Origin of the sequence: Providencia vermicola, from assembly GCF_020381325.1 — a bacterium.
GTDB classification, from domain to species: Bacteria; Pseudomonadota; Gammaproteobacteria; order Enterobacterales; family Enterobacteriaceae; genus Providencia; species Providencia vermicola.
In genome coordinates this window covers 115343-171784 of the sequence record NZ_JAGSPI010000005.1, presented here as the reverse complement: position 1 = coordinate 171784, position 56442 = coordinate 115343, and the positions used below count along the sequence as shown (strand labels likewise).

General features: G+C 39.5%; 64 protein-coding genes and 1 pseudogene (2 of these 65 only partly in view). 32 read left to right on the top strand and 33 right to left on the bottom strand.

The window, feature by feature from the left end:
- From KDJ85_RS09130 to KDJ85_RS09120, 3 genes are all read left to right on the top strand, one after another.
- A protein-coding gene (locus KDJ85_RS09130) for a Na+/H+ antiporter NhaC family protein (protein WP_225819382.1) crosses the window boundary here: on the top strand, positions 1 to 944 show its 3' portion. It extends 484 nt beyond the left edge of the window; the window shows 944 of its 1428 coding nt (coding positions 485–1428); its start codon lies beyond the left edge, outside the window; its stop codon occupies positions 942 to 944.
- A gap of 16 nt (positions 945 to 960) precedes the next feature.
- Positions 961 to 1947, top strand: coding sequence for a D-cysteine desulfhydrase (locus KDJ85_RS09125; protein WP_225819381.1), 987 nt, complete (start codon positions 961 to 963; stop codon positions 1945 to 1947).
- Between the two features lie 156 nt (positions 1948 to 2103).
- Entirely contained in the window at positions 2104 to 2625 is a 522-nt protein-coding gene (locus KDJ85_RS09120) for a GNAT family N-acetyltransferase (protein WP_225819380.1), read from the top strand.
- A 51-nt stretch (positions 2626 to 2676) separates the two neighbouring features.
- Here the strand turns inward: KDJ85_RS09120 and KDJ85_RS09115 are convergent, their stop codons facing one another.
- Positions 2677 to 3591, bottom strand: a complete 915-nt coding sequence (locus tag KDJ85_RS09115; RefSeq protein ID WP_225819379.1) for a DMT family transporter — start codon at positions 3589 to 3591, stop codon at positions 2677 to 2679.
- Between the two features lie 95 nt (positions 3592 to 3686).
- On the opposite strand from KDJ85_RS09115, the gene KDJ85_RS09110 reads away from it, so the two are divergent.
- A complete protein-coding gene (locus tag KDJ85_RS09110) occupies positions 3687 to 4553 on the top strand; it encodes a LysR family transcriptional regulator (protein ID WP_225819378.1) in 867 nt (288 codons plus the stop codon).
- On the opposite strand, the gene yqfB is transcribed toward KDJ85_RS09110, so the two are convergent.
- Positions 4550 to 4870: a N(4)-acetylcytidine aminohydrolase gene (gene yqfB / locus KDJ85_RS09105; protein WP_225819377.1), complete on the bottom strand. Its 321-nt coding sequence runs from the start codon at positions 4868 to 4870 to the stop codon at positions 4550 to 4552. The genes KDJ85_RS09110 and yqfB overlap by 4 nt on opposite strands.
- A gap of 175 nt (positions 4871 to 5045) precedes the next feature.
- On the opposite strand from yqfB, the gene KDJ85_RS09100 reads away from it, so the two are divergent.
- The gene (locus KDJ85_RS09100; RefSeq protein WP_225819376.1) at positions 5046 to 5828 is read left to right on the top strand and encodes a GNAT family N-acetyltransferase; all 783 of its coding nucleotides are present in this window, start codon (positions 5046 to 5048) and stop codon (positions 5826 to 5828) included.
- Positions 5829 to 5867: 39 nt separating this feature from the next.
- Here the strand turns inward: KDJ85_RS09100 and KDJ85_RS09095 are convergent, their stop codons facing one another.
- The 3 genes from KDJ85_RS09095 to KDJ85_RS09085 all read right to left on the bottom strand — a co-directional run bounded on the left by KDJ85_RS09095 (position 5868) and on the right by KDJ85_RS09085 (position 8265).
- Entirely contained in the window at positions 5868 to 6464 is a 597-nt protein-coding gene (locus KDJ85_RS09095) for a LysE family translocator (protein WP_225819375.1), read from the bottom strand.
- 25 nt (positions 6465 to 6489) lie between these two features.
- Complete coding sequence (locus tag KDJ85_RS09090) at positions 6490 to 7413, bottom strand: alpha/beta hydrolase family protein (RefSeq protein WP_225819374.1); 924 nt, start codon at positions 7411 to 7413, stop codon at positions 6490 to 6492.
- A 78-nt stretch (positions 7414 to 7491) separates the two neighbouring features.
- The gene (locus KDJ85_RS09085) at positions 7492 to 8265 is read right to left on the bottom strand and encodes a DeoR/GlpR family DNA-binding transcription regulator (RefSeq protein WP_225819373.1); all 774 of its coding nucleotides are present in this window, start codon (positions 8263 to 8265) and stop codon (positions 7492 to 7494) included.
- Positions 8266 to 8351: 86 nt separating this feature from the next.
- Here KDJ85_RS09085 and hisN point away from each other — a divergent pair, with 86 nt between their 5' ends.
- Complete coding sequence (gene hisN, locus KDJ85_RS09080; protein WP_225819372.1) at positions 8352 to 9152, top strand: histidinol-phosphatase; 801 nt, start codon at positions 8352 to 8354, stop codon at positions 9150 to 9152.
- A gap of 28 nt (positions 9153 to 9180) precedes the next feature.
- On the top strand, positions 9181 to 10341 hold the full coding sequence (locus KDJ85_RS09075; RefSeq protein ID WP_225819371.1) for an MFS transporter: 1161 nt from the start codon (positions 9181 to 9183) through the stop codon (positions 10339 to 10341).
- 55 nt (positions 10342 to 10396) lie between these two features.
- On the opposite strand, the gene KDJ85_RS09070 is transcribed toward KDJ85_RS09075, so the two are convergent.
- Positions 10397 to 11224, bottom strand: a complete 828-nt coding sequence (locus KDJ85_RS09070; protein ID WP_225819370.1) for a PhzF family phenazine biosynthesis protein — start codon at positions 11222 to 11224, stop codon at positions 10397 to 10399.
- 133 nt (positions 11225 to 11357) lie between these two features.
- On the opposite strand from KDJ85_RS09070, the gene KDJ85_RS09065 reads away from it, so the two are divergent.
- From KDJ85_RS09065 to KDJ85_RS09050, 4 genes are read left to right on the top strand one after another with little or no spacing between them, the layout of a single operon-like run.
- Positions 11358 to 12458: an NAD(P)/FAD-dependent oxidoreductase gene (locus KDJ85_RS09065; RefSeq protein ID WP_225819369.1), complete on the top strand. Its 1101-nt coding sequence runs from the start codon at positions 11358 to 11360 to the stop codon at positions 12456 to 12458.
- A 3-nt stretch (positions 12459 to 12461) separates the two neighbouring features.
- Positions 12462 to 13235 carry a GNAT family N-acetyltransferase gene (locus KDJ85_RS09060; RefSeq protein ID WP_206084318.1) on the top strand — a complete coding sequence of 258 codons (774 nt, stop codon included), beginning with the start codon at positions 12462 to 12464 and terminating at the stop codon, positions 13233 to 13235.
- Positions 13219 to 13692, top strand: a complete 474-nt coding sequence (locus tag KDJ85_RS09055; RefSeq protein WP_225819368.1) for a GNAT family N-acetyltransferase — start codon at positions 13219 to 13221, stop codon at positions 13690 to 13692. Before KDJ85_RS09060 ends, KDJ85_RS09055 begins: the two co-directional genes overlap by 17 nt.
- A gap of 12 nt (positions 13693 to 13704) precedes the next feature.
- Positions 13705 to 14265, top strand: a complete 561-nt coding sequence (locus tag KDJ85_RS09050) for a P-loop NTPase family protein (protein WP_225819367.1) — start codon at positions 13705 to 13707, stop codon at positions 14263 to 14265.
- Positions 14266 to 14328: 63 nt separating this feature from the next.
- Here KDJ85_RS09050 and ddlA read toward each other — a convergent pair whose 3' ends face one another.
- Together ddlA and KDJ85_RS09040 are read right to left on the bottom strand one after the other, a co-directional pair.
- The gene (ddlA, locus tag KDJ85_RS09045; RefSeq protein ID WP_225819366.1) at positions 14329 to 15432 is read right to left on the bottom strand and encodes a D-alanine--D-alanine ligase; all 1104 of its coding nucleotides are present in this window, start codon (positions 15430 to 15432) and stop codon (positions 14329 to 14331) included.
- Positions 15433 to 15566: 134 nt separating this feature from the next.
- Positions 15567 to 16448, bottom strand: coding sequence for a LysR family transcriptional regulator (locus KDJ85_RS09040; protein WP_225819365.1), 882 nt, complete (start codon positions 16446 to 16448; stop codon positions 15567 to 15569).
- A 147-nt stretch (positions 16449 to 16595) separates the two neighbouring features.
- Here KDJ85_RS09040 and KDJ85_RS09035 point away from each other — a divergent pair, with 147 nt between their 5' ends.
- Positions 16596 to 17210, top strand: coding sequence for a LysE family translocator (locus KDJ85_RS09035; protein ID WP_225819364.1), 615 nt, complete (start codon positions 16596 to 16598; stop codon positions 17208 to 17210).
- On the opposite strand, the gene KDJ85_RS09030 is transcribed toward KDJ85_RS09035, so the two are convergent.
- The 3 genes from KDJ85_RS09030 to KDJ85_RS09020 form a co-directional block, all read right to left on the bottom strand.
- Positions 17207 to 17683, bottom strand: coding sequence for an NUDIX hydrolase (locus tag KDJ85_RS09030; protein ID WP_225819363.1), 477 nt, complete (start codon positions 17681 to 17683; stop codon positions 17207 to 17209). The genes KDJ85_RS09035 and KDJ85_RS09030 overlap by 4 nt on opposite strands.
- 23 nt (positions 17684 to 17706) lie before the next feature.
- Positions 17707 to 18093 (bottom strand): cytidine deaminase family protein, encoded by a 387-nt coding sequence (locus KDJ85_RS09025; RefSeq protein WP_206084304.1) that lies wholly within the window; start codon positions 18091 to 18093, stop codon positions 17707 to 17709.
- A 76-nt stretch (positions 18094 to 18169) separates the two neighbouring features.
- Positions 18170 to 19510, bottom strand: coding sequence for an aminotransferase-like domain-containing protein (locus tag KDJ85_RS09020; protein ID WP_225819362.1), 1341 nt, complete (start codon positions 19508 to 19510; stop codon positions 18170 to 18172).
- 94 nt (positions 19511 to 19604) lie between these two features.
- On the opposite strand from KDJ85_RS09020, the gene KDJ85_RS09015 reads away from it, so the two are divergent.
- The 3 genes from KDJ85_RS09015 to KDJ85_RS09005 all read left to right on the top strand — a co-directional run bounded on the left by KDJ85_RS09015 (position 19605) and on the right by KDJ85_RS09005 (position 21675).
- Complete coding sequence (locus tag KDJ85_RS09015) at positions 19605 to 20489, top strand: DMT family transporter (protein WP_225819361.1); 885 nt, start codon at positions 19605 to 19607, stop codon at positions 20487 to 20489.
- Between the two features lie 92 nt (positions 20490 to 20581).
- Positions 20582 to 21211, top strand: a complete 630-nt coding sequence (locus KDJ85_RS09010) for a GrpB family protein (RefSeq protein WP_225819360.1) — start codon at positions 20582 to 20584, stop codon at positions 21209 to 21211.
- Between the two features lie 5 nt (positions 21212 to 21216).
- A complete protein-coding gene (locus KDJ85_RS09005) occupies positions 21217 to 21675 on the top strand; it encodes a GNAT family N-acetyltransferase (protein ID WP_225819359.1) in 459 nt (152 codons plus the stop codon).
- An 85-nt stretch (positions 21676 to 21760) separates the two neighbouring features.
- Here the strand turns inward: KDJ85_RS09005 and leuE are convergent, their stop codons facing one another.
- Positions 21761 to 22402, bottom strand: a complete 642-nt coding sequence (gene leuE / locus KDJ85_RS09000; protein WP_225819358.1) for a leucine efflux protein LeuE — start codon at positions 22400 to 22402, stop codon at positions 21761 to 21763.
- Between the two features lie 504 nt (positions 22403 to 22906).
- On the opposite strand from leuE, the gene KDJ85_RS08995 reads away from it, so the two are divergent.
- The 4 genes from KDJ85_RS08995 (at position 22907) to KDJ85_RS08980 (ending at position 25482) form a co-directional block, all read left to right on the top strand.
- Positions 22907 to 23728 (top strand): AraC family transcriptional regulator, encoded by an 822-nt coding sequence (locus KDJ85_RS08995; RefSeq protein ID WP_225819357.1) that lies wholly within the window; start codon positions 22907 to 22909, stop codon positions 23726 to 23728.
- Between the two features lie 91 nt (positions 23729 to 23819).
- Positions 23820 to 24521 carry an AzlC family ABC transporter permease gene (locus KDJ85_RS08990; protein WP_225819356.1) on the top strand — a complete coding sequence of 234 codons (702 nt, stop codon included), beginning with the start codon at positions 23820 to 23822 and terminating at the stop codon, positions 24519 to 24521.
- Positions 24518 to 24832: an AzlD domain-containing protein gene (locus KDJ85_RS08985; RefSeq protein WP_225819355.1), complete on the top strand. Its 315-nt coding sequence runs from the start codon at positions 24518 to 24520 to the stop codon at positions 24830 to 24832. The genes KDJ85_RS08990 and KDJ85_RS08985 overlap by 4 nt, the downstream gene beginning before the upstream one ends.
- A 182-nt stretch (positions 24833 to 25014) precedes the next feature.
- Entirely contained in the window at positions 25015 to 25482 is a 468-nt protein-coding gene (locus tag KDJ85_RS08980) for a YehS family protein (protein WP_225819354.1), read from the top strand.
- A gap of 95 nt (positions 25483 to 25577) precedes the next feature.
- Here KDJ85_RS08980 and KDJ85_RS08975 read toward each other — a convergent pair whose 3' ends face one another.
- The 6 genes from KDJ85_RS08975 to KDJ85_RS08950 form a co-directional block, all read right to left on the bottom strand.
- Positions 25578 to 26492, bottom strand: a complete 915-nt coding sequence (locus tag KDJ85_RS08975; protein WP_225819353.1) for a LysR family transcriptional regulator — start codon at positions 26490 to 26492, stop codon at positions 25578 to 25580.
- A 21-nt stretch (positions 26493 to 26513) separates the two neighbouring features.
- A complete protein-coding gene (gene accA / locus KDJ85_RS08970) occupies positions 26514 to 27473 on the bottom strand; it encodes an acetyl-CoA carboxylase carboxyl transferase subunit alpha (protein WP_225819352.1) in 960 nt (319 codons plus the stop codon).
- Positions 27474 to 27582: 109 nt separating this feature from the next.
- On the bottom strand, positions 27583 to 27999 hold the full coding sequence (locus KDJ85_RS08965; protein WP_225819351.1) for a helix-turn-helix domain-containing protein: 417 nt from the start codon (positions 27997 to 27999) through the stop codon (positions 27583 to 27585).
- A 20-nt stretch (positions 28000 to 28019) separates the two neighbouring features.
- Positions 28020 to 28595 (bottom strand): GNAT family N-acetyltransferase, encoded by a 576-nt coding sequence (locus KDJ85_RS08960; protein ID WP_377210597.1) that lies wholly within the window; start codon positions 28593 to 28595, stop codon positions 28020 to 28022.
- Positions 28576 to 30003, bottom strand: a complete 1428-nt coding sequence (locus tag KDJ85_RS08955; RefSeq protein WP_377210614.1) for an AMP nucleosidase — start codon at positions 30001 to 30003, stop codon at positions 28576 to 28578. The genes KDJ85_RS08960 and KDJ85_RS08955 overlap by 20 nt, the downstream gene beginning before the upstream one ends.
- Before the next feature lie 115 nt (positions 30004 to 30118).
- Positions 30119 to 31027: an AEC family transporter gene (locus KDJ85_RS08950; RefSeq protein WP_225819348.1), complete on the bottom strand. Its 909-nt coding sequence runs from the start codon at positions 31025 to 31027 to the stop codon at positions 30119 to 30121.
- Between the two features lie 315 nt (positions 31028 to 31342).
- Here KDJ85_RS08950 and KDJ85_RS08945 point away from each other — a divergent pair, with 315 nt between their 5' ends.
- The 4 genes from KDJ85_RS08945 to KDJ85_RS08930 all read left to right on the top strand — a co-directional run bounded on the left by KDJ85_RS08945 (position 31343) and on the right by KDJ85_RS08930 (position 34290).
- Positions 31343 to 32110, top strand: coding sequence for a basic amino acid ABC transporter substrate-binding protein (locus tag KDJ85_RS08945; RefSeq protein WP_377210598.1), 768 nt, complete (start codon positions 31343 to 31345; stop codon positions 32108 to 32110).
- A gap of 64 nt (positions 32111 to 32174) precedes the next feature.
- Positions 32175 to 32939: an amino acid ABC transporter permease gene (locus KDJ85_RS08940; protein WP_206084275.1), complete on the top strand. Its 765-nt coding sequence runs from the start codon at positions 32175 to 32177 to the stop codon at positions 32937 to 32939.
- Positions 32926 to 33648, top strand: a complete 723-nt coding sequence (locus tag KDJ85_RS08935; protein ID WP_225819347.1) for an amino acid ABC transporter ATP-binding protein — start codon at positions 32926 to 32928, stop codon at positions 33646 to 33648. Before KDJ85_RS08940 ends, KDJ85_RS08935 begins: the two co-directional genes overlap by 14 nt.
- Positions 33649 to 33750: 102 nt before the next feature.
- Complete coding sequence (locus KDJ85_RS08930; RefSeq protein WP_225819346.1) at positions 33751 to 34290, top strand: NADAR family protein; 540 nt, start codon at positions 33751 to 33753, stop codon at positions 34288 to 34290.
- 103 nt (positions 34291 to 34393) lie between these two features.
- Here the strand turns inward: KDJ85_RS08930 and KDJ85_RS08925 are convergent, their stop codons facing one another.
- Positions 34394 to 34852 (bottom strand): GNAT family N-acetyltransferase, encoded by a 459-nt coding sequence (locus tag KDJ85_RS08925; RefSeq protein WP_225819345.1) that lies wholly within the window; start codon positions 34850 to 34852, stop codon positions 34394 to 34396.
- Positions 34853 to 34954: 102 nt separating this feature from the next.
- On the opposite strand from KDJ85_RS08925, the gene pdxR reads away from it, so the two are divergent.
- Positions 34955 to 36442, top strand: a complete 1488-nt coding sequence (gene pdxR / locus KDJ85_RS08920) for a MocR-like pyridoxine biosynthesis transcription factor PdxR (protein WP_225819344.1) — start codon at positions 34955 to 34957, stop codon at positions 36440 to 36442.
- A gap of 101 nt (positions 36443 to 36543) precedes the next feature.
- Positions 36544 to 37122, top strand: coding sequence for a YebB family permuted papain-like enzyme (locus KDJ85_RS08915; RefSeq protein ID WP_225819502.1), 579 nt, complete (start codon positions 36544 to 36546; stop codon positions 37120 to 37122).
- A 66-nt stretch (positions 37123 to 37188) separates the two neighbouring features.
- Here the strand turns inward: KDJ85_RS08915 and KDJ85_RS08910 are convergent, their stop codons facing one another.
- The 7 genes from KDJ85_RS08910 to KDJ85_RS08880 form a co-directional block, all read right to left on the bottom strand.
- Complete coding sequence (locus KDJ85_RS08910) at positions 37189 to 37854, bottom strand: CerR family C-terminal domain-containing protein (RefSeq protein WP_225819343.1); 666 nt, start codon at positions 37852 to 37854, stop codon at positions 37189 to 37191.
- A gap of 21 nt (positions 37855 to 37875) precedes the next feature.
- Positions 37876 to 39141, bottom strand: coding sequence for a M24 family metallopeptidase (locus KDJ85_RS08905; protein WP_225819342.1), 1266 nt, complete (start codon positions 39139 to 39141; stop codon positions 37876 to 37878).
- Positions 39142 to 39401: 260 nt separating this feature from the next.
- Positions 39402 to 39749, bottom strand: a complete 348-nt coding sequence (gene yajD / locus KDJ85_RS08900) for a YajD family HNH nuclease (RefSeq protein WP_206084257.1) — start codon at positions 39747 to 39749, stop codon at positions 39402 to 39404.
- A gap of 142 nt (positions 39750 to 39891) precedes the next feature.
- The gene (locus KDJ85_RS08895) at positions 39892 to 40923 is read right to left on the bottom strand and encodes a methionine synthase (RefSeq protein ID WP_225819341.1); all 1032 of its coding nucleotides are present in this window, start codon (positions 40921 to 40923) and stop codon (positions 39892 to 39894) included.
- Positions 40924 to 40952: 29 nt separating this feature from the next.
- Positions 40953 to 41930 (bottom strand): DUF1852 domain-containing protein, encoded by a 978-nt coding sequence (locus KDJ85_RS08890; RefSeq protein WP_225819340.1) that lies wholly within the window; start codon positions 41928 to 41930, stop codon positions 40953 to 40955.
- A 679-nt stretch (positions 41931 to 42609) separates the two neighbouring features.
- Positions 42610 to 43512 carry an HNH endonuclease signature motif containing protein gene (locus KDJ85_RS08885; protein WP_225819339.1) on the bottom strand — a complete coding sequence of 301 codons (903 nt, stop codon included), beginning with the start codon at positions 43510 to 43512 and terminating at the stop codon, positions 42610 to 42612.
- 111 nt (positions 43513 to 43623) lie between these two features.
- A complete protein-coding gene (locus KDJ85_RS08880; RefSeq protein WP_225819338.1) occupies positions 43624 to 43872 on the bottom strand; it encodes an Ogr/Delta-like zinc finger protein in 249 nt (82 codons plus the stop codon).
- Between the two features lie 77 nt (positions 43873 to 43949).
- Here KDJ85_RS08880 and KDJ85_RS08875 point away from each other — a divergent pair, with 77 nt between their 5' ends.
- On the top strand, positions 43950 to 45254 hold the full coding sequence (locus KDJ85_RS08875) for a hypothetical protein (RefSeq protein ID WP_225819337.1): 1305 nt from the start codon (positions 43950 to 43952) through the stop codon (positions 45252 to 45254).
- On the opposite strand, the gene KDJ85_RS08870 is transcribed toward KDJ85_RS08875, so the two are convergent.
- Positions 45226 to 46317: a phage late control D family protein gene (locus KDJ85_RS08870; RefSeq protein WP_225819336.1), complete on the bottom strand. Its 1092-nt coding sequence runs from the start codon at positions 46315 to 46317 to the stop codon at positions 45226 to 45228. The genes KDJ85_RS08875 and KDJ85_RS08870 overlap by 29 nt on opposite strands.
- Positions 46318 to 46475: 158 nt before the next feature.
- On the opposite strand from KDJ85_RS08870, the gene KDJ85_RS08865 reads away from it, so the two are divergent.
- Genes KDJ85_RS08865 through KDJ85_RS08840 form a run of 6 tightly spaced genes read left to right on the top strand, consistent with a single transcriptional unit; the run spans position 46476 to position 51960 of the window.
- On the top strand, positions 46476 to 47642 hold the full coding sequence (locus KDJ85_RS08865; RefSeq protein ID WP_225819335.1) for a phage tail sheath subtilisin-like domain-containing protein: 1167 nt from the start codon (positions 46476 to 46478) through the stop codon (positions 47640 to 47642).
- A 12-nt stretch (positions 47643 to 47654) separates the two neighbouring features.
- Positions 47655 to 48167, top strand: a complete 513-nt coding sequence (locus tag KDJ85_RS08860) for a phage major tail tube protein (protein ID WP_225819334.1) — start codon at positions 47655 to 47657, stop codon at positions 48165 to 48167.
- A 60-nt stretch (positions 48168 to 48227) separates the two neighbouring features.
- On the top strand, positions 48228 to 48530 hold the full coding sequence (locus tag KDJ85_RS08855) for a phage tail assembly protein (RefSeq protein WP_164528854.1): 303 nt from the start codon (positions 48228 to 48230) through the stop codon (positions 48528 to 48530).
- Positions 48449 to 48679, top strand: a complete 231-nt coding sequence (locus KDJ85_RS19250) for a GpE family phage tail protein (protein ID WP_338050590.1) — start codon at positions 48449 to 48451, stop codon at positions 48677 to 48679. The genes KDJ85_RS08855 and KDJ85_RS19250 overlap by 82 nt, the downstream gene beginning before the upstream one ends.
- The gene (locus tag KDJ85_RS08845) at positions 48676 to 51546 is read left to right on the top strand and encodes a phage tail tape measure protein (protein ID WP_225819333.1); all 2871 of its coding nucleotides are present in this window, start codon (positions 48676 to 48678) and stop codon (positions 51544 to 51546) included. The genes KDJ85_RS19250 and KDJ85_RS08845 overlap by 4 nt, the downstream gene beginning before the upstream one ends.
- Positions 51547 to 51549: 3 nt before the next feature.
- Positions 51550 to 51960: a phage tail protein gene (locus KDJ85_RS08840; RefSeq protein ID WP_225819332.1), complete on the top strand. Its 411-nt coding sequence runs from the start codon at positions 51550 to 51552 to the stop codon at positions 51958 to 51960.
- Positions 51961 to 51996: 36 nt separating this feature from the next.
- Here KDJ85_RS08840 and KDJ85_RS08835 read toward each other — a convergent pair whose 3' ends face one another.
- From KDJ85_RS08835 to KDJ85_RS08815, 6 genes and pseudogenes are all read right to left on the bottom strand, one after another.
- The gene (locus tag KDJ85_RS08835; protein ID WP_225819331.1) at positions 51997 to 53787 is read right to left on the bottom strand and encodes a DUF4209 domain-containing protein; all 1791 of its coding nucleotides are present in this window, start codon (positions 53785 to 53787) and stop codon (positions 51997 to 51999) included.
- A gap of 135 nt (positions 53788 to 53922) precedes the next feature.
- A pseudogene (locus KDJ85_RS19245) lies at positions 53923 to 53979 on the bottom strand (tail fiber assembly protein); the annotation flags it as partial.
- A gap of 66 nt (positions 53980 to 54045) precedes the next feature.
- Positions 54046 to 55086 (bottom strand): Abi family protein, encoded by a 1041-nt coding sequence (locus KDJ85_RS08830; RefSeq protein WP_225819330.1) that lies wholly within the window; start codon positions 55084 to 55086, stop codon positions 54046 to 54048.
- 222 nt (positions 55087 to 55308) lie between these two features.
- The gene (locus KDJ85_RS08825) at positions 55309 to 55491 is read right to left on the bottom strand and encodes a hypothetical protein (protein ID WP_225819329.1); all 183 of its coding nucleotides are present in this window, start codon (positions 55489 to 55491) and stop codon (positions 55309 to 55311) included.
- A gap of 443 nt (positions 55492 to 55934) precedes the next feature.
- Positions 55935 to 56360: a tail fiber assembly protein gene (locus KDJ85_RS08820; protein WP_225819328.1), complete on the bottom strand. Its 426-nt coding sequence runs from the start codon at positions 56358 to 56360 to the stop codon at positions 55935 to 55937.
- A gap of 10 nt (positions 56361 to 56370) precedes the next feature.
- Positions 56371 to 56442: the 3' portion of a phage tail protein gene (locus KDJ85_RS08815; RefSeq protein ID WP_377210599.1), read on the bottom strand. Its footprint extends 810 nt past the window's final position; 72 of the gene's 882 nt are visible here — the last part of the coding sequence; its start codon lies beyond the right edge, outside the window — the gene reads right to left on this strand; its stop codon occupies positions 56371 to 56373.

Here is a 56442-nt window from a genome sequence, read left to right as displayed (position 1 = left end):
CCGCCATTATTAATGGCTGGGGAGCCGTTATCATGGGATTAATTGGCGTACAAATTTCACAAGGATTAATTACAGGTGAGCCTTTTGATATTTTAATTACCTCTATTGGTTATAACCTGATGGCTTGGTTATCCCTCGGTACGATTTTAATCTACATTTTCACGAATTTTTCATGGGGACCAATGAAAAAAGCGGAAGACAAATATCAACAAGCGTTTATTGCTGGAAATATTTCAACATCTAATGTTCAAGACAATGAAGAAGAGATTATCAATCATCCAAATGCCCACTCTTCGCTGAATTTCTTTATTCCTATTTTATCCACTGTATTAATGGTACCTATCGCTCTTTATATCACTGGTGATGGCGATTTCAGTAAAGGTAGTGGCTCAACCTCTGTTTATTGGGGAGTCATGTTTGGTACTGCTGTATCATTTTGTTGGTTCATTGGTCGTCATCTATTAAATATTGATAGTTTTTTTAAAGAGTTATTTATTGGTTATGCCAACATGCTAAAAATAAGCTCTATTATGATTTTGGCATTCTTAATGGGCGATGTTTCTGCTGAACTCAATACTGGTGCTTATATTGCTGAAGTTACCCAAGGGGTAATGGCACCTGGTTTTTCCATTGGCTTTATTTTTATTATTAGCGCAATTATGTCGTTAGCAACAGGTACATCGTGGGGAACATTTGCAATTATGATCCCAATTGGTGTGCAATTAGGTTTATCAGTAGGAATGCCTGTAGAGTATATGATTGGCGCTGCAATTTCAGGCTCAATATTTGGTGATATGACATCGCCTATTTCTGCAGATGCTATTGTGGCTTCGATGGCAACAGATTGTGAGCATATAGAACATATTCGCACACAAATGCCTTATGCATTAGTGACGGCCAGTGTCGTGCTTGCTATTTACCTTTATCTTGGTTTTACCCACTAATTACACGGAAATTTAGATGTCAATTCAACAAACACTACGCCAATTTGAAAAAGTTGATTTATTAAAAACCTCAACGCCACTTCATCGCCTTGATAACTTGTCGAAAAGGTTTGGCCGTGAAATTTATATTAAGCGTGATGACATGACCCCTCTCGCTATGGGTGGGAATAAATTACGTAAACTTGAATTTCTTATGGCAGATGCACTAGCAAAAAATGCAAAGATTATTGTTACTGCGGGCGCAATTCAATCAAACCACGTTAGACAAACCGCGGCAGTTGCTGCCATGTATGGTTTGGAATGTGTGGCCTTATTAGAAAATCCAATTCAAAGCAATAACACAAATTTCCTGCGTAATGGTAATAAGTTATTGACGGATTTATTTGGTGCGCGCTGTGTTATGTGCGATGAATTAACTGATCCACAAACCCAAATGGAAGAACTTATTGCATCACTATCACTTCGTGAAGCCTATATTGTGCCTGTTGGTGGCTCAAATGCTTTAGGCGCATTAGGTTATATTCAATGTGCAGTAGAAATTGCTGAGCAAAAACCAGAAAATATTGAGTTTGATAAAATCATCGTTGCCTCAGGTAGTGCTGGCACACATGCAGGTCTTGCTATTGGAATAAAAGAATTATTACCTCAAAGCCAAGTCATTGGAGTGACAGTCTCAAGAAAGCAGCAAGACCAAGCCCCTAAAGTTGAAAAGCTACAGAATGAATTAGCCCAGCTACTGGCATTGAATCAAGTGCCTGACGTCATTTTATGGGATAGTTTTTTTGCTCCTATGTACGGAATGCCTAACCAGCAAGGCCTTGCAGCGATTTCACTTCTTGCTCAGCAAGAGGGTGTATTACTGGACCCCGTGTATACTGGAAAAGCAATGGCGGGTTTAATTGACTATTTAGAAAATTCAGCCGAAAAAACACCTGTGTTATTTGTGCATACTGGTGGCGCACAAGCCTTATTTGCTTATTCGGATATTAGCCAAACAATTTAAACTATCCAATTTATCCTCAAGGGCATTTTTGCCCTTTTCTTTTGCCTAATTGTTTCATTATATTCTTTGTATCAAAAATACTCTGATGAGTACATATTTATGTAATGGATAAAAATTTACCTAATCGATACAGTAGGATAAATAGGAGACGACACAATGACATCAATACCAGTCACGCTCAGACTAGCTAGAGAACAAGATGCATTAATACTTAATGAAATTGGTAGGCAAAGTTATATCCATCATTTTTCTACAGTCTGGAATAATAAAAATGAATTATTTGAATACCTAAATCAGGAGTACAGTACCGATAAAATCATCTATGATATCGGTCAGCCAAATACAGAGTGGTATGTTATTGAATCAGAGTTCCCTATCGGGTTAGTGAAACTTACACACCAAGAAAAAATATCCGATACTCAATTAGCAGGAACGTTATTAAATAAACTCTATTTTTTACCTGCTGCAACAGGTAAAGGTTATGGGAAATTAGTCTTTAAACTCATTGAAAATATTGCCATCAGCAAAGGTTCAAATACACTCTGGTTAGATGTGCTTGCCAGTAATTCTCGGGCAATCCAGTTATACCAATCGAATGGGCTACAAATCTTCAAAGAAATTTTATTTAAAAGTAAATCCCAACAAACCCTTGAGTACATTATGTACAAAACTCTTTAATTTAGAATATAAAATAAGTTGCTCTACACATACTGGCGAGCAACTCCGTTTTTACTGTTTCTTATTGGTTATCATTATTCCCAGTATGATTAATACCCCACCAATGATAATCATTGAGCTCATTTTTTCATTAAGAAAAAGCGTACCAATAATAACGGCACTTAACGGATTAAGTGCAATGAATGACCCTGCTCCCGCGGCACCCAGCTGTGCAACACCTTGGTAATACCATACATAAGCAATAGCCGACCCTAAGACACCTAAATAACTTAAACTGATTAAGTCGCCCACAGATAACAAAGACAGAGCTCCAAAATTCATTTCTTGTGTATAAACAGATGTAAGGACTAATAAGATAGTGCCAAACAAAACCGCATAAGTCACAGTATGTAATGCCCCTATTTCTTGGATAACGTTTTTACCTGCGACGGTATATATCCCCCAGCTAATCACACAACCTAAAATAGCTAAATCACCGCTACTGACCACAAACCCATCTGAATCAGGTGTTTTATCAGACAATAAGATAATTGCACCTATTACGCAAAAACTGATTCCAATGCCTTTTTTAATTGAAATTTTCTCTTTCCATAGAATAAATGAAATTAATGCAATCATTGCTGGGTTAATTGCGACTAATAAAGCAGCACGTGATGCAGGAATAATTTGTAACCCATAGAAAAATAAAATTTGATAAATAAATACCCCACTCGCCCCCAACACTATAATTTGGCAAAATTGCTTCGCTGAAATACGTTTCCAACCAATACGGCCAATAAACAAAACTAAAATTAATGAAAGGCTAGCAAAAAGAAAGCGTAATGTTGCAGACAATAAAGGGGAAATTTCAGGTTGGATAACTCTACCCGCAATAAATGTACCTCCCCAAATAACTGAAACAAGCACCATTTGAATAACAATAATATTTAGTGAGCGCTTTTTTGCTATCGTTACTGTGTTTTGCATTTTGTTCTCTCAGCAATAAAGATAAATCTTGTTAATTTCTTTCCCGCTGATAAGCTAACCCTAATCTAATCTCATAAACTAATGAGCGTTTACTCATGACATTAACGCAACTCGAAATCTTTACCATCGTAGCTGAATTAAGAAGTTTTACTTTAGCAGCAATGAAACTGAATATTTCCCAGTCCGCTGTTTCTCACGCGATAAAATCCTTAGAAAAAGATCTCAATGTTATGCTATTCACTCGTGAGCAAAATCAAACAACATTAACTGAAATAGGTAAAACACTGTTGCTGCATTCTCACCATATGCTAAATATCCAAGAAGCTATAAAACAAGAAGCTCTTGCATCCAATGGCTTACAAGCAGGTGTTTTGCGGATTGGTTCTTTTGGCCCTGGATCATCATTAAATTTATTGCCACCACTTTTAGCCCAATTTCGCCAAAAATACCCACTAATTAATATTGTGGTCGATGAAGGTGATGACGAAACTGTCACTCAGTGGTTACAAGAAAAACGTATTGATATCGGTGTGGTTGTGTTACCTGATGAACGGTTTGATACTTTTAAAGTAAAAGACGACCAAATGGTAGCTATTCTCCCTCAAAATCATCCATTGACAAATCTACCAAGCATTTCATTGAAAGAATTATGCAAATACCCTTTTAATTTGACGCAGGCAGGGTCTGGAAAACTCGTGTTAGATTTATTTCATGCACAAAAGCTGACACCAAGAATCCAATTTAAAACGCGGCAATTACTTAGTACATTTGCTTTAGTTGCTCGCGGTGATGCTGTTTCAATTGTTGCACAGCTTGCAATTCCAGATTACATTCAAAATATTGTTGTAAAGCCACTAGACCCGCCAGTTAAACGCAATATCGCCTTTGCTGTTAATGATGAAAGTCAACTGTCACCCGCGACAAAGGCTTTTATTCAAATTGCTAAAAAAACGTACGGTTAGTTTAATAACCGATAAGTAATCACATATAAAGATTGCTCACTAGGATAAATTTCCTTAATAAGCGTTTTCAGTGTATCTAACGTCATTGCTTCTTGTTCTGCATGGTACTCAGAAATATCATCGTAGAAAATAGGCTCAACAGAGAGTATTTCAATTTCGGTATAATATTTCCCTGTTTCAAGCGCATATACCTTAACGGTTGTGTTTGGTACGTAATGGCTTTCACTTTTATCACGGATTGTGATCACTTTTTTTCCCGATACCACCAATGGCAGTAATCGCTCAAAAAACGTAATTGTATCTGGTGCATCATTCATCATTTTTCCCTAAATTTTATTAAAAGGTCTATTGAAAACACATTTTCTTATAACATTGCCAAAATGCAACTAAATGGTTGTTTTCGTGCTGTGGCTTGCCTTTACTCTACTGTTGGAGCAAGGCTTTCTATACAATTATGTCTGAACATGATTAAAAACAAACTGGATATCAATAATGAATAATAACGAAACCTTATTTTACCAACAAGAAGAACATTTTTGGTCTGCTATTTGTTCCGACACTTTAAAGATTAGTGAAAATACTATTAGCTATTTTTCTGAACTCAATTTACCTATTTTCAATTTTATATACCTGCATCAAGGTACTAATCTTAGCGAATTTGAAAAGGCAGAAAATACATTTAAGCAGCAATCTAAACCTTATGTATTAGTTGTCCATCAAGACGAGCTGACCCAATTTGAGCAAGAAATTGAGAAGCGAGGTTTCATTGCGGATGGCGAATCTACAGCAATGATTTTACCAAAGTCCACACTGTCTTTATTTAAGGAGACACCATCAATTGAAACTGGCTACCGGATTGAGCAATGTAATGAACGATTGAGTGACTGGGCACAGCCGTTGATTACCGCATTTCCCACAGATTCCGATGATGAGGAAGAGGACGACATCGTCATTAATGAATATATTCGTTACCATCAAAGAGCCTTAGACAAACAAACCAATATGATGCATTTTGTCTTATTCTCTAAGGAACAGCCTGTATCTACCTTAACTTTAACAATAAATGATAAAGCTGCACGGTTGGATGATATTGGCACTGATATTCAATTTCAGGGAAAAGGATTTGCGACAATACTTATCAAACACGCATTAGCAGTTTGCAACCAGCAAGGTATTGAACAGTGCGTATTAGAGGCGTCATCAGACGGGCTTTCAATCTACAAAAAACTGGGTTTTGAACCTATTTTTAGCTACTTTAGTTTCATTGCAGAATAAATATTTAGCGTGTACCGGAGCCATAAAGGTACACGCTATTTAAAATAAATACGGTGTGAGTGTAATCAGTAACAGCAATATACCACCACCAATATTAATATATTTTCTCAGTGTATTAATTTGAATTGATGAGGAAAAGATAATAAGACTCCCACATGATACCGTCAACCAAGCCGCCATCATCAATACATGAATACTAGATAAAACCAGAAAGCTGATTAGAGAAGGGTCTTTACCAACAAAGTTTGATACTACCACTAAATATAAAACAATTGCCTTGGGATTGAGTAGATTGGCTAAATACGCATCTTTAACCGTGACCGTTCTTATCGCATTATTTGCTGCACTTTTACCTACTTTTAAACCTGTGTTAATTAATGTGATAGACAAATAAACTAAATACAATGTTCCTAAAATACCGATTGAGCGCATTGCCCATGGATAAGAGGCTAGAATTTTTGACAAACCAATACCAACTAATAAGCCATGAGTCAATATCCCTAGCCCTGTCCCAATGATTGGAATAAGTAGCCCTTTCATTCCTTGAGTTAATGTACTATTCAGCGCAATTGCAAAGCTTGCCCCTGGGGAAACAATGATTGGAAGCAACGTCACCATAAAACCCAATATATCCACAGGCACAAACCTTATGTTCAATTATCTATTTTGACCCAGCATTGCTGTACCAATTTTGAATATCTTTCACAATCATCTCAGTGTGCGATTGCCCTTTATTATCCTTAAAGAAGTGATCGAGTTTTTCATATTTTTTAAAATTAACTGATGGGTTATTCGTGTGGCTCATCATTCTTTCTGTGCTGTAAGCATCGACATTCGTGTCTGCCATAGTTTGAATAACCAAATGCGGCGTTTTAATGGCCTGCACTAATTTCAAGTTATCAATTGTCAGCATTTCATACCACCAACGAGGACCATGACCACTGACAAATTGGTCATCATTTAATTGTTTATGCTTTGCCGCCTGCGCAAATTGATTAAAGCCCTCTAATGAATTAGCGACATCTTCCTTTGGCGTATTATTTTTAATGCTATAAAGCACATCATCAATAAAATATTGCCCGCCCACATTTAGCGCAATGGATGCCGAAATAAAGTCGCCTTTAGCTGCAATTAAATGCGTCACTAATGCCCCTTCGCTGCCACCTAATAAGACAATATGTTGATAATCTTTTTTGAGTTGTTTTAGTACCGCCACATAATTATCCGCTCGCTCAATCGGAGAATCTTGAGACATATATTCTACAGGGCAATCTTCTTCTGACGCTTCTTCACCATCCGCACCAACTAAACTATTCAGCCCTGTTTTCTCAACTAATAAAATATCGTTTTTAGGAAAAACTGCGCCAAAATTTTTAACCATATTGGGGTTATTTACCACGCTTTTGCAATCTGAACCCTGCAATAAAACCAGCAAATCTTGCGATTTTTTATCACCTTTTTGAATAACGTAATAATGAATTTCTTTACCATCATTAAGTAAGGTTTGTTTTTGATATGAGCTAGGTGCAGCTAGTACACTAAATGAACACAACGAAATTAAAAGCGCGGTCAGTTTAATTGTCATAGGGGAAACCATGGGCTGTTTTTATTCGCCATTATATTAAACAAGGTTATTAAGTCGGTTCTTAAAATGCTCCACTTGTTAATCTGCCATCACTATTTTTAGTGAAGTCTCTGCAAATAATTCAACGATATTTGAGTTCAAGTTCTTATCCATCACCAAAATAGATATTTGATCGCAGTTTGCAATTGTGTAGCGGGCAACACCTGGTAACTTATCTGCAGTAACCCCCATAATGACTTGGTTACTACGCTCAATGAGTATTTTTTTAAACTCAGCTTCCTCATAGTCAAAGATAGTCACACCCATTTGTGGATCTAAAGCGCAGCCACCAATAAAACATTGGTCAAAATGAATATGCGCAATTTGGTTAACCGCCGATGTATCAATACTGGCACCAATTTCACGATTTAATTTCCCTCCAATTAAAATCACTTCGCAAAGCGGCCTTTTCATTGATTCAATTGCAATGGCGGGAGAGTTTGTCACCACGGTAAACGCAATATGCGCGGGTAAATTGCGTGCAATTTCTAGATTCGTTGAGCCTGTATCAATAAATACACACGCTCCTTGTTTAATTAGCAAACTACAGGCCTGTGCAATTTTAATTTTTTCTGCTTGATTTTGCTCGACTCTTTGCTCGAACGAGCCTAATTCATCGAGCATACTCACCGCACCGCCATGCACTCGACGACAAACACCTTCTTGGGCTAATTCATTTAAATCCCTACGAATTGTATGTTCAGAAACCTGCATATCACGGGCAAGGATGGTACAAATTACTCGCCCTTGCTCACGTAACAATTGGCGAATTTTATTTTGTCTTTGCTCTGGAAAAGCGGCATAATCGAGCATATAGTACCTCTTAATTATTTTAAAGTGATCATAATCGAGCACAATATTATGTCAATCCCTCTTTACAACGTAATAAGGAAGAAGATATGAACAACTTACCGCTACCTGACAGCTTCTTTTTACATGAACTCGCCAATATTGCGGGGAAAATCTCCCTCGATTATTACCGCACTAGTGAGCTCAGTGTGGTTGAAAACAAGACAAAGGCTAATTATCGTTTTGATCCTGTCACGCAAGCAGACAAACTTGCAGAAAAAGCGATGCGCGAACATATCACTAAAACCTATCCAAATCACTCTATCATGGGTGAGGAGTATGGTATTTCAGGGGATGGTGACATTCAATGGGTACTCGACCCAATAGACGGTACTCGCCCTTTTCTATGTGGCATTCCACTTTGGGCTAACTTAATTGGCCTGACTGAACACGGAAAAGCCGTGATGGGCATGATGAGCCAGCCTTATATTGGGGAACGCTTTTGGGCAGATAAGCATGGCAGTTGGACGAGTAGTCCGCATGGACATTCTCGTTTAGCTACTCGAAAAAACGTTAAATTAGAACAGGCTATATTACATACGACGTCCCCAGAACCAATATTATCTCGACCTGATATTCACTTTAAGGCGCTCGATGAACGTGTTTTAATGACCCGCTATGGTGGAGAGTGTTATGGGATGGCCATGCTTGCGGCAGGAAGAATTGATATTTGTGTTGAATTCGCACTGGAACCTTATGATATTGTTCCTTTAATCCCTATTATAGAGCGTGCAGGTGGAGTCGTCACCACACTTGAAGGAAAACGTGCAGAATCTGGCGGGGCTGTCATCGCAACAGGTTGTCCAACCCTTCATGAGCGCGTTCTGACTATCCTAAATTCAGGTAGTTAATTTATCATTTAAAAAAGTATTATAAAAAATGCAATCTACTCAACACGTTAATACCATTGTTCACTTAGCACCTGCGAAACGGGAGCAAATTTCCACGCGCATTATCTTTTTTATCGCTGGTTTTGTTACCGCAGCATGGGCGGCCATCGTCCCTTACGTCAAAGTCAATACAGGAGCGAATGATGCAACACTTGGCATGTTACTACTTTGCTTTGGTGGTGGTGCGCTTGTTGCCATGCCAGTGACAGGAGCATTAGCCGCCAAATATGGTTGTCGCCGCCTGATGGTTATCGCAACTATTGGTTTTTGTTTGCTTTTTCCCGTTTTATCGTCACTTTCTAGCATCAGTTTTCTGGTAGCTGGCTTATTATTATTCGGTATTTTTATTGGCCTGACCGATTGTGCGATGAATGTGCAAGCTGTCATTGTGGAAAAGTCCTCAGATAAGCCTATTATGTCGGGCTTTCATGGATTCTACAGTGTCGGGGGGATTGCGGGGGCAGGTACAATGAGCTTAGTTCTGCTCTTAGGGGTATCCGCAACTTTAGCGTCTATTTTTGTTTCTGTTATTGCGTTAGTTTTATTAGCCATCTGTTATAACGGCTTAATTACGTATGCAAATGCCCCAACAGGCCCGCTTATTGCTATCCCTAAAGGGATTGTATTGGTGATTGGTATCGTTTGTTTTGCTGTGTTCCTTGCCGAAGGGGCTGTGCTAGATTGGGGTGCCGTATTTTTAATCGAGCACCATGGCCTTAAAGAGACCTTAGGTGGTTTGGGTTTTGCTGCTTTTGCTACAACAATGACGATTGGCCGGTTACTGGGTGACAAAATAGTGATGCGGGTCGGTTCAGCTCGCGTAGTCTTTCTAGGTGCGCTCCTAGCTTGCCTTGGTTTCGTAATCGCAGTTATCTCCCCTTATTTAATCCTTGCAATTATTGGTTTTGCTTTAGTGGGGGCAGGCTCATCGAATATCGTTCCTGTGATGTTTTCTGCAGCGGGTAAACAAAACACGATGCCAGAAGCCTTGGCTGTACCTGCGATTTCGACATTGGGTTACTTAGGGATTTTAGCGGGGCCTGCAGTAATTGGCTTTGTCGCATTCCAATTAACACTAGCGACTGCCCTTTTAATGATTTCTGTCTTATTAGTATTTATTGCATTTGCTACTCGTTTTATCCGCGTTTAGTCTAATGAATATCATAAGGTTGCCACTCATTAGCAACCTTATGATAACCAAATAATTAGAGCTCAATCGTCCCACTGATACAGTTAATCACATCACCAGCAATCCAAATTCCGTCATCATCCGCACTCACATACACTCGCCCTTCGCCATAAACACACTGCCCTTGACCAACAGTATACTGTTTTGGGAGTTTTCCTTGAGGGATTAACCATTGTGCTGCACCCGCGTTAAAGCTTCCTGTCACGGGGTCTTCTACTGAACTTGTACCACAAAAAACTCTGACTTCGAGCTGTTTATCTTTACCTTCAGGGTAAATTGCACACAAGCCGATATCATAGCCCTTCAATTGAAAATAATCAGGCTTAATATTTAAGAGTGTGTCCACTGACTTAAGCTGAATTCCCATCCAACCTGGGCCGTTATCTACCCAATTACTGTCAATAACATCATCTTCGGTGATCCCCAACCCTTTAAATACCTTTATTTTTACATCTTGAGCAATTTCGCCACTACGGATGAGTGGTGGTGCCTTAAATGCCAACCGGCCATCCACCATTTTAATTGCGATTAGCCCTGCTTTGCATTCTTGAACTATCGATGCTTTCTGCTGCTGCCCATAGGTTTGCTGCCACACGAAACAACTCCCTAAAGTCGGGTGCCCTGCAAACGGTAACTCACCTTCTACCGTAAAAATTCTCACACGATAATCTGCTTCAGGCGTTGTTGGCTGCAATAGAAAAACGGTTTCGCTTAAATTGGTCCATTTTGCGAATTTATTCATTTGTGCATCTGTTAGGTTATCTGCACCAACAACAACAGCTAATGGGTTACCATCCAGTTTACTGGCTGAAAAAACATTCACTTGCTCAAAAATATACTTCATTTCTTCCTCTGACGTCGTTACTACCATATTAACTATGGGAATAATAATGCGCTAGCTAACAATGTTTTGTGTATATAAATGCAATAACACATTAAGATAGCTATTGTAATTGATACTTTGACACAGGTAACCCATGGATTCGACAACTAAAAATACAATTATTATCGTGGGTGCTGGCTTTGTCGGCACCACCTTAGCATGGTATTTATCAACACAGACAAATCAACGCATTATTTTATTAGACAAAAAACACGCAAGCCAAGGTGTTACCCAACACGCCTTTGCTTGGCTTAATGTGTCTTATGGCCGCCCTGACGCTTACAGTCAACTTCGCAAGCAAGCACTTGCGCAATGGCGCTCTCTTGACGAGCACACACAGGGCCAGCTAAACATCCAGTGGTCAGGTGCAATTAGTTGGCAAGATAACGAAACAGCGACAGCATCTTTTATTGATGAGCATCAGAAAAATCATTTTAACATCAAAGCGCTAAATAAAAATGAATTACAAAAGATGGAGCCGAATTTATGTACACTCCCGACGCTTGCTGCTTTTTGCCCTGATGAAGGGAGCGTTGATCCTGTTTATGCGACTCAAACCTTGCTAAAGTTAGCCATTGATCAAGGTATAACCTATTTACCCGAACATGAGGTATTCTCACTTGTTCAGGAAGGTCGGCGTATTTTAGGTGTGAACACAAATCATGGCACATTTTTAGCCAACCAAACGGTGATAACTGCGGGCATTGATGCCACTGCGCTCATTGGCTCAATTGGGGTTAAGTTACCAGTGAGTGCTTCGCCGTCAATTATTGTGCACATTAATGCACCAGATGAAAAACCGTTAGTGCAGCATATTATTTCAACTCCTGAAATGGAGCTGCGTCCTGCATCTACAGGTAAAATACTGTGTGCTGAGGATTACCTGAGTGATCGCCCAGAACATAGCGTAGACTGTATCGCACAAAACGCCCTAACCGTTATCAAAAATTCATTTATAGGTAGTGATACGTTAAATCTTGAAAAAACTTTCATCGGAATGAGACCCATGCCAAAAGATGAGATGCCAATTGTCGGAAAAGTTGCTGATTTCGAAGGTTTATATATTATCAGTATGCACGCTGCGATTACACTAGCGCCGTTGATATGCCAATTGGCTCAAGATGAAATTTTGCATGAAATAGAACACACTGCACTTGGCCCATATCGATTAACTCGTTTTGCATCAGGTAACTGACAAATGAATATTCCGTTGTACTATTTAAGACATTATCAATCGATTGAAAAAACGTTTTGGACATCTATTTGTGAACATAGTATCCAGATTGCACAACACACCATTTGCTATTTAACGCCGCTTAATTCGCCAGCGTTTAACTTTATCTATTTGCAACCTGACTCCACCAGTCACGCATTTATGCAAGCCCACAATCTGTTTGTGTCGCAGAAGAAAAATCACACTTTAGTGATCCCTGAAGAAATGCTCCCTCAGGTGGTTAATGAAGCAGAATCACTGGGTTACAAACGTGACAGCGTAACGACTGCCATGGCATTAACTCTAGCGAAACAAAATAAAGTTGAACTGCCTGATAACCAAGTGGATATTGTCTTAGCTAATCACGATTTGTCATTGTGGGCAAAGCCGCTAGTTTCTGCATTTTACCTGTCTGAAGAGCACGACCAAGTTATAAAAGAGTATGTGCGTTATCACGAAGATGCACTACAACAAGGTGCCCCGCAATTTCACTTAGTGTTACTTGTCGATGGTGAGCCCGCTACGTCTATGACCGTAACAATTGAAGGAACGCTTGCTCGTTTCGATGATATTGGTACAGAACCAAGCCACCAAGGTAATGGCTACGCATCACAACTCATTGATTACGCGTTAGCATTTTGCCGTCAGCAAGGTGTTGAGCACTGCTTCCTTGACGCCTCTGAAGCGGGGTTTGATTTGTATAAAAAATTTGGTTTTGAGCCCTTATTCCGCTATATCAATTATGTCTGGTGTAAATAACCTACGTCACTGGTGTTATTTACACGATATGCCTGAATTGGAGCCATTAATTGCACAATGGTTCCTTCAGGAGTGGCCTTCCCATTATGGCCCTCTAGGTAAAGGTGATGTTTGGCATGATATCGCGGCTTATCGCCATCGTGAAGGAACGGGTATGGGGATTATCGCCTTTGTGGAAAATATACCCTGTGGCTTTATTGCCTTGAAAAGTGAAACATTTTTACCTAATAACACGCTATTTCCATGGGTCGGTGCCGCATTTGTTATCCCAGAAAAACGAAATCAAGGACTTGGACAGTATTTATTTGAACAACTTGAGTTGATTATTGATAAACAACAATACCCCCAAATTTTTTGTGCGACAGCCGTTGCGGATAACTTACTCATCCGCTGTGGGTGGCAGTTGTCTGTTGCACTAAGTCAGCTCTCTTTGCGTATTTATCACAAATATATCTGACATTAACATCCTATGAAAATTAATATTATCGGTACCAGCGGCAGCGGTAAAAGTACCCTTTGCCAACAGCTAGCATTATTGTTAAATGTTCCCGCCATTGAATTGGATAGTTTATATTGGTTAGCAAATTGGCAAGGTTCCTCAGATGATGCATTGGCAGAAAAGCTCAGAATCTCTTTAAATAACGCGCCTTCTGGGTGGGTACTTGACGGAAACTATACACGGACTCAACCTATCAAATGGAAAGATGTCGATATGGTGATTTGGCTTGATTATTCCTTGCCGAGAACCCTTTGTCAGTCAATTACTCGTACATTATCGCGCATTCGTTCAGGGCAAGAGCTATGGGAAAACACGGGCAATAAAGAACGTTGGAGAAATGCCTTTTTTAGCCGAGATTCGATTATTCTATGGCTCCTAAAGACTTACTATCCAAATAAGGAAAGAAACCTAAAACATATGACTAATATCAATTTGCGCCATATTCAATTTGTTCGGCTCACATCACCAAAGGAAACGCGTTTGTTTTTACAACAAATGAAAGTGCAAATTGAAGGCAACCAACTGAAATAACACAGGTTCTGTTAACACATCTCGGTAACCATAAAAGCTACCGAGAATACCTTACCTCAGCGATTAAATTTCATCACACGCCGTTTTTAGCATCGCCGTTTGTTGGAATTTTTCAATCCCTAATTCAATTAAACGGCTAATTAATTGCTGGTACGTCATACCACCTTGCTGCCACAGTTTCGGATACATACTGATATTTGTAAAACCGGGCAATGTGTTGATCTCATTGATAACAACATCATTATTTTCCGTTAAAAAGACATCAACACGGGACATACCACTACAATTTAATGCTTGGTATGCGGATAAAGCAATCTCGCGAATTTTTTCACTCACCGCATTTTCTAACTGAGCAGGTGCTACGACAGATGCGCCATTCTCATCAATATATTTGGTATGGTATGCGTAAAAACTATCGTGTAACACTATTTCACCACAAGGGCTAGCGAGTGGGTCGTCATTACCCAATACCGCACACTCAATTTCACGCCCTTTTACAGCGCTTTCAATAAGCACTTTAGTATCAAACAGGAATGCAAAATCTAATGCTGCTTCAAACTCTGACTCATTACTGACTTTACTAATCCCAACCGATGAACCTTGGTTTGCGGGTTTAATGAACAGCGGTAAACCTAGCTGTGCCACTATTGCTTCATACTTTATTGTTGTGCGTTTATTTTGCAGTACAGTAATAAACGGGGCAATATTTAAGCCTGCATCTCTGAGTAATCTTTTAGTTACGTCTTTATCCATACAGGCCGACGAACCCAAAACACCTGGCCCTACAAACGGTAAATTTGCCATGCGCAATAAACCTTGCAATGACCCATCCTCACCTAAGTTACCGTGAACAATAGGGAAAATAACATCAATTTGTGGCAATGGTTTTGCGTCTTCTAGGGAGATAAACTGTTCATGCGCCCTTCCTGGAACAAGTGCAATACTACGTTTCGGTGTATTGAGTGCAATACGGGATGGATCATCCCCATGAATAAGAAAATCGGCTTCATTATATTCGTGCCATTGACCTTCTTTGTTTATACCCAAAAGACACACGTCAAACTTCTGACGATCAAGGCCGTTAATAATATTTTTAGCTGATTGCAGAGAAACTTCATGCTCTGTCGATTTTCCACCAAAAATTACACCTACCCGTACTTTGCTCATTATCTGCTCCAACGTAATACACCATACCTAGCAGAGAAATATAGCATGCACGGCAAAAGTTATGTCATAAAATCTTTATATTACAGTGAAGTTCGCTGTAATAATGAGCAATCATTAGTTTTTTGATGGAATATCTATAAATTATTAATACAACCGATGCTGATATTGATTTGCTCAATTAGCCAATTTACAAAGACCGCCACGGCGCCATCTGCTGCAATAGGTTTTGGCGAAAGCAAGTAATAAGCTGAGTCGTCAGGAATAAAGCCCTCAGGAGCTTGAAGTTGCCCTGCTTGAATTTCATCTATAACCATAAGAAATGACACTAACGCAGCCCCTTGTCCTGATAAAGCGGCTTGAATACACAGGTAAAAATGTTCATAGGTCACATATTTATAGCCGGTTAAATCTACACCGCTATTTTTTTGCCATGTTACCCACGCGTCAGGGCGTGATGCACTTGTTAATAGCGGGCAGTTTGGTAACAAACTAACATCCTCTTTTTCAGGTAGTCGTACTATCCCCATTTGCTCTGAACATACCTTGGTAGCATATATTTGCCCTCCCCATACAAAATCATTGCGCCTTAAAGCAAGGTCAACATGGGTCTTCGCAAAATCAATAGAGCCACCAGCAGCAACAAGGTGAACAGTGATATGGGGATACCGTTGATAAAAATCGGTTAAACGTGGAATGAGCCACTTCATGGCAATCGTTGGTTCACAAGACAAACTCACCACATCAGGCGTGGCATTTGTCTTTATTTGCTCAACTGTGGCACTTAACTGCTCAAATAGGCTACTGGTCGTCTGTAAAAGTAGTTGGCCTGCAGCTGTTAAGAAAACAGCACGATTTCGCCGCTCAAATAACGCCACACCAAGGTGTTCTTCCAATAGGCGGATTTGGCGGCTGATAGCACTGTGAGTGACATTTAATTCTTGTGCTGCTTTAACAAAGCTACCCGCTTTAGCAGCGGCATCAAAGAAACGTAAGGTCGATAACGGCGGCAATTTCATATTGGTAACGAAAAGTGACAGATTTTAGTCAGGATAAATCGCTTTTTAACTTTATTCAATGTATTGATAATAAAAACATTAAATAAATCATTACAACCATATTTATGGTGATAACTGTTAGTTTTTATAACTCTTTAGGAAACTTAAATGAATGAAATCCTTGCAGTAGCAACAATCACAATCCTTGCAGTGATAAGTCCAGGGCCTGATTTTGCAATGGTAACTCGGCAAAGCTATACCCACGGCATAAAGACAGGATTATTATGTGCTTTTGGCATTGCAATTGGCGTTCAAGTCCATGTGTTTTATACTATTTTCGGTATTACGCTAATTATTATGAGCTCAAGTGCATTATTTTTAGCCGTTAAGTTAACCGGTGTTTGTTATTTGGTTTATATCGGTTTTAAGTCATTCACCAACAAAATAAAAATAACCACTGATAGCGCCAGCACACAGCCAATATCTAAATTTAATGCATTTAAAATAGGCTTTTTAACCAATGCCCTAAACCCCAAAACCATGTTCTTTGTTGTTTCCGTTTATAGTCAAGTTATCCAAGTCGGGAACTCTGTTTGGCTCAACTTAGGCTATGGGGTGTTTATCTCATTGGTGCACTTAGTTTGGTTTAGCTTAATCGCACTATTTTTTGCCACCCCTTCAGTACGTAATAAAGTATTGAGTTATCAATCAGTCATGGATAAAACCATCGGCATCTTGTTAGTCTTACTTGGTTTTTCTTTACTTTTTTTCAATATCAATTAAGCCTTATTGAGCCCCTGATAATATTCATTTGCCATTTGTGCCAGTTCAATAACATCTTTAGGCATATTTAATTGCGCGAGTTGTTGAAAAGGCACCCAACTAAACGGTGAAAAAGGTGGCTGCTCAGGTGAGATTAATTCACATAAATACACCATATCGATATGCCAATGATCACCTTTTTTCTTATCCTCGATATATTCCTTGAGAATGGCCATCGGTAATGATAATGATTGCGTATGAGATGAGTCGACAACTGAGGTCTTAAAGGGATATCCACAACTAATAATATTACAATCCAGCCCCGTTTCTTCTAATACTTCGCGATATAACGCATCTTGCGGTTCTTCATTTTCTTCAATATGCCCCCCTGGCGGTAACCAAAAACCAAGTTTAGGGTGTTCATGGAGTAAAAACTCCCCCTTTTCATTACGGATCATTGCCGTTGCAGTAAAGTGTTTAATCTCATTATTCATTTGATGATGACCCTTTTCGGTATTCAACAGCGTGATGTTTTCCAGTCATATGGCATAAGTTCAGCAAGCGTCACTTGGGTATTATCATCAACACCAACGATTGTCTCTTTGTTTTTATCTGATAGCTGGCTAAGTAACTCGCGACAGCGGCCACAAGGTGGTACGATACAACCTGATGCATCCACGGCAACAATCGCCTTAATCACTGAACGCCCTTCTTTTAGCATATCTGCAACGGCAGCATGCTCTGCGCAGAACCCCAGTGAACATGCAGAATCAATGCTCACACCACTATAAATATTGCCATCATCGGTTTCTAATGCTGCAGCAACATGCCCACTTTCGATGTACCCATTAAATGTCGCTGGCTTCGCATATCGTTTTGCAATCTCGACGAGGTGTTTTAACATAATTGCCCTCTTTTAATGCTAATTGAATACCTTAATTAAACGTTAACACAATAAAAAGTATTAATTTTTTTGTGCTCTATTCCAGATCTACCATATACAATATTACTGATTTGATAGTGTTTAATGCAGCGGCTAGCTCATCATAAGAAACCGTACTCACAGCTACACGTATGGCCTGTGGCACAGCGTTTGATGTCGAATAAGACTCAGCACTACTCACTGCAATATTACGTTTATTGAGTTGACGAATAACCGATTCGGAACGCAAACCTTCAGGTAATGGTACCCAAATAAAATAGCTATTTGGATGAGCAATATAGGGAAAATCGCCAAATACTTGTTGGACAATTTTTTGCCTATTTCTTGCATCTTGCCGTTTATTACGTTCAATTTTTGCAACTTCACCTTTCATTAACCAATCACAAATAATCGCTGTTGTAAGCGCAGGTGTGTTCCATGTCGTTATTCGGATTATTTTTTCTATATTTTCAGTGTACTGTTTGGGTGCCAATACAATTCCCACCCGTAAACCTGTTGCGACATTTTTGGAAAACCCCGCAATATAAAAGGTTCTTTCTGGAGCCAACATGGCTAACGGAGTAATGACTGGACGATGTAAAAATGCATATGACCCATCTTCAATCAGTAAAAAATCCTGTTTTTTTGCCATAGCCACCAACGTCTTTCGCATTGCTAATGACATAACCCAGCCTAATGGATTGTGAAGTGTCGGCATGCTGTAATAGGCACGAACCTTCCGGTTCTGGCAAAGTAAGTCTAGCGCCTTTAAATCAGGCCCATTGTTTAATACTGGGATAGCCACTAATTCAATGTGATACATTTTTGCTAAGGCTTTAAACCCTGGGTAGGTCAATGCATCTACCGCCACAATATCACCTGGGCTAAACATACCTAAAACAATCGCGGCTAAGCCATGCTGTGCACCACTCACAAAGGTGATAGACTCAGCTGAGACATTGCTAAACCCTTGCTGCATTAAATATTTAGCCGCTATCACCCGCTCATGGTGCCTTCCTGTATGTTGCTGGTAATAGAGTATCCCCTCCAAATCCCCCCCAACCGCTAACTCTCTTAACGATTCTCGTAGTAATTTTGTTTGTTCCTTAGCAATGGGATAGCTAAAGTTTAAGTCTAGCATTTCAGGCACAACATCATGTTGAATACTCAATGTGGGCAATAGTTGGATATCCCTAACGAAAGTCCCTCGCCCCGTTTCTCCACTCACTAAACCTTTGTCGATCAATTCGCGATAGACCCGCGATGCAGTTGCCAATGAAATCCCTTCTTGCTTAGCAAAGGTTCTATGTGGCTCTAAGCGACTACCTGGTTTTAGCTCACCACTGATTATTTTTTCAGCAATTTTATCTACATACTTTTGGTAACGAGGTTGTGACATGAAATTGTACCTATGACAATTTTTTGATTGTCATGATTATCTACATTAGTTTTCTATTTCTCAAGACGCGTATTCATCTATATTAAGGGTTTTCATGGAACAAACACTCATTACACAGCCTAATACAACACGAGGTTGGATAAACGGCTTTATTGGTGTTGTCATCTTCAGTGGTTCATTACCCGCAACCAAAATTGCCATTGAAGGGTTTTCACCTGATTTTCTAACGGCCGCTCGTGCTGCAATTGCAGGTATTCTTTCCCTGATTATTTTTGCTTTTTTACGACAAAGCATACCCACTAAAGCTCATTTTCTTCCTTTAATTATTGTTGCTGTTGGTGGCGTCATTGGTTTCCCTTTCCTTACCGCTCTTGCTTTGCAATATGTGAGTTCCGCGCATTCCATTGTATTCATAGGTTTGCTTCCCCTTGCAACTGCATTTTTTGCCGTTTTACGTGCCCGCGAGCGGCCTCGCAAACTGTTTTGGTTGTTTTCTATAATAGGAAGTTTATTTGTAATTGGCTTCGCATTATTTCAAGGAGGGAAAAGCACTCTTATTGGTGATTTGTATATGATTGCGGCAATATTACTGTGTGGGCTTGGCTATGCTGAAGGGGCCGTTTTATCTAAGAAGCTGGGAAGCTGGCAGGTTATTTGCTGGGCGTTAGTGATTTCATTACCCATTATGCTAGTGCTGTGTGTGATCTTATGGCCAACTAACCTAGCAAACGTATCAACAAAGGCTTGGCTAGGTTTAGTATATGTCTCTTTCTTTAGCATGTTATTAGGGTTCTTTTTTTGGTATCGAGGACTTGCAGAAGGAGGTATTGCAGGTGTGGGGCAATTACAATTATTACAACCCTTTATCGGCTTACTACTTTCAGCTTGGCTGCTTGATGAAACCGTCAATTCTTTAATGATTGCATCAACTTGTGGCGTTATTTGTTGTGTTGCCGCTTCGAAAAAATTTGCGAGTTAAAATTGGCTGTATCTGTAGGCACACAAAGCGCGATCGCAATAAAAATTTACTTTATTATTTGCTGCTACATGTGAATTAAATAGGAGCGAACAGTGACCCTTTCTTTAGCAGATTATAAACGGCAGATTATGCACTTTAGTGAAAGTGACCCAACTGAAAATCCTTGGGTGAAAGGAAAGCCTGTTCCTCGTCTAATTCAAGTTGTTCCTTATGACCTGAAGTGGCCTGAAATCTATCAGCAACAACAAAAATATATTTGTGATGCCCTACGTGATAAAGCGCTTAAGATTGCTCATGTAGGTTCAACAGCCGTTCCTGGCTTAGCGGCTAAGCCTGTTATCGATATTGACTTGATTGTGGCAACCCCCGAAGACGAAAAAAGTTATGTTCCAGCCCTTGAGGAACTTGGATTTGAACTTACTGTACGGGAGCCCTCTTGGTACCAGCATCGAATGCTTAAATTACAAGATCCACAGGTGAACTTGCACGTTTTTGCACCAGGTTGTCCTGAACATTTACGCCACTTACTGTTTCGTAATTGGTTAATTAATCACCCCGACGATAGTGAAAAATATGCAAACGCTAAATTAGCCGCTGTAGTCGATGCCAACTATGTCAAAGAGTATAACGACAATAAAAATGCGGTTGTCAGGGACATTTATAGTCGACTTTTCGAACAGTTAGACATGCTGTTACCTAATTTACTTTTACATGAGAACTAGAAAATATGCATTTTGTGATTGTTACTAAGCAACATATTCAGTTAATTGAACAAATTAGCGATGCATTACACCAAGAGTGGGCGGGTTTATCACCATGGGCCGACACAGAACAGATAAAACACAGGCTGCACGAACGCAGCCAAGCGGCTAACCCGCAAATTTTGTCTTGTTTCGTAGACAATAATGGCCAGCTACTTGCAACCGCTAGCACGATCTTTCGTGAGCTCCCAGATATTCAACAGGCGACTTGGTGGCTAGGGGAAGTCTTAACTGTGCCATCAGCCAGAGGAAAAAGAATTGGCACCCAGCTGATTGAAACGCTTTATCAGCACTACCGAAAATCCACAAGCGAAAGTCTTTACCTATATACACCCGATATGCAGGCTCTTTATCGAAAAATGGGGTGGCAAGATGTGGAACAGCGTGAAGTCAATGATGAGCTTGTCACCATTATGAAACGCTAAGGTATTAGACTAAAGTAGATACAAAATAGCCAGCTCAATTTGGCTGGCTATTAAATCACAAGGTGATATTTCAGTGCGTTCTCTTTTAGGCTGTTAACGCTAATTTAGCCCCAAACATTAAGAACACTGCCCCAATACAGCTATTGGAGAATTTTGACAGTTTCTTATTGTGTTTTACCATATTCGTCACGGCTACTGCGCCGAAAATCAACAACGATAAATAAATCATACTGCACGTTTCTAAAATCACACCAAGGACGAAGAATGGCACACCTGCATTTGGGTATGCAGGGTCGATAAATTGTATAAAAAATGACACATAGAAAATGATCATTTTAGGGTTTAGAAGACTTAAAAAAACCGCTTTTTTATAAGTCCCTTTCGTCTCTAAAATAATACTATCAACATCATGCGCACCTTCTTTTTTGTGTAATACGCTATAAAGTGTTTTTATTCCTAAATAAAATAAATAAGCCGCACCTGCGTATTTAATCACACTAAAAAAGATTGGCGATGTTTTGACTAATGAAGCAACCCCTAGGAAAGATAGGAATATCAGTATTGCATCCCCTGTAAATACCCCTAACGCTGCTTTGTAACCATTTTTTACGCCATATTTTGCACTACTAGTTAAAACAAATAAAGAATTAGGGCCTGGTACCAGCGTAATAAAAATAACACCGATAAGATAAGTCCATAAGTTTGTAATACCGAGATTTTCAAGCATAGGAAACCCGCTAACTCAATAAAAGTTATAACAAAAAATTCACATTAACTTCTGATAGATATTATGATACAGATTTTATTTTTTTATAAAAGATATCACTATTTAATACATCAATATATGGATTTATATTTCAATAAAAGCCACAAAACCAGTGAAAAGAATAAGATTAAGCCTTGCATTTTAGAGTTATAGTTCAATTGCAACCATTAAACCAGAAGCAAGCTGAAAACAACTTATTAAGCAGAGTTATATACCATATATCAATGTTAAATCGGAACTAAATAGAGGTTTTAGCTTGGGAATGTTGATAGTGATTTGATTCTCATTTCGCGTTATAACATAGAAATGTATTAATGCCCTGAAAATGGCTATAGATAACAATATTAATTTAGTCTAGATGTTTTTTTGACCATTGTAATAAATACATTACTCTCACATTTAATTAACGAATCTCGGATAATTAAAACAAAAAGTACTTTATATTTAATCAGTTTTAGGGATCTCATGGAAAGCGCTAATTACTTTCATTTGCAAGAGCTTAATGGCCTTGAAATGATAAATGCTCGATATCACCAACAAAAATTTTCTCGACATAGCCACGAAGGTTTCTGTATTGGCGTTATTGAAGATGGTGCTCAGCAATTCTTTCGTACAGGTGAAAACCATTACGCACCAAAGGGCGATATCATTTTGGTCAATGCAGATGAAATACACACGGGTTCATCTGCAATGGAAAATGGTTGGTCATATCAGGCAATCTACCCTACTCCTGACATGTTTTCGCAGCTCACCACCGACTTAAAAATTGAAAATCAAGGACTAGTGCCTTGGTTTCCTTATGCTGTCGTGCAAGATACAGGACTGGCTGCTCAGTTACGGTTACTTTTCAGCTTGTTATTGCAACCCGGAAACCTATTGTTTAAAGAAACCTTACTGCTCTCTACGTTAAGTTGGTTAACATTACGCTATAACCAGACTAAAACCGAGTTAGCTAAAATTACCCCTGCAAAACAGCGTATAGAACAAATTTGCGAATTGATGATAAATACCTGTGAGCAAGAACATTCTTTAGCTGAATTAGCCCAAATAGCGGGATTCAGTCAATGGCATTTTCTAAGACAATTTAAGCTGCAAACAGGCACAACGCCCCACGTTTTTTTGGTTCAAGCGCGTCTGCATAAAGCCAAAAAACTGTTATTAGCGGGAAACTCCCCTGCTGATGTTTCGAATTTATGTGGTTTTTCTGATCAAAGCCATTTTACACGCCACTTTAAACAGTCATTAGGCGTCACACCCGGTAATTTTGTGCGTCATCTAATTACTTAAAAAGAGCAATTTTATTCTATCTGCAGCCAGTTCATATCCTTAATATGAATGACACGTTACATAGGCATTATTTCAACAGGTATTAGTTAACATGGATCCAAAGCAAAATCGCAGCTGGCAAAAAGCTATGATGGATGGCGCAGCTCATTCAGCTCCACTTAACCTAGCAGTGATCCCTTGGGGAGTGCTCGCAGGTTCGATGGCCGTAGAAACAGGATTAGATTTTTGGCAAAGTGTTGCAATGTCAGCAATGGTTTTTGCAGGTGCCGCCCAACTAGTCACCCTCGGACTGCTCAATTCAGGCACTGGTTTTATCACGATTGTGATTTCAGTTTTCTTTATTACGTCCCAGCATTTACTGTATGGACTGACGTTACGTCCTCAAGTGAAAGATTTTACAACCCCTCAAAGGCTCAGCATTGGCTTTCTTCTCACCGATGAGCTGTTTGCAATCAGCGCGGCGAAACGTCAAAGTTTGAGTTTCCCCTACCTATTTGGTGCTGGGTTTAGTTTTTATCTTGTTTGGTTAATCACCAGCCTTTGTGGCATTGCGATGGCAAATATTGTTGGTGACCTAAGTCGCTTACACCTTGATTTCTCTGTTGTAGCGACACTCCTTGCCATTGTTGTACCTTTGACGAAAAAAATCAGCACGCTATGTGGCGTCATTTTCTCACTCGTCGTAGCCATAACCTTATCCATGTACTCCATCAGTAGTGCGATTGTCATTGCAGGTGTTGGTGGAATGTTTGTCTCAGTCATCGTTTCGCGCGTATTAAAGGAGGAAAAATGATCTGGCTTTTGATTATCACGCTAACCGCCGTTATTTTTACATTGCGTTATGTATTTTTAATCCCACAGCTACCACTTCGGCTACCTTTGATTGTTCGCCAAGCATTAGGTTACTCAGCACCTTGCTTGTTAACGGCGATTTGCGCACCTGTTATTTTATTAGAAAACCATGAGCTTAGGAACTTTCCCGATAACCCGTATTTGTGGGGTGCTGTATTCTGTGTTGTCGTCGCATCATTGCTGAAAAACATGCTGTTAACTGTAGGGTTGACCCTTGTCTTTTTTTATTCCCTGATTTATTTCATGGGTTAATACCGTTCAATAGGAGTAAAGTCAGGTGACAACACTTTGCTTTATTCCACTAATCCCGCATAATAGCCGACTTCGTCGCAATACGACCCTATTCAATTACTCCCTTTCTTTATGAAAGTCTGTGATCCATTGGCTTTTCAATTGCGCCAATTAATTCTATCAATAATGGATAATAAACAATCATGCTTAATAATTATGTTTTACGCAGTGTTCGCTATATGTTGGACTTGAGCGATGCTCAAATGGTCAAAATCGTAAAACTTGCAGATTTAGACGTGACGAAAGAAGAAATGGTATGCTGGCTCAAAAAAGATAGTGAGCCTGAATATGTTGAGTGTAACGATAACGTAACCGCACACTTTTTAAATGGCTTAATCTATCATCGTCGTGGTAAAGATGAAGACCGTCCTGCACCAGAAATAGAAAGCCGTCTAAATAACAATATTATTCTCAAAAAACTGCGGGTCGCTTTCGAACTAAAGGATACTGATATGATTGAAATTTACCAATTGGCAGACTTTCGAGTATCAAAACCTGAACTTAATGCCATTTTCCGTAAGCCTGGACATAAAAACTACCGTGAATGTGGGGATCAACTTCTGCGTTATTTCCTTAAAGGCCTAACCACACGCTTACGTGGCGATAAATAACACATATTTTACGTCGCTCTGGTATTTGCCTAGAACACATGAGGTAAATACCAAATAGCCTTACCCTATTAACGCCATCATCTATAGCGCTCAGACTAAATATTTTGCAGTAAATAGTTTAAAAAAATATCTATTTTTGGGGATAGCGCACTTCGGCTTGCATAGACGGCTCTTAGCTCTATAGGTGCAGGGTTTACTTCCTCTAATTGAATAATATCTAACTGACCCGATGTAATTTGTGCATGACAAGCTTCTAACGATAAAATAGCAAAACCAACACCATTCACCGCAGCTGCATGAGCGAGTACCCCACTATTTACCCGATATGGGCTATTTATCATCGCTGTGCGCTGCTTGCCTTGAGAATCAATAAAAATCCAAGGCTGACCTTGTAAGGCACTAAGGCTTGAAATACAAGGTAACTTCACTAAATCAGCGATGGTTTTCGGTTTACCAAATTTATGAATCAGCTCAGGGGATGCGATGACCACACTTTGCCAAGATTTCACCAATCTTGAGTGATAGCTGCTATCCTCAAGCTCTCCACGGTGAAAAGTCAGTAATAAATCGATTTCATCACTGATGACATCACGAGGCATTAATTGTGTGTCACAATGAATTTTGAGTTGCGGATGCAACAATGCAAATTTTGCTAATATATCGGCTAATAATACACTACCCGCTTCACTTGGGATGGTAAGGCGTAAGGTACCTGTTACCCCTTGAGGATGACTAATTTGTTGGACAATATCGACCAGTTCACCCACTAATTTTTGGCTTTGCTCAAACAGAATATTGCCCGCTTCCGTTAGCCGCATCTGCCTTGTTGTTCGTTCAATCAAACGGCAATTTAATTGTTCTTCTAGTTGCTTAATTTGTCGACTCACATTGGATGATGGCATCGAAAGCTGCTTTGCAGCATTAATAAAGTTACCTTGCGTTGCTACCGCAATAAAAACCTTTAATAAATTTAGGTCAACCACCGTGCATACATCCTTTTCATTCAACATGATTGACCTAAACTAATAACACTAGCAGTAACCAAATGCCATGATTTTTTGGTAACGTTCTGATAATAAAGCATCCGTATCGAGTCGAGTTAATGCAGCTAAGTCTGCTATCAATTGCTGTTTTAAATGTTCAGCTGCTAACTTATAGTTTCGGTGTGCCCCCCCTAATGGCTCAGGAATAATCGTATCGATAATGCCTAATTCTTTTAATCGAGAGGCAGTCATTCCCATAACTTCAGCCGCAACTTGCGCTTTTTGAGCGTCTTTCCACAGAATTGACGCGCAACCCTCAGGGGAAATGGCTGCATACGTACTGTACTCAAGCATATTAATTCGGTCACCAACACCAATTCCTAGCGCGCCCCCCGAACAGCCTTCCCCCGTAACAACACAAATAATTGGCGTTTTTAAGCGGGACATTTCTAATATATTCTTTGCGATAGCCTCTGCCTGTCCACGCTCTTCAGCGCCTACGCCTGGATACGCCCCCGCTGAGTCTATCAGTGTAATAACAGGCAACTTAAAACGTTCCGCCATTTGCATTAAACGTAACGCTTTACGGTAACCTTCAGGTGATGGCATACCAAAATTACGCATCACTTTCTCTTTGGTTGTTCGTCCTTTTTGTTGGCCTAAAACCATGACAGGACGCCCTGCAATACGTGCCAAGCCTCCCACCAGCGCTTTATCATCAGCAAATGCGCGATCTCCCGCCAATTCCTGAAACTCAGTAAAAATTAAAGAAATATAATCAAGGGGATATGGCCTTAATGGGTGCCTTGCTAACTGTACGATTTCCCATGCACCAAGAGAAGAAAAAATGGTTTTTGTCAATGAGTGAGACTTTTTTTCTAACAGTTTGATTTCTTCTTCAAGCTTAATTTCGCTAGGATGCCCCTGTTGTTTGAAGGCAACCAATGCTTCTATTTTGTCATTAAGTTCAACTATCGGTTTTTCAAAAGCCAAAAAATGAGTAGACATACAGACCTTAAAATTATTAACACAATTTTAAGAGTGTAAAGGGTTATTCTATCCCATTCTATGATTGGATTTGGGATTAATTAGTATCAAATATGGGATAATTGATGGGTTATTTATGCTTGAGACGGTTTGATTTTAGGCTGTTACTCAGGATTTTTTGAAAGTTAGGACATAAAAAATGGTTCTCTTCTGGGCAATTAGCAATATGAATAATGCCATCTTTTAATGCCAATAAATTTTGGATCGTCTGTTCAATTTCTTCAGCTTTAGCCATCAGGCTGGCCCTCTCTATATTAGGGCCATCTTGGTGATTAAGCATTTTCGCAATTTCATCGAGTGTAAACTGAGCCTGCTGCCCTAAACTTATTAACGATAAACGGGTTATCACATCTTTGCCATGATAAATACGCTTTAAGCCTTTTCTACCAATCGGTTTAATTAACCCCTTTTCTTCGTAGTAACGAAGCGTTGAAGCCGCTAAACCTGACAGTTGGCTCACTTGAGAAATATCTAATTCATCATGCATAGAACGATAACCCGTTAATATTATAACGCTGTAGGCGTCAGCTTCTGCCGTAATAGCACAGTAATATTGCCATTCATAAATATTTCACGATCAATAACATAACCTAATTTTTCGGCAACACGTAATGACGGTAAGTTTCTAGGCTCAATAAAACAGATAGTTTGCTGATACTTATTTTGCGCTTTTAACCAACTTAGCGCCGCTTGCATCGCCTCGGTTGCATAGCCTTTGCCTTGAAATTCTGGTGCAATGACCCAACCTGCTTCGGGAATTCCTTTTACTTGTGGCTCAACCATTCGATGAAAGTCAGCAAACCCAAGATCACCAACATACTGCCCTGTTACTTTTTCCCTTACCGCCCAGTAACCAAAACCCAACAATGGCCATAACCCGCCATAGGCTAACATTCTCATCCATGATTCTCGTTCGGTTGACGGCATACCGCCGATATAGCGTACCATGGATTCTGTCGCCCACAGTTTTGTCAACGCGGGGAAATCACTGACTTGGTGTTTCGATAAAATCAGTCTTTCTGTTTCTATTTCAGGTATTAAAGCCATAGATTGCATCTCCTTGCTATCTAAATGGGGGTTCATCAAAGGTTCTTAACTTCCGAGAATGTAATTTATCCCCTTCTTGATGTAATAAATCAATAGCACGAATACCTATTTGTAAGTGTTCTGAAATAGCCCCTTCATAAAAGCTATTCGCTTGGCCTGGTAATTTAATTTCCCCATGTAATGGCTTATCTGACACACACAAAAGCGTGCCGTAAGGTACTCTAAAACGATAACCTTGTGCAGCTATGGTTGCGCTTTCCATATCAACAGCAACTGCGCGGCTTAAACTAAAGCGCCTTGCTGTGGCAAAGAAACGCAGCTCCCAGTTTCTATCGTCTGTCGTCACCACAGTTCCAGTGCGTAAACGTTGCTTAACCAATTCGCCAGGCATATTACTGACTTGTTTAGTCGCATCATAAAGTGCTCGTTGAACTTCTGCGATGCTTGGAATAGGAATATCTGGCGGTAATACATCGTCCAAAATATGGTCATCACGTAAATAAGCATGAGCAAGAACGTAATCACCAATATTTTGGCTTTCCCTTAAACCTCCACAATGACCTATCATTAACCATGCATGTGGCCTTAATACCGCTAAGTGATCACAAATGTTTTTTGCATTTGATGGGCCAACACCAATATTCACTAATGTTATTCCTGAGCCATCTCGTGCAATCAGATGATATGCAGGCATTTGGAATTTTTTCCACGTCATGTCTGAAATAGCAATTTGTGGATCCGCATTTTCAGCTGTCAGGTAGTTATTACCAACACAAGACAACGCAATATAACGACTCTCAGGATCACGGATTTGTTCACAAGCCCAACTGACAAACTCATCCACATAGCGGTTATAATTGGTAAATAAGATATACGGTTGCACATGCTCTGGTGGCGTACCAGTATAATGTTTAAGGCGTGCAAGTGAAAAGTCTACACGTAAAGCATCGAAATGCGATAAAGGCATTTCTTCCGAAACGGTATATAAGCCATCAGTAATATCATCACTGATATGAGCTAAATCTGTTATCGGAAAATGAGCGGCAAGGCTACCACTCATACTTCTATCAAGGACTAAATCCGAGCCATCAATCACAAATGGATATGGAATTTCCGTCTTAGACGGACGAACTGCAAAAGATACATCATAATCTTGTTGTAAAATAGAAAGTTGTTCCGTTAAATAACGACGAAATAACTCTGGCTGAGTCACCGTGATGGAATAGTTTCCTTTTTTTACAAAGCGCGCATAGGCACGGGTTTTTTCACAGTGATCAATTTTTCCTTCCCACGTCACACAAAGCTCAGGGTAAGCAAATAACCCATTTTCTCTCTCGTCTGTATTTGGTATCTGCCCTTTTGTGACATAAATAGCAATCGCATCTCTTAATGATTGAATGGCATTTGAATATAACAACGAAAGTTTATCCAAAACATCTTCAATAGATAAGTTTTCATTTTTCTGGCATTTTTCCAAAGACACACACAACTCCTAATCAGATGAAGTAATCTCCTGATAACATAGAGTATCAATGTGACAGTTGCAAAACATATCACCACTAATGCATGACGAATGATAAAACTATAGGCAGTGTGAACACGGCGATAATAGTTTGCAATGTAATGATCCCAGCCATTAATTGGCTATCACCATTCAACTGACGAGTCAAAATATAGGCTGTTGGTGCAGTAGGGATGGCAAAAAATATCACCAATAAAATCGTTTCTAAGTTTGGCAAAGAAAACAATTTAGCCATTATTAACGTTAATACAGGCATAGCAAGCAAGCGTAATAATGTTGATAGCATGATTGGTTTGAATTCTTTACGTAGTGTTGTTGTTTGCAACGCACCACCAATACAAATCAATCCCAATGGTAAACTTGCTGCTGCGAGTAATTTTAATAATTGTTCAGAACCAAAAGGTAGCCCCACTGGCGATAAATTTAACAAAATTCCGATAACACAAGAGATAATTAACGGATTTTTAATGATAGGTAATAAGAGTTGTTTTACCGACACTTTTTTCCCTGAAGATAACGCCAGCACCGCGATAACATTACAGCTTGGTACTAAAATTGCCATAATAACTGCGGCAACGGCAACCCCCTCTTTACCAAATAGATCGGCCACAATAGCTAAGCCTAAATAGGTATTAAAACGCGTGATCCCTTGAATATGCGCACCAAATCGAGGGACAGTTATTTTGCATAAATATTTACTTAACAGCACTAACAATGAACTTATCGCTAAAATGCAGAGGATCGCACTACCTAAATAAGCTAATTTAGGATTGTTTAACGGGGCACTTGCTAAGCTATTAATTAATAAGGCAGGAAATAAAATAAAATAGTTGAGTTTTTCGGCTCCAGGCCAAAAATCAGGCGAAAATAACCGAGTACGCCTTAACACAAACCCTATCGCAATCAACGCAAATAGTGGCCAAAGCACTAACAATATTTTACTCATTATGATTTATCTTTTTATATCAGTCTATTATAAGAAGTCACTCCAGAGTTTAGCGTTAATTTTTTGTAACGGATAGGTAAAAAAAGCTCTCATTAACCATATCCTTCCGATTTTATGATTGGTTTAACAAAAATATTGCACGGCTGCATTTCCCTCCTCTTTTTTTGTTCGTATTTTAGCCAAATTTAGGGGCATTCGTGCACCAATAAATCAGCAAATGACATTATCCAACCTTAATTTTGAAATACTATTTGCTTGCCTGATTAAATTTATGTATTTTTATTCACTATAAATGCATAATTAAAGAGGTCTAAAATGTTTAAAAAGCTCGTTTTTGCTGGTTGTATGACACTGGCTGCATTCGCAGGGAATGTTTACGCAAAAGACAGTTATACCGTAGGTGCTGGTGGAACATATCGACCATTTGAGTTTGAAAATAGCCAAAAACAATTGGAAGGTTTTGATATTGATATTATTAAAGCCATTGCTGATGCAGAAGGTTTTGACGTCAAACTGGTTAATACACCATGGGAAGGTATTTTTGCCACTTTATCCTCAGGGGATAGAGATATTTTAATTTCAGGGATAACTATCACAGACAAACGCAAAAATATGGTTGATTTTTCTAATCCTTATTTTCCTGCTGAACAAGCTATCGTAATCGGTGAGTCTTCCAATGTTACTGATTTAAATAGCTTAAAAGATTTAAATGTTGGTGTTGTTAATTCCAGTACAGGGGATATTGTGGTCTCCGATGTAATTGGTAAAAACAGCACATCAATTAAACGTTTCGATAATACACCTTTATTATTGCAAGAACTGTATGAAGACGGTATTGACGCCGCAGTTGGTGATGTTGGTGTCATTAAGTATTACATCAAAACTCACCCAGAGAAAAAATTTAAGTTAATCTACGATAACCATTTTGAAAAACAATATTTCGGTATTGCGGTCGCTAAGGGAAATAGTGAATTACAACAAAAGATTAATAATGGTTTAAATACCATCGTTGAAAATGGCACTTATAACCAAATCTACCAAAAATGGTTTGATTCAAATGTTCCGCAATTACCAAAACAATAGTTTTATTTAGTTTAAAGCCATCTTTAGGTGGCTTTTTCTCGTTATAAATCAGGGTGAAATTAAGATGTCTGCGTTTCGTTGGGAAATAATTGAAGAGTACGCCCCACTATTTGCTGAAGGCGCATTAATGACCATAAAGGCCACCATTATTTGCGTTATTTTAGGCTCTTTGTGGGGGCTCACGCTTGGGCTGGGGAGAACGGCCAAAGCGGAACAAGGGATTTGGAAACCCATTTTACGCTATTTCGTGCAATGGCCCGTGCGTTTTTATGTTAGCGCCTTTCGTGGCACACCATTATTTGTACAAATAATGGTTGTTCACTTTGCATTAGTTCCATTATTTATTAATCCGCGTGATGGTTTGTTCGTTACATCAGGGTTAATGTCCGTTGATACTGCAAAAATGCTACGTTCTGACTATGGTGCATTTTTATCTTGTGTCATTGCTATTACTTTAAATTCAGGAGCTTATGTTTCTGAGATTTTCCGTGCAGGCATTCAATCAATTGATAAAGGGCAAATGGAAGCCTCTCGGGCGCTAGGAATGAGTTGGGCAAAAACAATGCGTAAAGTCATTCTTCCGCAAGCTTTCCGCCGAATTCTACCTCCTTTAGGTAATAACGCGATTGCGATTGTCAAAGATTCATCACTTGCTTCCGCAATTGGTTTGGCCGACCTCGCCTATGCTGCGCGCACTGTTTCTGGGGCATATGCCACATACTGGGAACCCTACTTAACAATATCAATAATTTATTGGATGCTGACATTTATACTCGCTCAGTTAGTGCAATATATGGAAAGAAGGTTGGGCAGAAGTGATTTACGTTAATGATTTACAAAAAAAATTTGGGGATACCCATGTTTTACGCGGTATCTCATGTGAGATCCATCCGCAAGAAGTTATCTGTGTTATTGGTCCTTCTGGCTCAGGGAAAAGTACTTTTTTACGTTGTTTAAACGCACTAGAACGCCCTGACGGCGGTGAAATCAAAGTCAACGGATTTAATGTTCATGACCCGAAAACAGATCTCAATAAAATGCGTGAAAATGTTGGTATGGTTTTTCAACGCTTTAATTTATTTCCACATATGACAGTGCTTGAAAATTTGATGATGGCACCAACCCTCGTTAAAGGGGTAAAAAAAGAACAAGCGTTAAAACAAGCTGAGCAGCTTTTAGTCAAAGTTGGTCTATTAGATAAAATTGATGCGTGGCCTGCAAGCCTTTCTGGTGGGCAGCAACAACGTGTTGCCATAGCACGAGCATTAGCAATGCAGCCGTCTATTTTATTATTTGATGAACCGACTTCAGCACTGGATCCTGAGTTAGTTGGTGAAGTGCTGTCTGTTATGAAAACGTTAGCAACTGAAGGCATGACGATGGTTATTGTCACACATGAAATGGGCTTTGCCCGTGAGGTAGCGGATCGCGTTATGTTTATTGACCAAGGTATCATTCAAGAGGAAGGCCCCCCTGAACAACTATTTTCAGCACCTAAAAACCCTCGTACTGCAGAGTTTTTAAGTAAAGTTCTCTAATTACCCCGCCTGCTTATCAACATAAGCAGGCTTTTCTGATAGCTCAATTCCTTTTATCTCCGTATGCTAAGAATATTATTATTATTTAATTAAGCTTAACCTATGGATATTAAAAGCCTTTGTAAACATTACCGCTCAGGGAAAAAATTCAAATATGTTTTTTTCTGGGGGCACCAAACCAAACAACATCAAGTCACGAAAAGCTGCTTTAGTCAGTGGTACCCTGCACCGTTTATTGTCGATGGGTACCGATTTGCAAGTGCAGAGCATTTTATGATGGCAGAAAAAGCACGTTTATTTGGTGATATTGAAACGTTAGAAAAAATCATTCATGCGCCCAACCCTGGGGCAGCAAAAGCGTTTGGTCGCGAGGTTCGTGGATTTAAGCAAGATGTTTGGAATGATAAACGTTTCGAAATTGTTGTTGCCGCGAATATGGCCAAGTTTAGCCAGAACGAACAACTTAAAATATTTTTACTTTCAACCAACGAGCGCGTATTAGTTGAAGCTAGCCCTGTTGATAAGATATGGGGAATAGGCCTTGCCGAAGATGCAGAAAATATCGAAAATCCACTCACGTGGAAAGGATTAAATCTTTTAGGTTTTGCTTTAATGGAAGTTCGCTCCCAGCTCGCAAGTTAAACATATTTTTTTGCACTTAATCCCACTCCACTAAAAGCCCGTTGTTATCAAACAACGGGTCAGCCAGTCAGTCACTGAAATGTAGGATATGCTACTGCATTGATTATAATGGCATTCTATATTCAATCACCCCTGGTTTCTCTGCCACCCAGTTATACAGTTTTTGCCCGCGTAAATTAGTTTCTTGTGTATGCCAATATAAGCGACCACATTGTTTATCTTGTGCTTGCACTTGAACAAATTCAATAAGCTGCTTACCAACATGACGCCCTCTCATTTCTGGCGTGACATACAAATCTTCTAAATAGCAAAAGTCATTTTTTGCCCATGTTGAACGATGGAATAAATAGTTGACGAAACCAACCACTTTGCCATCTTCAAGTGCGACTGCGCAGTACATAGGCTCATTATCGTCAAAAAAACGCTCCCAAGATTTTAATGTCACCTCTTCACTTAATTCAACTTGATAAAACTTTTGGTATTCCAGCCAATACACTAACCATTCTGGATAATGTGCTGGAACAACAAATTCAATCGTAACTGGTAATGTAGCTTTATTCATAATAACCCTTCCATTTGTAGATATATTACATAATGTGGTTATAGTACAATCCCATCTGGTGCTGTATAAGATACACTTTTGTTATTTATTTAGGATCCACTTATGCGACGTAAACAACAAGCTCAGTTTCCATTGCTCCTACTTGATAAGGGGTATATAAAAGAAAATGTGTATCACACGATCCGCAATGCAATCTTAGATGGCCGTATAGCTTCAGGTGTGAAGCTACCATCCTCAAGGGCTTTAGCTGAGATGATGTTTATTTCGCGTAACTCAGTCATTGCAGGCTTTGAGAGGTTAATTGATGAAGGCTATTTGTATTCCAAAAAAGGCTCTGGCACTTATGTGTCAGCCAATATTCCTGACGAGTTAGTTCGTACAGCATCGACTTCACAAACAATTAAGCAACCTGAATATAATGCACTTAATCTTAATCCTAAAGTCGCAATATTGACAAATTTGTGGAATCAATCACGACCAAATACAAAATCGCGCCAAATATTTAATATTGGTATTGGTTGTGTTGATCAGTTTCCTCATGAACTATGGGGAAGATTATTAGGCCGTGTTTGGCGTAAATCGAAACAAACTATCCCTTTTTTCAATCATCCAGATGGATTTACGCCCCTTAAAAAATTACTGGTGGATTATGTTCACTCCACTCGCGGTGTTCACTGCAAAGAGAAACAAATTATCATTGTCAATGGAACCCAACAGGCAATTAACTTAGCTGCGAAAGTTCTGTTACAACAAGGGGATAAAGTTTGGCTTGATGACCCAGGCTATGACAGCGCTCGTGCTATTTTAACTGCAGCGGGGGCTGAAGTTTCACCGATACCATCCGATTCCGAAGGCATGGATATCGCCTATGGTGCGAAATACCATGGAGATGCCAAATTAGTTTATACCGCGCCTTCTCATCAATTTCCTTTAGGCACTACATTAAGCCTATCCCGCCGTTTAGCATTGCTTGACTGGGCGCAACATAATAATGCATGGATTTTTGAAGATGACTATAACAGCGAATTTCGTTTTTTATCTAAGCCAATTCAAGCATTACAAGGCTTAGACAACCAGCAAAGAGTCATTTATGCGGGCACATTTTCAAAAATGATGTACCCAGGGTTTCGCTTAGGTTTCTTAATTGTGCCAGAAGTTCTGAGTGAAGCATTTACCATGATGAAATACTACAGTGATAGCCATTGTGGATACCTAGAGCAAGCCTCTCTAGCCCAGTTCATTCAAGAGGGTCACTATGCTCGCCATGTGCGTAAAATACGCAAAATATGCCATGATAGGCAGAACGCATTTTTTAATGCGATTAACCTGTATCTCCCTCATTTATTTGAAGTACAAATGACAGATTCAGGAATACACACAGTATGTTGGATAAAAGCGGGGTACGATATTAATCTTATACTTGAACAGTGCCGCTTATTAGGTTTTGGTGCACAGCCGTTATCACGATATTGTATTAAAAGCACCAAGCAAAATGCCATTTTATTTGGTTATGCAGCACATACTGAAACTGATATTGTGCACAATGTGAAGTTACTCAGTGAGCAGATGAATAAGATATACCCAAGCTAAACAAAGAAGATTTTGCGCTTTTATCTGATAGTCAGATTTTTGCTAAGCTTTATAACTATACCTTAATGATATTCTTTTATTTATATTGAGGTATTTTAATGATGCAAACAAACTACCCCTATGAATATGAAGTGGGTGACATTGTTTTTACCAGTATTGGTACCGAGTTATTTCGTCAAATTGCTTCAGCCTCTTTATGTTGGAGCAACCATGTTGGTATAATCATCGGGCACGATGGTGAAGATTATTTAATCGCCGAAAGCCGTGTGCCTTTATCCACAACCACGACACTTTCACGTTTCATCGCTCGTTCTTCAAATAAACGTTATAGTGTGCGCCGTTTCGCCAACTCGTTAACACAAGAGCAAAAAAATGCCTTGGTCGCACAAGTCCCTGCCCGTTTAAATAAGTTTTACCATACGGGGTTTAATTATGACTCGCCAAGGCAATTTTGTTCTAAATTTGTCTTTGATATTTACCAATCTGCCCTATCCGTACAAATTGGTGAAATTGAAACGTTTGAAGAATTATTAACAAAGAATCCGAATGCAAAATTAAATTTTTGGAAACTTTGGTTTATTGGTCAAATCCCTTGGGAACGCACCACAGTAACGCCCGCCAGTCTGTGGAATCACCCTGAGCTATCGTTAGTTTACCGTAGCCACGAAGATATCCACTAATTGAAGAAATAGGATATTGTCGAAATCACCGAACGTCACCTAAAAGTGGCTTAGTATACTAAGTCACTATTTCCCTATCATTAAAGCTTGAATTGCCATCAAGCTGATTTGCTGCAATATGTCACTCAATAACCGTTCATCAATTTGCTGAGCATTGAGTTGCTTAAGAAAAGGTTTTCGCGCGACAACAAAACCTAATACTTGTCCTATCAATACATGAGCTCGGATAATCGCGGTTTGTTTATCAATATGATTAATCGTTTGGATCAGCCCTGACAAACGTGTATGGAAAGGTTCGATAAAGTCCCGATAAATAACATCATAATTTTCTGTAGGCTCAAGTTGCTCACGAAGAATAAGCACGGAATAATATTCATGCTTTGGTAATAACAACGAATTTCCTAACCCAGTTATCAATAAGCTAATTAACTGATTTGCTTGCGCCTGCTCAATAGGCGTTTGTTGCATGGCTAGTTTAAGCTGTGCATCAAACGCCTGAACATTACTTTCCCGAGATAAATCGGTCGCAATTTTTTGAATAACAGCGCAATAAACACCGAGCTTTCCCCCCAAATGATAGGGAATTGCAGACTGATTAACACCCGCACTTTCAGCCAGTTGGCGCGTACGAACGCCATTGATGCCATGAATCGCAAATTGTTTAATCCCTTCATTAATTAACTTTTCTTTCGTTAACTCTGATGAAAGTATGTTTTTATTTGTGTCATTCATATCTTGCTGTTATTCCTAAAATTATATGTCCGCGCGCATAAGATAAGTAGAATTATTATTCAGTTCAATCCCCCTATCTTTACCGACAACCACTGTGCCACCGAGATTACATAAATGATAGCCAAATGCGCAGTTAGGTTCAAAGGCAAACGTCATCCCTTCCTGCAAAACTAATTCACGCCCTGGATTGGGTAACCGTTCCAATTGACGGTATTTTTGGGCAATAGGCAATGACTCAATACCAGGGGCTGTACCAAAACCGATAGGCCCATAAGGATTAATACTGTGGATCAATGGATGTACATGCCACCCCTTTGATTTTAACAGCGGTTTTTCCATTTCATCTACTACTTCACCAAATGTGACACCTTCTTTAAGACATTCAACACCAATTTCATAGCATTCCCTTGCAACAGCTGCCGCTTTTTCAATATTGGGATGAATTTTCCCCACCGCAACCGCGGCTTGGTGCTGTGTTTCATACATGCCATACAGAGCAAATATTTCTGTTAACACAATATCACCTTGCTGTATCTTTCGTGGCGCTTGTGAGCGGTATTGCCACGCGGGTTGACCCCACCCAATATATTCAGGTCCTGAACCCATCAAAATTTCAGCGGTGAATCCCCCCATAGATAAACATTTCGCGGTGACTGCCGCCGCAATATCCGCCTCTGAATTACCGACAATAGCTGTAGAACGCATCGCTTCACTCATTGCCTCACCTATCATTGCAGCATATTTCACATGCTCAAGTTCTTCTGCACTTTTCACAGAGGCGAGTTGAAAAAACGAGCGGTAAACAGGGACAAAATTTAACTGAGGTAAACGTGCTTTTATTCCCGTCAATGTGTTATACGGCATTGCGCCATCGAAATAAAATGGCGGGTAAGGCTCTAATCCCACCACACCAACATTCGCATTTGCAGACACACCTAAATCAACAAATATCTGCGCAATATTACGCCCTGTTTTCCCTACAACTATTTGCTCTGGTGATATCCACTGCCTATCATCTCGCATTTGTGCTTGCATATGATCAGCTACCATCATGGGGGCGAATGTGACTACCAGTGGGGCTTTATCTTGATGGAAGATCACAACCGACCCTAAACGGTCATTGGTGAAATAGTGATCAATACAAAACGGTGCGGGTGCCGCTGATTCCCTATCCCCATAAACCATAAGGACTTCAAGGTCATGCAGTTTCATGATTTCCCGCGCAATCCCCCATCTTCTATCGCGTTCTTCAAACGAAAATGGACTCGGTATCGTTAGGTTATTCATCTATTTCCTCTCTTGTTAATATTTAATTCATTTGAATGAATTAAATATAGATTGTATTGAGAGATAAAGTCAAACCCTTGCTTAACCATTTTGTGCTAATGACTAAATTCTATTTTGATATGGAATCAAATAGTGAAAGACTCTAATCCATTGAGAATAACTTGCCTAAAAACACAAATGCCTCTTTATCAGAGGCTTAGTTAAAGACAAATAAGGTAAAGCTAGAGACTCTAGCTTATTTTCGATAGGTGACTTTGTTATTATTTTTTCTTGTTTAACATCGATTTCAAATCAGCAAACGGGTTATAAGTTGCCGCTTCGATATCATTTTGTGCATCTTCCCCCGCCACAACATTGGTGCCATACATATCTGCTTCTGTGTATTTTGAATGCTCATGATCATGGCAAAATAAACATAAAAGCTCCCAATTGCTGCCATCTTCAGGGTTATTGGTATGATCATGGTCGATATGGTGAACCGTTAACTCGCGTAAATTTGAATACACAAACTCGCGAGTACAACGCCCACACACCCACGGATAAATTTTTAGGGCTTTTTCACGATAGCCGCTTTCTAAACGCGCATAGTTTTTAGGGATTAGAGCCATTACCGACATTCCTATTTCAAAAAATTATTCAATAATAATTCATCTAATATACCTCAAGTTAGAATGAAATAAGAAATCTAAGACAATAAAAAACCCAGATATTGATTCTGGGTTTCTCTTAGTTCGCTAATATTCGAATAGATTACTTATTTAACAGCTCTTGGCGGATAATCTCTGCCCCTGCACTTAAGGCATTGAGTTTACCCGTCGCAACTTGGCGCGACAGCGGTGCCATTCCGCAGTTAGTTGATGGATAAAGCTTATCTGCATCCACAAATTGAAGTGCTTTACGTAACGTATTAGCGACCTCTTCTGGCGTTTCGATGATATTGCTTGCCACATCAATCGCCCCGACCATTACTTTCTTGCCACGAATAAGCTCAATCAAATCCATAGGAACATGGGAGTTATGGCACTCCAGTGAAATAATATCGATACTCGAGGTCTGCAGCTTAGGGAAGGCTTCTTCATACTGGCGCCATTCAGAGCCCAACGTTTTCTTCCAGTCTGTATTAGCTTTAATGCCGTATCCATAACAAATATGCACCGCCGTTTCACATTTCAGGCCTTCAATCGCCCTTTCCAGCGCCGCCACTCCCCAATCGTTCACTTCATCAAAAAATACATTAAACGCAGGCTCATCAAACTGAATAATATCAACACCTGCAGCTTCGAGCTCTTTTGCCTCCTGATTCAGGATTTTAGCAAATTCCCAAGCCAGCTTTTCACGGCTTTTATAATGGTTATCATACAGCGTATCAATCATGGTCATTGGGCCTGGTAATGCCCATTTAATCGGCTGTTTCGTTAATTTGCGCAAAAATTTAGCATCTTCAACAAAGACTGGTTTTTGGCGTTCAACAGCCCCAACCACCGTCGGAACACTCGCATCATAACGATCACGAATTTTAACCACTTCACGCTTTTCAAAATCAACGCCACTGAGGTGTTCAATGAATGTGGTCACAAAATGCTGGCGAGTTTGCTCGCCGTCACTCACAATATCAATCCCAGCACGCAATTGATCTTCGAGGGATAAACGCAGCGCATCTTGTTTCCCTTCAATTAATTCTTCATTTTGCAGCTTCCAAGGCGACCAAAGGGTTTCAGGTTGAGCAAGCCAAGAAGGCTTTGGTAAACTGCCAGCGGTAGATGTTGGTAATAATATTTTCATAATAATTGACCTTAAATTTTTATCGTTAATCAAAGTGCGTAGCTAGCAGACCATTGTTCTAGAATATGTTTATAGGGTTCAATAAAATGCTCTTCTGTATATTTCCCCTGCTCAATAGCCAATCGGCTACGTTCTTCTCGGTCATAAACAATTTTTGTTAACGAATAATCTTGGTTCGTTAAACTCGGTTGATAACATTGCCCTGCAACAGAATTTGCATTATATATTTCTGGGCGATAAATTTTCTGGAATGTTTCCATCGTACTAATCGTACTAATCAGTTCGATATTGCTGTAATCGCTCAGCAAATCTCCCGTAAAATAAAAGGCTAATGGAGCAACACTGTTTGACGGCATAAAATAACGAACTTGTAATCCCATCTTTTTAAAATATTGATCCGTTAATGAAGATCCATTTTGCTGATATTCGATACCTAATACTGGATGCTGATTACCCGTACGATGATAAACATCTTTATTTGAGACGCTTAAACAAATAACTGGCGGCTTATTAAAATGTGTTTTGTATTCGTTCGAGTTAACAAAATATTTAAAGATATTCCCATGTAAATCGCCAAATTTTTCAGGGATACTAAAGTTTGCTTGGTCTTTATTGTGATCTAATAATAAAACACTGAAGTCATAATCACGGACATAAGAGGAAAAATTATTTCCGACAATTCCCTCTGTACGTTGCCCCGTTTTGTTATCAACGATGTTTGTTTTTAATACTTCAATCACAGGGAATGTATTGGCATTATTTTCAACACGCATTTCCACAGAAATAATTTCAAGCTCAATTGCATATCGGTCACTTTTCGGATTATCCCAATAGGCTAACGTATTAAAACGGTTGTTCATCATGACAAGCGTGTTACGCAAATTTTCTTGACGATTTTTCCCTCTAGCTAAATTAGCAAAGTTAGTTGTTATCCGTGTATTTTCAGAAGGATTATAATTTTCATCAAAAAGACTACTTTTAATCGTGAATGTAAAATTTTTGTTCATCGTCTTGTCGCACCCTAAATTCCAAGATGGAAACTAAATTGACTTCATGATTTTCTAGAAGTTTTTGTTTCTCATTCATCAATCTTTATGTTGTAAATAAGTTAACTTGTTAGCGTTAATTCATTTATGCCAGAGCCGCTGAATGAGTGAAAGCGACTTAATTTCACTACAACATGAATGAAATTCATGATCATAGGTATGACTGGCTTTGTGCGGTATTTAGATCTGCATCACATAATTTAGATTAAAAAGGTATAAGTAAAAAAGATGAGATAAGCCTAGTTATTGATAGGTGTTGAACTTACGATGAGCCTAGTTTGATATTTCGATGTTCAGAGTTTACACACAAAAAAAAGGCACTCGCCCCCGAGTGCCTTTTGACTACAACTCACTGAATATAAAGTAAATTACACCTATTCAGCGGTTCTGGTACTAGTGCGGATTAGGTAATCAAAGGCGCTAAGTGCGGCGTTCTAAAAGTGAGTTAAACAATTGATTTAAATGGATTTAGTCAATGGTTAATGTCCACATATTGACCACACTTATAAAGCCTCTTTTGATAAGAGGCTTTATTTTTGCTTATTTTTCAATGGGTGGGAGTAGTTTTTTACTATTACAGTAAAGAAACAATAACCTCATAAAGGATATTTAATTCGAAAAAATCACTTTCAATAAAAGATTAATCATTAAATATTAATCTATTTTTTGCTAATAATTTCTCTTTGTTTATTTTAATTTTCCCTTGCGTTATAACAGCGCCTTCTAAGTACCGTTTATAAAAACAATCATCTGTAAAATGTATAGCCATTGAATCAGGATCTATAACCATAATGCCTTTATCGAAAAGTCGATGTAAACCAACAGATAACATAATTCCATTATCAATAGAATTGTCATAATAATCACTATGAGTTTGAATATGAGCGGCTTCAATCGCTATAGAATCACCAGTAATACAGCACCTATGATTATAGTTAATACTAATAGCTCTTCGAAAAGCAGCTTGCTCCGAAGTATCACGGCCTATAGTGCTAATCTCTACCTTTTTCCCACGTTTATTATGAATAATGATTGGCGATGAAGGATTATTTGCGATAACTCCCGTACCCTTTGAAAGAGCTATAGCCTCATCATTTTCGACTACTGCAACGTCTAGGTTATGTTTATACGAGTCAATAAGAGCATTAGATTTAAGTTCATTCTTTGCTAATTTATATGCTTCACCAGTTGTCATAGTTCTTATTGCTAATTGATAAGCTTCAATATTGTAGTAAGGACGTTCATCAACGGCTAGCTGCTCTCTCAAAGCCTCTCTCAATTCTTCATTACTTTTTCGTTTAGTTTGCTCTTGAGACATTGAAGTATACACTTCTTGCTTATGTTTTCTGATTTCAAGGTCAATTGATGATTTGAGTCGTTTCTTTGGTTTAATCTTACTATATTCAACATTTGCATGTTTACCATGCTTTTGTGTCCTTTGATGAGAATATAATCCCATTGTAGAACTAAAATGTTTTCCACATACCTCACAATCATAAGGAGATTGTGATTTAAATTTAAACTTACTTTTTTTAGCACTCAAAGCTAGCGTATCCTTAAGAATAAATTATTTAATAACTGTCACAGCTAATACTTATTTTAGCCTAAAACTATTACCAGAATAGTGAGCAATTCTAAGTATTTAAAAAATGTTTCAAAACATCTCCATCTGTTTCTCCCCCCGATGTGATCTAGGTAACTTTTCCATCGGGATCTCAAAGCCTTCTGGTAACTCTTGAGGGATAGTTTTTGTAAGATAAATCTCCACTGAGGTTATTGTCGTAAAAGAACAGCCACACAACATATTTTGACATTGGTGATAGCTTCTACGGGTTTCACTACTCATGGATTTACTGATTTTGGTATAGGTCACAGCGCCACACAGGGGACAATTGAACGCCATTTTTTAACCTTGGGTTTGGAGTATGCCTTAAGTTAGGTTAATCTATTTATGGCAAAAATCAATTAAAGGGACTTATCATGAAACAAAAACAATCTATATGGACTATAATACCCATAGTCATATCATTAACTTCTCTATATTTATTTATTTCTCCTTTTTTATTATTCAGATACCTAAGCCAATTAGATGCACAGCGATTCTTTTCATTTCTCATAAGTGAAATTTATCTATATCCATATTTACTGGTAATATCAACAGGATGGTTGTTTTTGATTTTTTTACTCTATATAGTTCCTTTTTTGTTTTTTAAATTAATTCAAACCTCGCTAAATAGCAAAAAAACCATCAATCCATTTAGGTTATCTAAATTATCATATGGGATAGTGATTTTCCTAAACCCAATATTATTTATATCACTATTAAGTTTAATAAATAATGCAGCTTTCTACATTCAGCTCCTAGGAATCGTTCTGTTACTTTCATTCAACTTCATAATACTAAGCATACCTTCAGCGCTCCCACTAAAATTCATTAAACTCAGAGAGAAAACAATTGAAAAGTTGAAATTAAAATCAATAATTTCAATTTTTATCACACTTACACTTTCTTTTTTATATTATTTTTACTATAATTCAATTCATGGATTCATACCTGTTCCAGCATTTATTTTCACCTCCATTGTAATAGTTGAAATCACCTTTAATCTTAACAAGATACAATCAATATTCACTAAAGAAACGAATCCTGACTTAAAAATAAAACAAGCAAAAAGAATAGATAAAATAGCCTTTCTTTTAATGATATCAATTTCCATTTTGCTTCTATCTTTTATTACTTCAAAATCCATAATTAAAAACTTAGATAATGACCTGAAATTTAAAGACGCTCTAATTCCATTTTCACTTTTACTTTTTTTTATATACATATTGCCAAATATAATTTCATTGAAAAAAATGAAAACCAAGTCAATTAAATCAATTGCATTCGCTACATATTTTTTATTATTTTTCTTGATCACAAATATTGTTGATGTTATCGCTTACCGTTCTTTTAATACAATGCAATTTATTAACACAACTAAAATAGAAATTTCAGCGAGTAAGTGGTCTAGCCCTAAAACACCTATCCCTATTAAACAGGATAAGATACAAATGATTGCTTTCAATGCATTTCAATTATACGAAAAATCGATTTTCTGTGAATATGAAAACATAGATTTATTAATTAATAAAATCGAATTAAATTTCTTTGAATCTAAAAAAATTCACTCTAAATGTATATTTGTCAACAATGACGATGTGAACCTAGTTGAAAAGGATAAGTTTATAAAAATAACACCAACCTCTGAGGAACCTACCCTTCATCAATACCAACATCTTTGATCCTTATTTCTAGCTCCAAACTTGTGATAAAGCCGTGACTATCGATTTGATGAAGAACTCGGCTAATCACCCACTGGTGACTGTCAATGGTCGGTTTAAATCCAGTTACTGTGACAGGCGTTTCAGGGTAAAGGTCGGCGCGCCCCTCTGCCAACGTAATATTAAATTCTGCCACGCCCCTTTGTAGTTTTGACCACTTGGCCGCGGCGGCTCGTTTAGCCGATTGCTCGTTTTTAAAGGTTTGTCGCATCACAAAAACGTTCCCCTCGGCGCCCTCGATGTAATCGCCCTCTTTTTTGCTCGACTTCTCCTTTTTGGTTTTTTGCTTGCGTTTGAGATTGGTTTTCTTTTGTTGGCCGTAGTTCAAATCAAGCCAATAGGCTTGTACACCAGTGTACGCTTGCCGGTCAGCCAATCGGAAATAATGCCTATCGCCACTTTCCCGCATGATGGTAATGACGGGCAATGGTTTGCCGCTTTGGGTGACTCCCTGATTAGGCACAATAAATAATAAACTGCCATTTTTAATGGTGGCTATCGCGCCAAGCATTTCAGCCATTCGAGTTAAAAAGCTAATATCGCTCTCATTGGTCTGGTCGGCGTGGTCAATTTCAATGTGCATCAATTGCTTACTGACGGCGGGTTTGAGGTTATAACGCCCCGCTATCGCGCTCACTACATCCAGTACTTTGATATCGTGCCAGCTGTATTCCCGTTTGACGTTAAAGTCTTGCCGAAAATCCGCACTACGGGCGGTTACCGTGATTTGGTCGGGAGGGCCTGAGTGGCTAATTTCATCAACGGTATACATCCCTTTGTGTACCAAGGCTTCCCCCTGCCAGCCTAAGGAGACAGAAATCTCAGCCCCCCGCGCTGGTAATGCAATTTTGCTGTCTGTATCATCAATCGTGAGCTCTAAAGTATCGGCTTCAAAACCCCGATTATCCGTTAATGTTAGTGAAATAAGCCTGTCATTGACGCTCAAGAGCTGCACGCCACCGACAGTTAAATCAAATGCAGGAACTTTGACTAAATTCCCCTCTGCCCAATCCATAAAAGACATATTTCCCACCTATCCAATTCAATATGCCTAGATTGTCGTCGCGCGCGTAGGTGAGCAATCATCCGTGGTTCTCTCATGCCTATGAGAACCCTAAGTACATGATTTGTTATCAAACATCCCTGAGAATAAAGATAAATAGACATCAGGAGATAATAACGATGGCCGTATATCATCATGGTGTTGAAGTCCATGAAACAACCGACCTCAGCACCCTTATTCGAGATATCGACACCTCAGTGATTGGGATTGTCTGCACCGCAGAAGATGCCGACCCCGAGGCGTTCCCACTCGATACCCCCGTATTAGTCACGCGCATTAAAACGGTACTGAGCAAAGCCGGTAAGACCGGTACGCTTTACACAACACTCAAAGCTATCGACGACCAATGCAGTCCCAAAGTGGTGGTTGTGCGTGTGGCGGAAGAAAAATTTGAGAGCCGCCAATCACAAGACCAAATGGTGATTGGCGGCACCGGTGACGATGGACGCTATACTGGACTTTATGCCCTATTGACTGCTGAGGCCAAGCTCGGTGTACGCCCGCGTATTTTGGCGGTACCGAAATTGGATACTAAACCCGTCGCCATGCAGCTTGCCGTTTTTGCCAAACAAATCAAAGCCTTTGCCTATATCAGTGCGAACGGCTGTAAAACTATCGCTGAAGCCAAGAAATACCGCGAGGATTTCAATCAGCGCGAAGTGATGATCATCTACCCTGAATTTATCGCGTACAACAAAGAAAGTGGCCAAAACGAAGTTATCCCCGCCACCGCTTACGCCATTGGATTGCGTGCCAAGATTGATGCGGAACAAGGTTGGCATAAGTCGATTTCTAACGTGCCAGTTAATGGTGTTTTGGGTATTAGCGCCGATATTTACTGGTCGTTACAAGGCAAAGATACCGACGCTAACGATTTAAACAGCCACCAAATCACCACGCTGATTAAGCGCGATGGATACCGTATTTGGGGTAATCGCTCAGGCGATAAAGAAATTTATACTTTTGAAGTGTTTACCCGTACCGCACAAATTTTGGCTGAAATGATTGCCGAGGCACATTTTAGCTATATTGACAAAACACTCACCCCCTCATTGGTGAAAGATATTGTCGATGGGATCAACCGTAAAGGCGCACAACTCGTCACGCAAGGCCGTTTATTAGGGTTCCAATGCTGGTATGACCCATCGGATAACCCGAAAGAAAATTTACGCGATGGTAAGGCGCACATTCGCTATAAGTACACCCCTGTACCGCCACTGGAAAACCTGTCTTTAACGCAGGAATTCACTGATGAATTTTTCACTGTTTTCGACCAACTGGGCTAAGGAATTTAAATTATGGGTATGCCTAAAAAACTCTTTTTGTTTGACCTATTCATTGATGGCCAAACCTACCTTGGACAAGTAGAAGAAGTCACCCCGCCAAAGCTGTCATTAAAAACAGAGGATTATCAAGGTGCTGGTATGGTGGGCTCCGTTGCGGTCATGATGGGTTTTGATTCTGGCGCATTAGATATGGACGCCTCTATGGGTGGCCTAATGTCAGAATTATTAGAAAGCTGGGGCGCAACCATTGACGGTAAGCAATTCCGCCTTGCGGGTTCTTACTACGATGATTCAACTGGTGAATCCATCCCGTGTGAAATTCAAACTCGCGGGCGTTTTACCGAATGGGATCCTGGCAGTTCGAAAGCTGGTGATAACACGCAACACAAATACACCATCAAAAATACGTACTGCAAAATCACCATCAATAACAAAGAAACTTTTGAAGTGGATTTGTTAAATATGGTGTGGAAAGTCAACGGCAAAGACATGCTGGAAAAACACCGCGCCAACATTGGCCACTAATTAATATGGTGGGTTTCATCACCCACCCATTTCACATTTATTTTAATAGGAATAGTCACCATGGCTGAAGTTATTCAATTCGACGCACCCATCAAATTAGAATCAGGGCAAGAAGTCACCGAAATCACCATCACCGACACCATGAAACAAGTCGGTGCCTTACGCGGCTTAAAACTGTATGACGTGATGACTTCCGATGTGGATTCACTGATTAAGTTACTGCCGCGTGTAACGTCACCGCGTATGACTGAACGTGATGTTATACAACTGCCTATCCCTGCATTAAATGCACTCGCCACTGGTGTTGCCAATTTTTTAGTACCGAACTCCCCGCAAGAGACGACAGACGACGCGGACGAGTAATTGAGTGCCCGAACATTGAAACGGATGAGTTAATCGCTGATATCGCCATCGTTTTTCACTGGGCGCCGTCTGAATATGACGCCATGACGGTTGGCGAAATCCTGTTATGGCATAAACGCGCAGCCGCCAGAACAGGAAATGAATCATGAGTGACCGCAATTTAAATATCAAAGTGTCGTTAAGTGCTGCGAATAAGTTGTCATCCCCTGTCAGTGCTGCACAGCGCAGCGCGGCAGGGTTAGCAACTCAAATCAAAGCTACACACGCTTCTATCCGTAATTTACAAAGTCAATCGAAAACATTCGAGCGGCTTTCTAATTCTGTTAATAAAAACTCACAAGCCTACGAAACGGCCAAAAATAAAGTTAAGGCGTTACGTGACCAATACCCGCCGCTGACCCAGCAAACCGAAGAACAAAAGAAAGCCTTAGCCGCTGCACGGTTAGAGCGTGACCGTTACGGCCGCACACTTGACAAAGAAAAACAAAAACTCAATACCGTAACGGCCACATTATACCGCCACGGCATATCCGCACGACAAAGTGGTGATGCGACGGCACAAGTGACACGACGCACTGAAATCTATAACCGCCAATTGGACGAACAACGCCGTCGATTAGCCGCGACAACACGTGCCCAAACTCAGTATACAAAAGCAAAAGAAGTCAGAAATAAATTAGCCACTGGTGGTGCAATTGCCACCGCAGGCGGTGTGGGCGCACTATATGCTGGTGCGCGAATTACTACTCCTGGTCGAGACTTTGATGAGGGCATGTCAACGGTTCAAGCCCTCACCCGATTAGATAAAAACTCGCCACAACTGGCCATGTTACGTCAGCAAGCACGGGAACTGGGCGCCAGTACGGCTTATACCTCAACTGATGTGGCGGCTGGCCAAAAGTTTCTGGCCATGGCAGGTTTTACACCCGATGCCATTAAATCGGCATTGGGTGGCGTATTAAATATGGGGTTAGCTGGTGACATGGATCTCGGTGAGGCATCCGACATTGGTTCAAACGTTCTAACCCAGTTTCAATTAAAAGCGGAAGACATGAACCGTGTTTCTGACGTACTCACAGCCACATTTACCCGCAGCAATACCGATTTACGCCAACTCGGTGAAACCATGACGTATGCAGGCCCTATTGCCGCACAACTTGGCGTGAGCCTTGAAAGTATGGCCGCAATGGCGGGAACCATGGCCGATAATGGTATTCGGGGCAGTATGGCCGGTACATCACTCCGTGCGGGGTTATCGCGCATGGTTGCCCCTGTGGGTAAAGGCCAAGCCGCCCTTGATAAGCTTGGCGTCAGTGTTAAAGACGCCAGCGGTAAACTCCGCGATGCCGACGAAATATTAAAAGACGTTGGCAAGAGTATGCGTAAGTTTGACCAAGCCAGCCAAATTCGCATGAAAAAAGACATTTTTGGCGAGGAAGCCATGGTCGGTATGGGAGCTGTCATTGATGCTGTCATGAATGGCCGCTATGACGCACTGAAAACCGCCAACATGGGTGCCGAGGGTGAAGCCGATAAAAACGCAACAGTTAAAATTGACAACTTAAAAGGCGACCTAAAACAGTTGCAATCAGCATGGGAAGATCTCGGCATTGAAATTCAAGAAAATGTCGATTCCCCTTTACGCCGTGTCACCCAAACATTGACTGACTTTATAGGTAAAGTTGGCCAGTGGATGAAAGAACACCCCAAAATGACGCAAGCCCTTGCCGTCGGTGGGATTGCTATTGCCACCTTAGTCACTGCGCTTGGCGCATTAGCGCTTGCCGCGGCGGCGGTGATTGTGCCATTTGCGGCTATGCGCCTCAGCCTATTTATGCTTACTGGCAGTCAAGGATTTGGTGGCTTAATGGTCGCAGGCAGTAATGCCATTAACCTTATTGGCGGCGGGTTTTCGTTGTTATTGAGCCCTGTAGGCTTATTTGTTGCTGCCATCGTAGCTGCTGGGGTATTAATTTATCAATATTGGGAACCGATTAAAGCCTTTTTTAGCGGGTTTTGGGATGGTTTCATGTCTGCCCTTGCGCCAATTGGTGTGGCTTTCAGTGCCACGTTTGCACCTTTCGCCCCAATATTCGACGGCATTTCAAATGCCGTTAGCAAGGTGTGGAATTGGTTTAAAGAATTACTGTCACCGGTTCAATTGTCTACAGAAGAATTAAAATCCTGTACCGAGGCCGGTCAGGTATTTGGCGAGGTGGTTGATAAAGCCATCAGCGCCCTATTCTGGCCAATTCAGCAAGTCGCCAAAGGGCTCGGCTGGATATTAGAAAAACTCGGCGTTATCCCCTCCGCGGCCGAAGCTGCCGCCGATGCGGCGCGTGCCATGGGGGTTGACCCGAACGAAAAAGACCCGTTCAAATTGCTGAACTCCGTTTCCGCTTATGCAGGGAAAACGACCAAGGCCAATGAACAGGCACAAAAACAGCAAGCCGAGGCAACCAGTAAAATCACTAGCAGTGTCACCGTTGCCGGTAAACAACTGGAAAAAAGCAGCGAGTTACAGAAAAAAGCCAATGACATTAACCCACTAGAAAATGCAGAAAAATACGGCACTTTGGTGTATGACGGCGCAGAGAAAAAGAGCAAGCAAAAAGGCAGTAAATTTGCATTAAGCGATGCAGCCGAAAGTGTCGATAGAAATAAACTCGGCGACATTGTGTTTAAAAACTTTCCAGCCGTAACGACCGTTGATGGGCTGTATCAAGAGCCCCGCATTGCCGCGAGAAAAGCGTCATTGTTACCCCAGTTCAATAATGCATTGATTAATACGTTAGCCCCTATTCAGCCCAAATTAAATGCGGTACCAGTGGCGGTTTCTCCTGCACGACCAGAACGACAAATCATGCAGCCGGAATACAATACGTTTGAGTTGAATTTTTACGGGGTTGATATGAGTAATAAAAAAGAAATCGCTGACATTGTAAAACAGCAATTAACCACCTTGTTACGTGAACGTGATAGCCGCCGCCGTTCCAGCTTAAAAGATCAGGACTAAATTATGATGATGATTTATGGCATGTTTGTGTTTGAACTACGCACCGCCCCTTATCAAACATTTAATCATTCGCTCGACTTTCGCCATGTGAAAAATGACCGCGTTGGCCGCAGTGCAAAATGGCAGTACGTGGGAGCAGGTGAAGATAAAATCACGCTGGCTGGCACACTTTACCCCGAAGTGACCGGCGGTGATGTGTCGCTGGAACTGTTGAAAACCTCGGCCTATGTTGCCCGACCATTACCGCTGATTGAGGGCACAGGTACCATTTATGGAATGTATGTGATAACTAATTTAGTGACCGATAGAACGGAATTTTTTACCGATGGTAAGGCGAAGAAAATAGATTTTACCCTGTCATTAAGTCGGGTTAGTGAGGATGTTAGGGAGAGATTATGTAACTTTATTAGTTAATAAACTCATAGCGCCTCATAAATAGGCGCTATTTTATCATTTGATTTTTTCGTACTTATCTTTCCATTTTTGACTAAAAGGTATCATTAAAATGTAGAGAGTTAACCACCATGAATAAACTGCATGATATGAATAAAAGAAATTTGCAGGAATATAACCATGTGATAGTTTATGTCTGATACCCCCGTATACTTCGTCAATTAGTATAGCTTTCAAATTAAATACTATATCCTCACCAAGCAAGTCAATTATAAAAGGGTCTTCAAGTACATATTTTAGCCCATTTCGCTCTTGACTGCCACTAGGATGTAACGAACTTGGTTCTTTTTCATTTAATTTCATCAAATATCTAAGAGAGTTTTCAATTTGAGGAACTAAAAGATGATTAGCTGTAAGGTAATCACCATCGAACCCTGCAATTACTCCTTTTAAGTAGAACAGTTCATGCCCTACTGGTATAAACGGATTATTTATAAAAATATTTTTTATGGATGTAATGTTTATATTATATTTTAATAATATATTTTCTAATGCAGGTAATATTTTTGCTTGAATAATTAACTCATGATTCATTTTTAAATGCTTCATCATTACTGACCAAAGCTGTGGTGAGCCATCTAATTCTACAATATCTAAAGCACTAGGGACTTTTGCAACTAGCATCCCATCATGGTCATAGTATTGGGCGCCAAAATCATAAATTAACCCTCCATTACCTAAATCTTTTTTAGCTTCTTCTTGAATTTTAGCAAAACGAGTTGGTTGCGCTAGCATGCAAGAAAACCTAAATAACGTATCAAATAAATCTTTTCCATTAATTACTTGTTTTGATTCATTTATAATTTCAGTTAAATCAATTGGGTCTGAAACAAACTCACACATTTGATACTTTATTTCCTTCTGATAATCTCTCATTAGAGAATATAATTTATCTCGCTCATCCCTTACGTTCGGAACTTTATCCAAACACTCAATAGCTTTTAAAATATATGAAGATGACAACATACCCGAATCTTGTTTTTCACTATATTTCACATATGCATCTGACATTTTTCTCCAGAGTTTACTTTCTTCATTTTTATCATTTAAATAGCTTGCAGCCTTTATAGCCAAACTAAAAAAATCAATTGCAATACTAAATTTTTCTTCATTCAAATATTCTTCAGCATAATTCTTTGAAATATTAACAACATCATTATCAGTAGTGATTTTGGCGTTAAGAGATAGCTCTAATAGGTCTCTACTATAGTAACCACCTATAGCCTTATCTAGTTCATCTTTAATAAGACAAGATACTTTATTAAAAAAATCAGGCCGTTGACTGTCTCGTTTAAATAATTTACTTAACTGTAATGCACGTTTAATCCTATTTACGATATCATATTCATTAGCTCCTAATTTTATCAATTCCTTAGCTGACTCTACATATGAGTCAATAGCAGAATATGCATCATCTACTGTATTTAATTTATTAGGCTTAGCTGTCCATATAACATCTGCTATTCTTGCTTTCAGGTCTGGAATAATTACTTTAGGATAAACGTTTTTTAAAGTAACGAATATTTCATCAGGAAAACCTCTAGGTAAAAAGCCATATTTATCATCTATGATGCGATACCCCTGAAAAGGACTCTTACTTTCATTCGGTGAAAACCTTACAGCACATAACTTTGCAAGAATCATTGCTATATCAGAACCTGCATTTGCTATATCTAAAAATGAATGAAGTAGCTCCGAACAAATTGGATTAGAGCAAGTATCTAATATTTTTTGTTGATCTATTAACAGAAAGTCATCTAATGTTAGTTCGAAGTTTTTTGTATCCATCAATTTTATTCCTTTTATTTTAAATAGTTTAAAGCAGCTTACCCGATCTCACTAAACACCTTAAGTTAAATACTCCTATATTTTAGGCCAATTACCCCTCTCACCTCCCCCAACATCCACCCTATTCACCTGCACTCAATACTCTTTCCAAGCCTTTAACGACTCCTGTTCTTCATCTGTCGCAATACCAAGAGGTCAACAGCATATTGAAATGTCGCCTCATTAACTATGCCTCCCAAGACCGCATATAAAGGGTTTTTAATACCTACGATGGGATTTTTCTATTACGCCTAGTGGATTTTCATTGTCTAAAACAACGAGAAACTGGGATTTTCCCTTAAGATATTTACCAATGGTTTTATAATGTTCATTAGCATCGCATAGACTCATATTCCGGTTAAGGTTGAGCTTCGTGATAAGATGGTTAATTTCATGAGATTTAAGGTCTAACATGATCTCTTCATCTTCGAGGTGCAGCATCAAATATTTTGCTAGATATTCATGATTAAGTACGGTTTGTATTTTATTTTGAAGGTCAATGCATAACGAAAAATGTGCGTCTTTAATTTTACTGATACTGTCATTTAAAGACAGGATTTGGAAATCACTATCACACCGTTCGCTGACTAAAAGATATCCATCGTTTCTTAGTGATGGCCGCATACGCAAACATTCATTGACGGTAGAGTGATGTTTTACCCATTCGCTAATATCTTTTGAAAGCCATGACAACATTTTAAGAATAGCAACGTGCATTTCACTTAGGTTTATTTTATGAATTGGCTCATAGTGCGCTATTCGATTTCTAAATTCATTGATTTCTTTGACTGCTTTTTCAAATTCTTTTCGCGTAAGATTAATGTTAGGCAATAGCGTTTTCATGTTCGTTTGCCAAATAGACCGGTCATATTCTGCCCGAAATAAGTTTGACCAAAAATCAAATGTCAGCGTCGAGACAATATCCTCTTTAGTAGGCCTTTTCGCCCTATCTATTCCTCGATCAAGTGCGTCCCTACTTTGCTCTGATAGACCCGACCTAAAATGTTTATCTTGGAACCATTTGTCATCAAAATTCACACTGAAAATATCATTCATCCTGTTGCGAAGTGTGACTTCGAGAATATGAAGTGGATAAAGAAAAGCTTTCGAGAGACGTGCATTATATAAGTACAGGCTAAATGCATAGTGTTGATTAAACCCTGCACTTTTTAAGTAAGGTGCAAAACGAGCTGCCGATAAACCTTGAATAAGGTTATCTTCCAGACCATCATACGTGTAAGGTACTTGACTTTCTGCCATGAGCGTTTAGAATCCTTTAACAGAGCAGTTGGTTTGGCCCCTCTGGTGATTACACTAAGCGCCCCCAACAATCTACTTAGATCCCCGAGACAGACTTAGGTCCCTCTCGGGGTTTCGCTTTTATAGTCACTACATTTTCCTAACTCTTCATCAACTTCAATGCCTTTCAGAGACACTTCTATCACGTTTTTAAACAGTTAGCGACCTAAGAATTGAACCTTATTATGCAATGTTCGGTGTGTTCATCTCTTTTAAATACGCTTTATGTAATTCATCCATATGTTCCCATAAAATAAAGCTAAGTGTTTCTTTCGCTTCTTGGGATTCAACTGTCACGATGGCATAAATTAAAGCGCGACACTGGTCGATAATTTCGTCTAATTCACAAGGCGGTTGATTATACATGGTTCACCACCTAGAGGAATAAAGTGTATAGCGGTAACTGGGGATACAAAAAGGTGCTGTAGAAAGGTATTTTAGCCGTCTTTTCCATGATGACTACCCTCTGTTATTTAACGTTGGGCTCACCACCAAAAAACACTAATTTCAAGGGTGGTGAACTGAACAAAGTTAGCGTTACCGGTAAACAGAGGGATCCGGCGCATCTTTCAATGCCCTTGTCCAGCCCACCATTGTTACAATACAGGTGTAGCTGCCCGCATATTGTAATACCTATGCGGTTTTCCCTCTTTCATTTTTCGGGACGCTAATCCACGACAACGAATTTTTTCGTTGCAAACTGACTATAACGAGTTACAGATCACGCTTCAATTGCCTGATAAAATATTCAGACAAACTTTCTTCCAATCACGGAGAAATAAATAAAGCCATTAAAATTATTCTTAAAATCAATCTGTTGAAATATTCGGCCACACAATATTAGGTGCCTGTGATGTATCAAGGCGGTGAAGCTTTACTCGATATTCTTTCCAATCTTTTAATTGCGCAATTTCAACTTGGGTTGCAATTTTCAAGTCAACAGCATCTTGCAATGGGGCAATTGCCGCCGTTGCCGTGTTCAATAATTTATATTTTTTCTTTTCAGCCTCACCCACTAACTGAGCATGGCTAGGCGGTGAGATAGTTTGCCAAGCAGGTAAACCATTTTCTCCCGCGATACGTTCCTTGCCTTTCGGAGGGGAAGACCCTGCAAATTCTAACCAAATCGCTTCGCTTACTTCGATGGCATCTTTAGGAAAATGCCCCGCATCCACATAGCGTTGTTTAAGCTGTTTTAAGCAGAATATATTTTCGATAGCGCTGTAATAATACATGTTGATATCCTTAGTAACCTATTGCCAATACCGCGGTTTTTAGTCCATTATCGATGGTAACTTTGACAGTCGAGTTGTCAAT

Excerpts from the sequence above, each read along its gene's own strand:
- KDJ85_RS09125 (WP_225819381.1), top strand. The coding sequence starts at position 961 with ATGTCAATTCAACAAACACTACGCCAATTTGAAAAAGTTGATTTATTA.
- KDJ85_RS09120 (WP_225819380.1), top strand. The coding sequence starts at position 2,104 with ATGACATCAATACCAGTCACGCTCAGACTAGCTAGAGAACAAGATGCA.
- KDJ85_RS09115 (WP_225819379.1), bottom strand. The coding sequence starts at position 3,591 with ATGCAAAACACAGTAACGATAGCAAAAAAGCGCTCACTAAATATTATT.
- KDJ85_RS09110 (WP_225819378.1), top strand. The coding sequence starts at position 3,687 with ATGACATTAACGCAACTCGAAATCTTTACCATCGTAGCTGAATTAAGA.
- yqfB (WP_225819377.1), bottom strand. The coding sequence starts at position 4,870 with ATGAATGATGCACCAGATACAATTACGTTTTTTGAGCGATTACTGCCA.
- KDJ85_RS09100 (WP_225819376.1), top strand. The coding sequence starts at position 5,046 with ATGAATAATAACGAAACCTTATTTTACCAACAAGAAGAACATTTTTGG.
- KDJ85_RS09090 (WP_225819374.1), bottom strand. The coding sequence starts at position 7,413 with ATGACAATTAAACTGACCGCGCTTTTAATTTCGTTGTGTTCATTTAGT.
- KDJ85_RS09085 (WP_225819373.1), bottom strand. The coding sequence starts at position 8,265 with ATGCTCGATTATGCCGCTTTTCCAGAGCAAAGACAAAATAAAATTCGC.
- hisN (WP_225819372.1), top strand. The coding sequence starts at position 8,352 with ATGAACAACTTACCGCTACCTGACAGCTTCTTTTTACATGAACTCGCC.
- KDJ85_RS09075 (WP_225819371.1), top strand. The coding sequence starts at position 9,181 with ATGCAATCTACTCAACACGTTAATACCATTGTTCACTTAGCACCTGCG.
- KDJ85_RS09070 (WP_225819370.1), bottom strand. The coding sequence starts at position 11,224 with ATGAAGTATATTTTTGAGCAAGTGAATGTTTTTTCAGCCAGTAAACTG.
- KDJ85_RS09065 (WP_225819369.1), top strand. The coding sequence starts at position 11,358 with ATGGATTCGACAACTAAAAATACAATTATTATCGTGGGTGCTGGCTTT.
- KDJ85_RS09060 (WP_206084318.1), top strand. The coding sequence starts at position 12,462 with ATGAATATTCCGTTGTACTATTTAAGACATTATCAATCGATTGAAAAA.
- KDJ85_RS09055 (WP_225819368.1), top strand. The coding sequence starts at position 13,219 with ATGTCTGGTGTAAATAACCTACGTCACTGGTGTTATTTACACGATATG.
- KDJ85_RS09050 (WP_225819367.1), top strand. The coding sequence starts at position 13,705 with ATGAAAATTAATATTATCGGTACCAGCGGCAGCGGTAAAAGTACCCTT.
- ddlA (WP_225819366.1), bottom strand. The coding sequence starts at position 15,432 with ATGAGCAAAGTACGGGTAGGTGTAATTTTTGGTGGAAAATCGACAGAG.
- KDJ85_RS09040 (WP_225819365.1), bottom strand. The coding sequence starts at position 16,448 with ATGAAATTGCCGCCGTTATCGACCTTACGTTTCTTTGATGCCGCTGCT.
- KDJ85_RS09035 (WP_225819364.1), top strand. The coding sequence starts at position 16,596 with ATGAATGAAATCCTTGCAGTAGCAACAATCACAATCCTTGCAGTGATA.
- KDJ85_RS09030 (WP_225819363.1), bottom strand. The coding sequence starts at position 17,683 with ATGAATAATGAGATTAAACACTTTACTGCAACGGCAATGATCCGTAAT.
- KDJ85_RS09025 (WP_206084304.1), bottom strand. The coding sequence starts at position 18,093 with ATGTTAAAACACCTCGTCGAGATTGCAAAACGATATGCGAAGCCAGCG.
- KDJ85_RS09020 (WP_225819362.1), bottom strand. The coding sequence starts at position 19,510 with ATGTCACAACCTCGTTACCAAAAGTATGTAGATAAAATTGCTGAAAAA.
- KDJ85_RS09015 (WP_225819361.1), top strand. The coding sequence starts at position 19,605 with ATGGAACAAACACTCATTACACAGCCTAATACAACACGAGGTTGGATA.
- KDJ85_RS09005 (WP_225819359.1), top strand. The coding sequence starts at position 21,217 with ATGCATTTTGTGATTGTTACTAAGCAACATATTCAGTTAATTGAACAA.
- leuE (WP_225819358.1), bottom strand. The coding sequence starts at position 22,402 with ATGCTTGAAAATCTCGGTATTACAAACTTATGGACTTATCTTATCGGT.
- KDJ85_RS08995 (WP_225819357.1), top strand. The coding sequence starts at position 22,907 with ATGGAAAGCGCTAATTACTTTCATTTGCAAGAGCTTAATGGCCTTGAA.
- KDJ85_RS08990 (WP_225819356.1), top strand. The coding sequence starts at position 23,820 with ATGGATCCAAAGCAAAATCGCAGCTGGCAAAAAGCTATGATGGATGGC.
- KDJ85_RS08985 (WP_225819355.1), top strand. The coding sequence starts at position 24,518 with ATGATCTGGCTTTTGATTATCACGCTAACCGCCGTTATTTTTACATTG.
- KDJ85_RS08980 (WP_225819354.1), top strand. The coding sequence starts at position 25,015 with ATGCTTAATAATTATGTTTTACGCAGTGTTCGCTATATGTTGGACTTG.
- KDJ85_RS08975 (WP_225819353.1), bottom strand. The coding sequence starts at position 26,492 with ATGTTGAATGAAAAGGATGTATGCACGGTGGTTGACCTAAATTTATTA.
- accA (WP_225819352.1), bottom strand. The coding sequence starts at position 27,473 with ATGTCTACTCATTTTTTGGCTTTTGAAAAACCGATAGTTGAACTTAAT.
- KDJ85_RS08965 (WP_225819351.1), bottom strand. The coding sequence starts at position 27,999 with ATGCATGATGAATTAGATATTTCTCAAGTGAGCCAACTGTCAGGTTTA.
- KDJ85_RS08960 (WP_377210597.1), bottom strand. The coding sequence starts at position 28,595 with ATGAACCCCCATTTAGATAGCAAGGAGATGCAATCTATGGCTTTAATA.
- KDJ85_RS08950 (WP_225819348.1), bottom strand. The coding sequence starts at position 31,027 with ATGAGTAAAATATTGTTAGTGCTTTGGCCACTATTTGCGTTGATTGCG.
- KDJ85_RS08945 (WP_377210598.1), top strand. The coding sequence starts at position 31,343 with ATGTTTAAAAAGCTCGTTTTTGCTGGTTGTATGACACTGGCTGCATTC.
- KDJ85_RS08940 (WP_206084275.1), top strand. The coding sequence starts at position 32,175 with ATGTCTGCGTTTCGTTGGGAAATAATTGAAGAGTACGCCCCACTATTT.
- KDJ85_RS08930 (WP_225819346.1), top strand. The coding sequence starts at position 33,751 with ATGGATATTAAAAGCCTTTGTAAACATTACCGCTCAGGGAAAAAATTC.
- KDJ85_RS08925 (WP_225819345.1), bottom strand. The coding sequence starts at position 34,852 with ATGAATAAAGCTACATTACCAGTTACGATTGAATTTGTTGTTCCAGCA.
- pdxR (WP_225819344.1), top strand. The coding sequence starts at position 34,955 with ATGCGACGTAAACAACAAGCTCAGTTTCCATTGCTCCTACTTGATAAG.
- KDJ85_RS08915 (WP_225819502.1), top strand. The coding sequence starts at position 36,544 with ATGCAAACAAACTACCCCTATGAATATGAAGTGGGTGACATTGTTTTT.
- KDJ85_RS08910 (WP_225819343.1), bottom strand. The coding sequence starts at position 37,854 with ATGAATGACACAAATAAAAACATACTTTCATCAGAGTTAACGAAAGAA.
- KDJ85_RS08905 (WP_225819342.1), bottom strand. The coding sequence starts at position 39,141 with ATGAATAACCTAACGATACCGAGTCCATTTTCGTTTGAAGAACGCGAT.
- yajD (WP_206084257.1), bottom strand. The coding sequence starts at position 39,749 with ATGGCTCTAATCCCTAAAAACTATGCGCGTTTAGAAAGCGGCTATCGT.
- KDJ85_RS08895 (WP_225819341.1), bottom strand. The coding sequence starts at position 40,923 with ATGAAAATATTATTACCAACATCTACCGCTGGCAGTTTACCAAAGCCT.
- KDJ85_RS08890 (WP_225819340.1), bottom strand. The coding sequence starts at position 41,930 with ATGAACAAAAATTTTACATTCACGATTAAAAGTAGTCTTTTTGATGAA.
- KDJ85_RS08880 (WP_225819338.1), bottom strand. The coding sequence starts at position 43,872 with ATGGCGTTCAATTGTCCCCTGTGTGGCGCTGTGACCTATACCAAAATC.
- KDJ85_RS08875 (WP_225819337.1), top strand. The coding sequence starts at position 43,950 with ATGAAACAAAAACAATCTATATGGACTATAATACCCATAGTCATATCA.
- KDJ85_RS08870 (WP_225819336.1), bottom strand. The coding sequence starts at position 46,317 with ATGTCTTTTATGGATTGGGCAGAGGGGAATTTAGTCAAAGTTCCTGCA.
- KDJ85_RS08865 (WP_225819335.1), top strand. The coding sequence starts at position 46,476 with ATGGCCGTATATCATCATGGTGTTGAAGTCCATGAAACAACCGACCTC.
- KDJ85_RS08860 (WP_225819334.1), top strand. The coding sequence starts at position 47,655 with ATGGGTATGCCTAAAAAACTCTTTTTGTTTGACCTATTCATTGATGGC.
- KDJ85_RS08855 (WP_164528854.1), top strand. The coding sequence starts at position 48,228 with ATGGCTGAAGTTATTCAATTCGACGCACCCATCAAATTAGAATCAGGG.
- KDJ85_RS08845 (WP_225819333.1), top strand. The coding sequence starts at position 48,676 with ATGAGTGACCGCAATTTAAATATCAAAGTGTCGTTAAGTGCTGCGAAT.
- KDJ85_RS08840 (WP_225819332.1), top strand. The coding sequence starts at position 51,550 with ATGATGATGATTTATGGCATGTTTGTGTTTGAACTACGCACCGCCCCT.
- KDJ85_RS08835 (WP_225819331.1), bottom strand. The coding sequence starts at position 53,787 with ATGGATACAAAAAACTTCGAACTAACATTAGATGACTTTCTGTTAATA.
- KDJ85_RS08830 (WP_225819330.1), bottom strand. The coding sequence starts at position 55,086 with ATGGCAGAAAGTCAAGTACCTTACACGTATGATGGTCTGGAAGATAAC.
- KDJ85_RS08825 (WP_225819329.1), bottom strand. The coding sequence starts at position 55,491 with ATGTATAATCAACCGCCTTGTGAATTAGACGAAATTATCGACCAGTGT.
- KDJ85_RS08820 (WP_225819328.1), bottom strand. The coding sequence starts at position 56,360 with ATGTATTATTACAGCGCTATCGAAAATATATTCTGCTTAAAACAGCTT.